Genomic DNA, 56,270 nt, shown 5'->3' on the forward strand with positions numbered 1-56,270 from the left:
CAGTTCGAGGCCGCGCTCCAGCCGTCGTCGAACATGATCATCAGCGGCGCCTTGCTGGCGGCCGCGCCTGTTTGCGGATTCCAGATCGGACCGGCGGCGGCGAAAATGACCAGTGCCGCAGCCAGCAGCCGCAATGCGGTCAACCACCACGGCGTTCGCGACGGGGTCTCTTCGCGCGGTGCGATGTCGAACAGCAGGCGCGTCGGCGGAAACTCGATCCGGCGCGGCCGCGGCGGCATCACGCGCAACAGCCACCACAGCACCGGCAGGCTGACGAGGCCGATCAGGAGCAGCGGTTCGGTGAAGGCGAGCGGCAGTCCCATCATGCTGCCGGCCCCGCCTTGATCGTTGTGGTGCGCGCGCCCGATTTGCTCACCTGCATGCCGGCATGCAGGAACAGCAAGAGCTCGGCGGCCGAGCGGTCGGTCGCATGCGTCGTGAACAGCCAGTCGAGCTTGTTGGTCTCGGCGCGGATCTGGTCGCGGTGCAGCGCGAGCCGCGCGGTGTAATCCTGCGCCCAGCTCTCGGCGCGGCCGGCGGTGATCACGCCGAACCCCTCGGGCTCGACGAACTCGACGCGGCCGGAATAGGGAAATGATTCCTCGGCGGGATCGACGACCTGCACCAGCGTGCCATGCGCGCCGGAGCCGGACAGGCCGGCGAGCGTGGTCCTGATCTCGGAGAGCGGCGACCAGAAGTCCGACAGCACGATCGTCTCGGCCAGCGCCGCGGGCACGAAGGAGGGCGGCAGGCTCAAGCGGTCGGCATCGTCATGCAGCATCGCCTGCGCCATCTTGTCGATGACGCTGCGGCTCGCGGTCGGTGCCATCAGCCCGGGAATGCCGACGCGTTCACCGCCGGAGACCAGCAGCTCGGCCAGCGCGAAGGCGACGATCAGCGTCCGCTCGAGCTTGGATTCACGCGCCTGCTTTGACGCGAACGCCATCGAGGGCGAACGATCGGGCCAGATCCAGACCGTATGCGAGGCTTCCCATTCGAGCTCGCGGACATAGAGGAGATCGTCGCGCGCCGAGCGCCGCCAGTCGACATTCTGCGACGGTTCGCCGGAGACGAAGCGGCGGTATTGCCAGAAATTTTCGCCAGACCCGGCGCGGCGGCGGCCGTGCAGGCCGTGGATGACGTTGGCGGCGATACGGCGGGCCTCGAGCACCAGGCGCGGCAGCGAAGCGGCGAGCGTACGGCTTTCGCCATCGGCACGTCGGATCGCGATGACCTCCTTTGCTGTGTGCCCGTTCTCCGTCGCCATCAACCGATCCGTGTCTTCAATTGCCGGATCACGTCCGGAATCGTGCGGCCTTCGGCGCGCGCCTGGAACGTCAGCGCCATGCGGTGCTTCAGCACGGGCTCGGCGAGGTCGAGCACGTCGTCGATTGAGGGCGCGAGGCGGCCGTCGATCAGCGCGCGAGCGCGCACCGCGAGCATCAGCGATTGGCTGGCGCGCGGGCCCGGTCCCCAGGCGATGAACTTGCTGGTGTCGCCGCCGTCCGGACCCGGACGGGCCGAGCGCACCAGCGACAGGATCGCCTCGACCACGGAATCGCCGACCGGCAGGCGCCGGATCAGTCGCTGCGCGGTGATGAGTGCATCAGGTGTCATCGAGCCCTTCGCCAGCGTCTCGTCGGCGCCGGTGGTCTCGAACAGGATGCGGCGCTCGGCGTCGCGGTCGGGATAGTCGACGTCGATCTCCATCAGGAAACGGTCGAGCTGGGCTTCAGGCAGCGGATAGGTGCCTTCCTGCTCCAGCGGGTTTTGCGTGGCGAGCACGTGGAACGGCTTCGGCAGATCGTGACGCGCGCCGGCAACGGTGATGTGCTGCTCCTGCATCGCCTGCAGCAGCGCCGACTGCGTGCGCGGGCTGGCGCGGTTGATCTCGTCGGCCATCAGCAGTTGCGCGAACACGGGGCCGGAGATGAAGCGGAAGGCACGCTTGCCGGAGGTGCTCTCGTCCAGCACTTCGGCGCCGAGAATGTCCGACGGCATCAGATCGGGCGTGAACTGGATGCGCTTGGCATCGAGGCCGAGCGTGATGCCGAGCGTCTCGACCAGCTTGGTCTTGGCCAGACCGGGGACACCGATCAACAGCGCATGGCCGCCGGAGAGGATGGTGACCAGCGTGTTCTCGATCACGCGATCCTGGCCGAAGATGACGGACGCGATCGCATCCTTTGCCGCGCGAATCTGGCTCGACACCTGCTCGGCCGAACGGACGATTCCGTCTTCGAGCTTCTCGACACTCTCCGCCATCCGTTAGCTCCTTCAGCCTGCCATGCAGCTCGCTTGCGTCGTCATGTCATCACGTCCTCAACTCAAGACGTGGGCCCTATGCTAGACTTGCAGGAAGGCCATGTATTCGTTGAATTAACCTATCCCCACCTTATCGGCTTAGGGATATGTAGGGCATCACGAAGTGGCGACCTCCACACCGGACGAATGCGGGGTGGAACCGAGTACCCGGATACAACGTAAACCTGCACCAATCGTGCCAAATGACCGATCGTGCCAAATGACAAAGTCAGGGCAAACCATGGCGAACCAAGGGCAGAGCGCCGATCGCGGTCTTGAGGGGCTGACTGCCGCTGCCAAAACTGCTGCCGATGCCGAAGGCGCCAAAAAGGGCCTGCCTCCGGTGCATTTGTGGAATCCGCCGTTTTGCGGCGATCTCGACATTCGAATCGCGTCAGATGGTACTTGGTTCTATTTGGGGACGCCAATCGGCCGTCATGCCTTGGTTCGCCTGTTCTCGACCATCCTCAAGCGCGAAGGCGACAAGCATTTCCTCGTCACGCCGGTGGAGAAGGTCGGCATTCGCGTCGACGACGCGCCGTTCATGGCGGTCGAGATGCAGAAGGACGGCGATGCCAACCATCGCGTGCTCCGCTTCCGCACCAATGTCGACGACTGGGTCACCTGCGATGCGGCGCACCGGCTGCGCTTCGAGCAGGCCAAGGACGGCGGGCTGACGCCCTATCTGCATATCCGCGCCGAGCTCTGGGCCAAGGTCACCCGCGCGCTCTATTACGATCTGGTTGACATGGGTGAGGAGCGGATGGTCGATGGCCAGCCGATGTTCGGTGTCGAGTCGGCCGGCGAGTTCTTCGCCATGGCCGATGCGGAGCAGGTGAGGGCCGCGCTTTGAACAAGCCTATCTCCAGGAACGATCCCGCCGTGATCGGTGCGGCGGATTTCTTCGCCCGCTCCGCCGCGCGGCTCGGCTTCGACGTTCCGCCCGGCCTCTACGATCCCAACATCATTCCGGCCTCGGGCGATCCCGGCACCGACAAGATGCTCGAGATCATCGCGCGCGAGCAGCCGGTGCGGCCGGCGGCGGTCTTGATCGCGGTGGTCGATCATCCCGAGCCGACAATTCTGCTGACGCAGCGTTCGGCGCATCTGAACGACCATGCCGGCCAGATCGCATTCCCCGGCGGCAAGATCGACGCAACCGACCGCTCGCCGCTCGATGCGGCGCTGCGCGAGGCCGAGGAGGAGGTCGGGCTGTCGCGCGACTTCGTCGAGCCGATCGGCTATCTCGATCTCTACGGCACCGGCTTCGGCTTCCGCATCCTGCCGACGGTGGCCAGGGTGCGCCCGGGCTTTGAGCTGACGATCAACCATTCCGAGGTTGATGATGCGTTCGAAGTGCCGCTATCCTTCCTGATGAACCCGGCCAACCACCAGGTGCACAGCAAGGAATTCCGCGGCATGGAGCGGTCCTACTACGCGATGCCGTTTGCCGAACGCTACATCTGGGGCGCGACGGCCGGCATGCTCCGTGTGCTCTATGAGCGGATCTATTCGTCATGATTCGGCCGATCCTGACCGAGATCGGAATCTTCCTCGTTCCCTTTGCCGTCTATGCGCTGTTCCTGGCCGCCACGCGTTCCGGCCTGTTCGTGCAATCGTCCTGGCCGATCACCATCGTCGCGCGTCTCATGCTGGCGGCGCTCGTGCTGGTGATCGCCGGGCTGATCGGCTTTGCGCATTTCTCCGGCGCCGCACCGGATTCGACCTATGTCCCCGCCCATGTCGAGAACGGCAAGCTCGTGCCGGGCGTGGAAAGATAGGGCCGGCCGATGAGCGCGGTGCCCATGCTCGCCGATGCGCCCTGGCTGATTTCGGGTGGCACCGCGCGCGTCCTGCAATTGCTCAATGCGGATGGCGAGGAGGCGCGGGTTGTCGGCGGCGCCGTGCGCAACGCGCTGCTCGGCCTCGTCCCCGGCGACATCGACATCGCGACCACGGCGCTCCCGCACGAGGTGATGCGGCGCGCCAAAGCTGCCGGCATCAAGGCTGTGCCGACCGGCATCGACCACGGCACCGTCACCCTCGTCATCGACGGGCAACCTTACGAAGTCACGACGTTGCGCGAGGATACCGAGACCTTCGGCCGCAAGGCCAAGGTCGCGTTCGGCCGCGACTGGGTGAAGGACGCCGAGCGCCGCGACTTCACGATGAACGGGCTCTCGGTCGATGCCGACGGCGTCGTCCACGATTACGTCGGAGGCATCGCGGATGCGGCCGCGCGGCGCGTGCGCTTCATCGGTGATCCCGACCAGCGCATCGCCGAGGATTTCCTGCGCATCCTGCGCTTCTTCCGCATCCACGCCGCCTTCGGCGCCGGCGATCCCGACCGCGACGGCTATCTCGCCTGCATCCGGGGACGCGCCGGCCTCGCGAGCCTCTCGGCCGAGCGGCTGCGCATGGAGACGCTGAAGCTTCTGGTCGCTCCCGGCGCGTCCGCCGCCGCGCTTGCGATGGCCGATGGCGGATTGCTGCAGGCGCTGACCGGCGGCGTGGTCTACACCGGACCGCTCGCGGCGATGATCGTGATCGAGCGCGAGCTCGGCCTCACCGCAAGCAGCACGCGGCGCCTCGCCGCGCTGGCGATCGCGGTGACTGAAGACGCCAAGCGCGTCGCCACGCGCCTGAGGCTCTCCAATGCGGAAACCAAGGCGCTGGATTCGATGGGGCACCGCTGGTGGCGCTTGGCCACCAAGGACGAAGCCGATGCGCGGCGGCTGCTCTACCGGCTCGGTGCGGATCGCTATCACGATCGCGTGTTGCTGGGCTGGGCGAGAGCCGGCGGTGACGTCGGCTCGTCGCGATGGCGTGCGCTCGCCGAGCTGCCGCAGCGCTGGACTGCGCCGAAATTTCCGCTTCGCGCCGCCGACTTCATCGCGCGCGGCATGGCGGAAGGACCCTCGCTCGGACATGTGTTGACGCTCGCGGAGGACGCTTGGCTTGCGGCGGATTTTCCCCTAGAGGAAGCCGCACTCGCTTCCATCGCCGATCAAGCTGCGGCACGCGTCAGCCGCGATGAGAGAACGTGACCATCGTCTCAGGCTTCGCCGACATCTCGATCTTTCAGCTCCTGCTGGTCGCGTTGATGGCGTTGTTTGCTTCGATTATCGGTGGTCTCGCCGGCTACGGCACCGGCGCCTTGATGCCGCTGGTGCTGGTGCCTCTCGTCGGCGCCGAACCGGTGGTGCCGATCATCGCGATCTCCGCGATCTTCACCAATTCCAGCCGCGCGCTCGCCTATCTCCGCTATGCCGATCGCCGCCGCGCGCTGATCGTGCTGGCCTGTGCGGCACTGACGACAGCGCTTGGTGCCTACGGCTACACACGGCTGACCAATGCGGGCGCGGCGCTGGTGATCGGCTCCATGCTGATCCTGAGCGTGCCGCTGCGCCGTGTGCTCCGCCGCCGCCAGGTCAAGATCGGCGACACTGGGCTTGCGGCCGGCTCGGTCGGCTATGGCGTGCTGGTCGGCGGCACCTCCGGCTCCGGCGTGATCCTGCTGTCGCTGCTGATGGCCGCGGGCCTGGAAGGCGCGGCCGTGATCGCGACCGATGCCATGATCTCGCTCGGCACCGGCCTCATCAAGATCTCGGTGTTCGGCCTCGCCGGCGCCGTGACCGCACAGGTGCTCGCCTTTGCGCTGCTGATCGGAGCAATCGCAATCCCCGGCGCGTTCCTGGCAAAAGCCTTCGTCGAGCGGATGCCGGTGCACATCCACACCGCGATCCTCGACGTCGCGGTGATCACCGGCGGCGTAGTGATGATCTCGGCTGCGGCGAGGCAGCTCATCTAATCAATCGGATGTGGCGCTGTCCCGCTGCCAGTTTGGTTCACGCCGCGGGTCTAGTGTGAGGGACTGCAGTCCAGTTCCTTGATCCTGCCGGCGGCGTCAAATGCCAAAAGTGCACTCATGACGCCAGCACTGGTGAGGTACGAGATAATGGTGCCGTCGTTGCGCCAGGGATTGAGATCATCCAACGTGCCTGCCGGATATTTCCGGAGGTGATCGACCCAATAGGCACGAAGTGCTTCGCGGCCGGTGATGGTTTGGCTGCCGGCGCAGCCGCAGTGGACCACGGCGTCCTCGGCATGAAGTTCCAAAATCGCTTCGATATCGCCCGCGCGATAGGCATCAAGCCAGTCGACCGCAACGGCCATCGGGTCAAAGGACATATTTTTCACTCGCATCGCGTCCAAATCTGGGTCAGGCTCTGGAACCGCCAGGCCTTTTTTGATTTTAATATCCCACCCGGGCACGGCCATATGGCGAACGACATAGGGGACCGGGCCGAGGGCCAAAGTCGATGTTGGACACGTCCGCCAGGCAGGGGATACTCAAGCCCATCCGGCTCGTGATCGTCGATCCACAGCCGATCGTTCTGCAGGGACTGAGGTCGGTCCTCGGGACGCAGCCGGACTTCGACGTTGTCGCATCGTCCAGCGATCGGACAAGCTGCCTCGAAGCAATTCGGAAGCTGACACCTGACGTCGCGCTTCTTGCCGACAAGGTGCCGGATCTGACGGTCTGCGAGATCCTCGCGATTGTGAAGGCGGAGAAGCTCTCCACGCGCCTGGTGTTCTTCACCGAGTCCGATACCGACCACGATCTGACTTCAGCCATCGCAGCCGGCGCCTGCAGCGCAATTTCGAAGTATGCCTCTCCCGCCACGATGCTGCGATCGCTGCGGCTGATGACGAAGAGCGGCGTGGCACTGGAGAAGTCCGATCTCTCCGCACCCGGCAAGGAGGCGGACGGCGATAGCAAAGTCGAAGGGATGCTGGAGCTGTTGACGCAACGGGAACGTCAAATCGCACGACTCGTGGCGGAAGGAATGTCGAACAAGGAGATCGCGCGTCAGCTCAACGTTTCCGACGGGACGGTCAAGGTCCACCTGTACAATATTTTCCAGAAGCTTGAGATCACCAACAGAACTGTGCTCGCGACCATCGCATTGCTGCAACGGCCCTCCGGCCTGGCCGCGCTCTCCCTGGCATTTCTGGCGCTCGCAATTGCGGACGAACTCAAGGCGTCGGAAGCGAACGACATCTTCCCGGATGAGAACGGCGTCGGCCACGTGGACGAGCACGCGGGGTACGAGCCCTGGAAAAAAGGGATTCTCCGGCACCTCGTTGTCTGGGAATCCGGCGAGCCGCCCACGCAGGCCCAGAGAGACTTGTTCGCCAAGGCCGCCCAAATCACCAACCCGGCGGCGGCAATGGAAGCGCTACGCGCGGCCGAGCAATCCGGGGGCGCGAAAGCGTGGACGCACCACGCTCCTGCTGGATCGGGCGCGCCCGATCTTCCCGTGCCCTTACTGCGAGGAGCAAACGACATACAGGTCGGAGTTGACCCGGCCCCGGAACATCAATTCCCGCGGCTTCTTTCCAATGCGATGTCGATGCATGGAGGGTATGGCAACTTTGCTATTCTCACCGGTGCGTTGATCTACGCACTGGAGGATCCCCATCTCGCCGCCCACGCGCATGACCTTCGTCAAGCGTCGATCGACAGCATCCTGGCCGTCACTGAAGAGAGTGCGACCACAAAACTGGCCGCGATCACCCATGCTGCCGCCAATCATGCCGACAATTCAGCCCCGGGTTTCCTTTCGCACGATGTCCGCCTGTCTTTCGCCGCTGTGACCACTGGAAACGGCAACCTCGCTGAAGGCGCTCTGGGCGAAAAGGGCCCGGGCGATGCGGGTGACAATCTCCATAAATTTGTTGGCGCGGACCCTGGTCACGATGCCGGTGTCGGCGGGGGCGGCGACGTTGAAAAAATTGTTTATCGCTCCCCGATTGACTCCGAGTCTAACCAGTTCAAGTCGACCTCTTCCGACGCCGTGTTCGATTTCGCATCTGGGCCGGGCAGGATCAATCTTGCGGCTTTCGGAGCGCTTGCCTGGCTGCACATGACGGCGGCAACCAAGTCTATACCGCCACATACACTGGCCTGGGTCTACGACTCCGCAAGCAACGAGACGATCGTCTATGTGAATGCGACCGATCATATCCTTGATATCGGCGATCGCGGCCTGCTGGAAATCCATCTCGAGGGGATCGTGGCCGTTGCGGAGGCGGATGTCGGCTCCGAGCCAGATGGCGCGGCTGTTGCGACCACCTTGGAGCAGCTCGAAGCCGCGCTGATACCGGCGATCGCAACCGATGAGGCCGCTCTGACGAAGGATCATGTCCAAACCAGTATCGAGGGGAGCGAGAGCTCGCTCGGGACGGCCGGAGCCTGGGCCCTTCTGGCCAACAACGGCTCGGGTTTCCATTTCGGGCAGACCCGGACCGGCTTGGGAGCGCCGACGAGGCTCAGAAGCTCCAGCGACGCGTCGGCGGATGCAACGGAAGAGAGCGATGCTGCATCTGCCGCGTCGGCTCACGCATCATCCATCGAGCTTGCTCATAGCGCGACGGCGCCGACAGTCGCAAATGTCGCATCGAACAGTGGTCCGATCAATGCGGGCAACGGCGTTTCGCCGACGGGGCCCAACGAGATCGGCCAACCCAGCGTCGTAACCGCCGACAGCGCGGGGCACGGCAACTCGCAGCACGCTTCGGACCCATCGACTGAAGCTGGCTCCAAACCGGACAACGGCGTCGGCCATGACGCCGAGCATCACGATAAGGCCTCGGACGCTCCAGGAGGGTCAGCGAAGAACGCAGAACCAGACGGCGCGGAACACGGCAAAGCCGGGCACTCAAATGCTGCAAAAGCACCGGACGCAGCCGAGACCGATCCGGACGTCGCAACGGCCGCCGACGCAGGTCACGGCAACTCGAAGCACGCTTCGGAGCCGGGGTCTGCAAAGGCGGCAGCCGACGAATCGACTGAAGCTGGCTCCAAAGCGGGCCACGGCGTCGGCAATGGCGCCGAGCATCACGCTTCGGCTTCGGAAGCTCCGGGAGGGCCAGCGAAGAAGGCCGACCCAGTCGGCGCCGAACACGGCAAATCCGGGCACTCCGCCGCCCCAAACGCACCAGACGCAGGCGAGATCGATCCGGGCGCCGCGATAGCCGCCGGTGCAGGCCACGGCAACCCGCAGCACGCATCGGAGCCAGGGTCCGCAAAGGCCGCAGCCACCGAATCGACTGAAGCTGGCTCCAAACCAGGCCACGGCGTCGGCAATGACGCCGAGCATCACGCTTCGGCTTCTGACGCTGCGCACGGACCAGCGAAGACGGCAGAACCAGGCGGCGCGGAACACGGCAAATCCGGACACTCAGCCGCCCCAAACGCACCGGCCGCAGCCGAGATCGATCAGGGCGCCGCAACGGTCGCCGGCGCGGGCCACGACAACCCGCAGCACGCATCGGAGCCAGGATCCGCAAAGGCGGCAAGCACGGGATCGACGGAAGATGGGGGCAAACCGGGCAACGGCGCCGGCGATGGCGCCGAGCATCACGCTTCGGCTTCGGAAGCTCCGGGAGGGTCAGCGCAGAAGGCAGAACCAGACGGCGCGGAACACGGAAAATCCGGGCACTCAGCCGCTGCAAGCCCGCCGGACGGAGCAGCGATCGATCCGGCCGCCGCAACGCCCGCCAGCGCGGGCCACGGCAACTCGCAACGCGCTTCGGAGCCAGGATCTGCAAAGGCGGCAAGCACGGAATCGACGGAACATGGAGGCAAACCGGGCAACGGCGCCGGCGATGGCGCCGAGCATCCCTCTTCGGCTTCGCAGGCTGCGGGGACCGTGAAGACAGCAGAACCAGCCACCGTGGACCACGGTAACTCGCAGCACGCTGCGCAATCTGCAGCAATCGCAGACGACGCACACACGGCCAAGGCTGCGTTCGAAACCGGCGGCGCAGACCAGGGACCGGTATTCCGGTTCGATAGCGGCGTAGCTCCTTCTGCTTTCGTCGAGATAGTCGGACTGAAAGAGTTCAATCATCCGCTGGATGCGCACGTTCCGCCCGGTCAGGAAGAAGGCCTCGGGTTCAACGTCAAGCTCGTCCCTCATGCACTGAACGGACACGCGGACGATCACGGCACCAACAGCCCGCACCAAGCGATTCTACCTGCGCATCATGATTTGCTGATCTGAACCGCTGCATCGTCATTGACCGAAAATGGCAACTGTCACCGTAGCCACGGCTCAGGAACGCGACGCCTTTGGCGGATCAGCCTGATGGGGAGCAGTTGTTCAGGGTTGCAGCCGTGAGAGCAGACGTTGCCGATCCTGATCGCGACCTCGCTGCTCCATGCGCATCCGTTCAAGTTCGCCTTCAGCTTTGGTTGTGTCCTCGTTCTGGCGCTTCATTTCGATGATCAGCGCCTCCTGCTCGGCGAGCCGGCGTTCTCCTTCGACGACGTCGCGCTCGATCTGCCTCAGCTCATCGTATATCGCCGTCGTGTACATCGCGATCCTCGCGCGGCCGTGCTGCGAAGCACGCCGCAGAGTAGGTTTCGCTTCGTGCAGGGCCTTTATCGGGCGCGCGGTGCGGCTATGACCACAGCGCGACGCGTATGGCTTTTAACTCAGCCAGCTTCGCGAACGTTCCGGCTGATGCCATTTTTTCCCGGGCTTTGATCGATCGCACGAGAGGCCATGTTGTTAACCGATCCCCTTGGCGGAAGCGGATCGCCAACTGCCCGGAACGGATCTCGTCAAGCGAGCGCACCCGTTGTCGGCGGCGATGCACTCGGTCTCAGGGCTGCGCCTCAGCCAAGTTGCAAACAAGCGGTCGGCACAATATCGTCGATCGTCCGCGCCGATGTCTGACGTTCAATCTCCCTCAGGAACCAACCCTATGAATGTGGTCTCAGTGCCCAGCGGGATCCATCGCCCTTCAGGGAAGGTCGATATCCCGTCCGCCTGGGAGGGGGCTGAGATGAAAGCCAATCCCGATCGATGGTTGATATCGCTTGCTGCCGGCGAAATCGCCGAACTCGAGGGCGCGGCTGAAACATATCTTGGTGGAAACAAAAAAATCGCCGAGATCACGAAGGAAAGCTTTCCGCTTCCCCATCTCGGCGCGCACCTGGAAGATCTCAAGAAGAAGCTCCTGGTAGGCATTGGCTTCGAAGTGATCCGCGGCCTCCCGGTGGCAAAATACAGTCAGGAGTTTGCCGCTACGATCTTTTGCGGAGTGGGCGCCCATCTTGGATCGGCGCGGTCTCAGAATGCAGCGGGCCACATTCTCGGTCACGTCCGTGACACCGGCGCCGATGCTAAGGATCCGAACACCCGAATTTATCAAACCTCGGAACGGCAAACATTCCACACGGATTCGTCCGACGTGGTTGGATTGTTATGCATTCGCGAGGCGAGGGAGGGAGGGGATTCTCTCCTTGTCAGTACGACGACAATCTACAACGAGATGTTTGACAGACGTCCCGACCTTGCCGCTCTCTTGTTTGATCCGATCGCGACGGACCGACGAGGCGAGGTGCCGGAGAACGAAAAGCCATATCTTGAAATCCCGGTGCTGAATTGGCATGCGGGGTTCCTGACCGGGTTTTATCAGCGCCAATATATCGATAGTGCGCAGCGCTTTCCCGATGCGCCGAGACTGACGCCGGCTCACGTCGAGGCGCTCGATCTTTTTGACGCGCTCGCAAATGATCCCGCGCTGCATTTCGGCATGCGGCTTCAGCCGGGCGACATGCAGTTCGTTTACAATCATGCCTTGCTGCATGACCGGACCGGATTCCGCGATTGGCCCGATGCAGGCCAGAAGCGTCATTTATTGCGCCTTTGGCTCAGCATGGAAGGCGACCGGCCGTTGCCCGATTGCTTCAAGCAGCGCTATGGCTCGATCGAGATCGGTAACCGTGGCGGCATCATCACCAAAGGGACCAGTTTGAACGTTCCGTTGGATTGACGTTCGAGCATCCAGCGATGTCCGCTCTCGTGCCGATATGGACAGAGGAGCGGACACCAAGTTGGGCGGAGCCGAGCACCCCGACCTAATGAGGACGCGGCCTCAGCCGCGCTTACTCCTCGTCTTCGTCGTCTTCATCCTCGTCTTCGTCGTCGAGCTCTTCCAGGTGCTCGAGCACCGCAAGCGGGAGCGTCTCGCGAAACAGATCGCCCTCCGCGCCCATCCAGAGACAGATCACGTCGTCGCCCTTCACGTCCGCGACGGTGAGCGGCTGCCCGCCGGATTTCAGCATGACGATATCGCCGGCTTTTAGTTCCATGGATGGTCCTTTCGGGTTGATTGACGGCGAAGCTAGCAAACCGGCATGACATGCCGATCACGGGCTACTCGGTCAGTGGATGTGTTGCGGTAGCGCGCATCCGCCGGCCAGACTGCTGAAACGTCGATCAGAGAGCTTTAGGCCGGAGCGATCCCATCACGAGAGGCAATGGTGCCTGTTCGATGGATGGCACAAGGGCTCTTCCGTCCCGTGCGTCGCGACCATGACACCATGCGCCTGTTTTGCCCGACGGCGCAAATGATTTCGTCAGATCCGCAGTTTGCGCTTGCCGCAAGTCCTTGATTTTGCTGCGGCCGTCTACTGTGCATGGGGTTGTTTTCGACGTTTTTGTTTGCGCACCCCGATTGCAGTCAGTCCGGCACCAGTTCTGTCAGCGAGCGGATGATGCGGTCGGGCTTGACGATCGTGCCTTCGGGCAGGCCGTCGCCATGCACGTCGATCCAGATCGCATAGATGCCGAGACGCTGCGGCGTCACGACTTCCCATTCCAGATTGTCGCCGATCATCCATGTGTCCTTGGCGGTGACGCCGAGCGCCTCCATCGCGTGCAGATAGGCACGCTCCTCGGGCTTGCCGAAACCGTGCTCGCCCTCGATCTGGATGTGGTGGAAGCGGTGCGCCAGCTCGAAGCGTTCGACCTTGGCGCGCTGGGTGTCCGCGGCGCCGTTGGTCACCAATGCGAGCTTGATGCCGAGCGCCTTGAGCCTGTCGATAGCGTCATGCGCGCCGGGGAAGACGAACATCTCCTCCTCGCGATAGGCGGTGAAGCGGTCGGCCAGGCGAATGGCGAGGTCGTCGGGCAGGGCGCGATGACCGGCGGCCGCGAGCGCGGTGAAACCGCCCTTGACGGTGAGATGCCGGGCCTCGGCGAGCTTCATCCGCCAGGAAGCGTCCGCATTGGCCCAGAAATTCTTCGCGAAGGCCAGGACGGTGCTCGCGACCAGTTGCGGCGGCAGCGGCGCGAGTTCCTCGGCGAACTCCGCTGTGATCGTGTTCCAGGCGATCTCGGGCCGCGCATAGGCCGACAGGATGGTGTCGTCCATGTCGATCAGCATGGCGCGCGGCAGCGGTCTCATCGCGGGCTTCATCGTCGTCATGGCCATTTCACCACCGGTGGCAGCGACGACAGGATCGAATCCACATTGCCGCCGGTCTTGAGACCGAAGATGGTGCCGCGGTCGTAGAGCAGGTTGAACTCGACATAGCGGCCGCGCCGGATCAATTGCTCCTCGCGATCCTCCGCGGTCCAGCTTGTCGCGAAATTGCGCCGCACGATGTCGGGATAGACCTTCAGGAAGGCGCGGCCGACATCCCGGGTGAAGGCGAGGTCGGCGTCCGAGTCGCCGCTGTCGTGCCAGTCGTAGAAGATGCCGCCGATGCCGCGCGCCTCTTTGCGGTGCGGCAGGTGGAAATACTCGTCGCACCACTTCTTGTACTTGTCGTAATCGGCGATGCCGTTCGGCTGCGTGCAGGCCTGTTTCATTGCGGCGTGGAAGGCGATGCTATCGGCATCGTCCTGCGTGCGCCGGCGGTCGAGCACCGGCGTAAGATCGGCGCCGCCGCCGAACCAGGCTTTGGTGGTGACGACGAAGCGCGTGTTCATGTGCACCGCCGGCACGTGCGGATTGCGCAGATGCGCAATCAGCGAGATGCCGGAGGCCCAGAACTTCGGGTCGTCCGCCGCGCCCGGAATTTGCGCGCGAAACTCTGGCGCGAATTCGCCGTGCACGGTGGAGCAATGCACGCCGACCTTCTCGAACAGGCGGCCTGACATCATCGACATCACGCCGCCGCCGCCGGCCGCGCCGGTATGATCGGTGCGCTGCCAGGGTGTGCGTTTGAAGCGGCCGGCCTCACCGGGATAAAGGCTCTCGGGGGCATCGTCCTCCAGCCGCTCGAAGCTCGCGCAGATCTCGTCGCGCAAGGCTTCGAACCAGGCGCGTGCGCGCGTCTTGCGGTCTTCGATCGAGCTCGGGTCCAATGTGGATGTCATTCCGTCAGCCCTGCGGACCGTAATAGGTGCAGCTCTCGTTGCAACTGTCGCGATGGATGCTGACGCGGGTGAGCTTGCCGATAGGTGCCAGCCGCTCCCAGACGAAGCGCGAGAGGTTTTCCAGCGTCGGTGTGCCCAGCGCCTCGATCTTGTTGAGGTACTTGTGATCAAGCGTCATCCGCACGTCATCGATGGCTCGCTGGACCAGGCCGAGATCGACCACCATGCCGGTTTTGGGATCGGGCGTGCCGCGCAGCGTCACCTCGGCGCGGAAGGAGTGGCCGTGGATCTCTTCGCTGGCCGCGCCGAACGTCGTTCCCGACAATGAGTGCGCCGCCTCGAAGCGAAACGATTTCGTCAATTCCCACATCTGTTCGAAAACCAATCCTATCTGATACCGAGCGACTTATGCGTCTGCACGCTGAGCCGCCATTGCGGATGATTGAGGCAATAGTCGATGGCGCCCGCGGTGTTTTGGGCGACCTCGGGCCCGTCCATCGGCTGCAACGAGAAGCGCTCGAAGGCGAGATCCGCGAAGGCCTCCGGCATGGCGAGCGGTTGTGGATAGACCAGCTTCAGCTCGTGGCCGCGCCGGATCACCAGATCGCTGCCGCCCTTTGGGCTGACGCAGATCCAGTCGAGCCCCTCGGGCGGGGCGATGGTGCCGTTGGTCTCGACGCCGATCTCGAAGCCGCGGGCATGGAGCGCGTCGACCAGCGCGGTATCGACCTGGAGCAGCGGCTCGCCGCCGGTGAGCACCACATAGCGGTTGTCGGTGGAGGCTGTCCATTGCGCGGCGATGGTGTCTGCGAGTTCCGCGGCCGAGCCATAGCGACCGCCGAGGGTGCCGTTGGTGCCGACGAAATCGGTGTCGCAGAATTTGCAAGTGGCCTCCTGACGGTCGGCCTCGCGCCCGCTCCAGAGGTTGCAGCCGGCAAAACGGCAAAACACGGACGCGCGCCCGGCATGGGCGCCTTCGCCTTGCAAGGTCAGGAAGATTTCCTTGACCGCGTAACTCAACCGTCTCTCCTCAACATCTCAAACTTGCGGGTTCCGGAGCTGCCTTAGCGCTTCGCCTGCGGCCATCGCCGCGGTCATGGCGACATTGAGCGACCTCAGCCCCGGAGCGATCGGGATCACCAGCCGCGCGTCCGCCGCCTCGACCACCGCCTCGGTGACGCCGGCGCTCTCGCGCCCGAATAGCAGGATGTCCGCCGTCTGGTAACGGAAATCGCGGTAGTCGGTCGCCCCCTTGGTGGTGAACAGCAGCAGGCGAGCGCCTTGCGCCGCCCGCCATTGCTCGAACTTTGACCAGGAGTCATGCCTGACGATGCTGACCTGATCGAGGTAGTCCATTCCCGCCCTGCGGAAATGCCGGTCGGAGACCGGGAAGCCCGCCGGTTCGATGATATGGGCGGCCATGCCCAGACAGGCGCAGAGCCTGAGAATCGTGCCGGTGTTCTGGGGGATGTCGGGTTGGAAAAGCGCTATCTGCATGGGCTGTGCATGGGTTGTATCGGTTCGGTGCGGGCCGGAAATGTCTCAATAAAACATCGCTGGCCGCGGAATTCGTGCATTGCACGCTCCCGCGCCGATAGCGGGCTTGCGCTCGCCCGGCAAGGGTGCCAATAGAACGATTCTGGACTGCTGTTTTCGCCTTGTTTTGGTGGGGGCACGTGAAGTTCTGCCGCCGCGGGGGGCCGCGGGCGCCGGCAGGCTGTTCCGGGGACCTTGGGGGCTCCCGGAGCGGTTCCGCCGGCTGCATAAGAAGAAAGGGTTGGAATCGTGACGACAGCGTCTTCGGCGGACCATCCGACACGCCGTGATTTCTTATTCGTTGCAACGGGGGCAGCTGCAGCAGTAGGGGGCGCAGCCGCGCTCTGGCCCTTTATCTCCCAAATGAATCCCGATGCGTCGACCATCGCCGCTGGTGCGCCGATCGAGGTCGATCTCAGCCCGGTTGCCGAGGGGCAGGACATCAAGGTGTTCTGGCGCGGCAAGCCGATCTATATCAGCCACCGCACCAAGAAGCAGATCGACGAGGCGCGCGCCGTCAACGTGGCGAGCCTGCCCGATCCGCAGTCCGACGAGGCCCGGGTCAAGTCCGGCCATGAGCAGTGGCTGGTCGTGATCGGCATCTGCACCCATCTCGGCTGCATCCCGATCGCCCATGAAGGCAATTACGACGGGTTCTTCTGCCCCTGCCATGGTTCGCAGTACGATTCGTCCGGCCGCATCCGCCAGGGGCCCGCGCCCGCGAACCTGCCGGTGCCGCCGTACCAGTTCGTTTCCGACACCAAAATCCAGATCGGCTGAGCTTCGGGCCCTCGTCCGAAGCTTCGCGCCGTCTCGTCGTATTATTTCCTCAGGATCGCATCATGAGCGGACCATCCGACTACCAGCCGAGCAATCCGGCCCTGCAATGGATCGAGCGACGTCTGCCGATCCTCGGCCTCATGCACTCCTCCTTCGTGGTCTATCCCACCCCGCGCAACCTGAACTATTGGTGGACCTTCGGCGCCATCCTCTCCTTCATGCTGGGGATCCAGATCCTGACCGGCGTGATCCTGGCGATGCACTACACGCCGCATGCCGACCTCGCCTTCAAGTCGGTCGAGCTGCTCGTCCGTGACGTCAATTACGGCTGGCTGCTGCGCAACATGCATGCCGTCGGCGCCTCGATGTTCTTCGTCGCTGTCTACGTCCACATGCTGCGCGGCCTCTATTACGGCTCCTACAAGGAGCCGCGCGAGGTGCTGTGGATCCTTGGCGTCATCATCTACCTCCTGATGATGGCGACGGGCTTCATGGGCTACGTGCTGCCGTGGGGCCAGATGAGCTTCTGGGGCGCCACCGTCATCACCAATCTGTTCTCCGCCATCCCCTATGTCGGCGAGAGCATCGTGACGCTCTTGTGGGGCGGCTATTCGGTCGGCAACCCGACGCTGAACCGCTTCTTCTCGCTGCACTATCTACTGCCGTTCCTGATCGCGGGCGTCGTCGTGCTCCACGTCTGGGCGCTGCATGTCTCCGGCCAGAACAACCCTGATGGCGTCGAGCCCAAGACGGAAAAGGACACTGTTCCGTTCACGCCGCATGCAACCATCAAGGATATGTTCGGCGTCTCCTGCTTCATGCTGCTCTACGCCTGGTTCATCTTCTACATGCCGAATTATCTCGGCGACGCCGACAATTACATTCCGGCGAACCCGGGCGTGACGCCGCCGCACATCGTGCCGGAATGGTATTACCTGCCTTTCTACGCGATCCTGCGCTCGATCCCGAACAAGCTCGCGGGCGTGATCGGGATGTTCTCGGCGATCATCATCCTGTGCTTCCTGCCCTGGCTCGACGCCGCCAGGACGAAGTCGTCGAAGTACCGTCCGCTGGCCAAGCAGTTCTTCTGGATCTTCGTCGCGGTCTGCATCCTGCTCGGCTATCTCGGCGCGCAGCCGCCGGAAGGCATCTATGTGATCGCCGGCCGGGTCCTGACGTTCTGCTATTTCGCCTACTTCCTGATCGTGCTGCCGCTGCTCTCGCGGATCGAGAAGCCGCGTCCGGTGCCGAACTCGATCTCGGATGCCGTCCTGGCCAAAACCGGGAGCAGGTCGACGCCGATGGTGTCGAGCGCGATCGTGCTTGCGCTGGCGGGCGCGTTGTTTACGGGCTCAGCCGACAGCGCGCGCGCCTCCGAAGGCAGCGACAAGCCGCCGGGCAACAAATGGTCGTTCGCCGGTCCGTTCGGCAAGTACGATCGCGGCGCATTGCAACGCGGCCTGAAGGTCTACAAGGAAGTCTGCGCCAACTGTCACGGCCTGTCCTACGTCGCCTTCCGCAATCTCGCGGAAGCCGGCGGTCCCGGCTATTCGGTCGCGCAGGCTGCAGCCTTCGCCTCCGACTACAAGGTCAAGGATGGTCCGAACGACGCCGGCGACATGTTCGAACGCGCGGGCCGGCCGGCGGATTATTTCCCCTCGCCATTCCCGAACGAGCAGGCGGCGCGTGCGGCGAACGGCGGCGCGGCGCCGCCGGATCTGTCGCTGATCACCAAGGCGCGTTCCTACGGCCGCGGCTTCCCGATGTTCATCGTCGACTTCTTCACCCAGTATCAGGAGCAGGGTCCGGACTACGTCTCGGCGCTGCTCCAGGGCTTTGAGGACAAGGCGCCCGAAGGTGTGACCATCCCGGAGGGCTCCTACTACAACAAGTACTTCCCGGGCCACGCCATCAAGATGCCGAAGCCGCTCAGCGACGGCCAGGTCACCTATGACGACGGCTCGCCGACCACGGTCGCGCAGTATTCCAAGGACGTCACCACGTTCCTGATGTGGACCGCCGAACCGCATATGGAAGCGCGCAAGCGCCTCGGTTTCCAGGTGTTCATCTTCCTGATCATCTTCGCCGGCCTGATGTACTTCACCAAGAAGAAGGTCTGGGCAGACTCGCACTGAGGGGCCCGAGGCGAGAATGAAGAGGCCCCCGCAAGGGGGCTTTTTTGTTGGGCACGAGAGTGTGTTGTCAGGCGCGATTGCCTATCGCCCGCTCAAACGCCAAAATGCCGCCAACCGCTCCCCAAAAACTCGTCGGAGGACACCATGGGAACCGCCATCACCTTCAAGCGCCCGGACGGCAAGGACGCATCGGGCTATCTCGCCAATGCCGCGCGCGGCAACGCGCCGGGCGTGGTGGTGATCCAAGAATGGTGGGGCCTTTCGGACCAGATCAAGGGCCTCTGCGACCGCTTCGCGCTGGCCGGGTTCGATGCGCTGGCGCCAGATCTCTACAAGGGCAAGGTGGTGCCGTATCACGACACCGACGCCGCCGGCAAAGAGATGAACTCGCTCGACTTCATGGACGCCACCACGCAGACGGTGCGCGGCGCCACGCAATATCTGTCGCGCAACGGCGCCAAGGTGGGCCTGACCGGCTTCTGCCTCGGCGGCGCCGTCACCATCATCGGCGCGGTGCATGTGCCGGAGCTCGCCGCCGGCGTGGTGTTCTACGGCATCCCGCCAGAGCAGGCGGCCAAGCCCGCCGACGTCAAGATCCCGCTTCAGGCCCATTTCGCCAACAAGGACGATTGGTGCACGCCGGAGCTGGTCAACGGTTTCGAAAAGGCCATGAAGGCCGCCGGCAAGTCGCTGGAGCTGTTCCGCTATGACGCCGAGCACGCTTTCGTCAACGAGCAGCGCCAGGCCGTGCACGACCGGGAAGCCGCCGAGCTCGCCTGGGGCAGGGCGACGGAGTTTTTCAGGAAGCATCTGGGGTAGGTGTGCTGCGCCAGTCGCGCTACCATTTCAGTGTCGCCCCGGCCTGGTGCGCAATTGCCCGGCCTTCGCCGGGACGACTGTGGTGATCGGCGTTGAGCAGCCAGCCCAGCCAGCCTTGACGTCGTCCCCGCGCCATGGTGAGTATCCGCCCATGAGCACCGCCGTCCGCCCATCCCGTCTTTGGTGGCGCACCTCCTGAGAGGTGGCCGGTGCGATTTATTCTCCCAAAATCGTCTGAGGTCGCCCACGCAGTGCGGCGGCCTGATCGTTTGTCCTGTGTGGCGTTCCCTCGACAAGTTTCGTAAGAGGACCCCATGAACAGGACCGTCTTTGCCCTTCCGGCTCGAAGCGACTACGTGACCCGCGCAGGGCTTGCGATCACGCGCGTGGCGGAACAGTTTTCCGGCGGCGCCAACCGGCTCGACGATCTCGTCAGCCTGCTCGACCGTCGCCGCGGCGTGGTGCTGTCGTCGGGGACGACCGTGCCCGGCCGCTACGAGAGTTTTGACCTCGGCTTCTCCGATCCGCCGCTCAAGCTCGAGACCACCGGCGTCAATTTCAAGCTGGAAGCGCTGAACGCGCGCGGGGAGGTCCTGATCGCCTTCCTTGCGGATGTCTTGCGCGAGCCCTGCGTCGTGATCTCCGAGACGACGCCCACGCGCCTTGCGGGTCATATCGTCCGCGGCGAAGCCCCGATCGACGAAGACCAGCGCACGCGGCGCGCCAGCGTGATGTCGCTGGTGCGCGATCTCGTCGCCGCTTTCTCCGCCAATGACGACGGCGTGCTCGGCCTGTTCGGCGCCTTCGCCTACGACCTCGTGTTCCAGATCGAGGACCTCGTGCAGAAGCGCGCGCGCGAGAGCGACCAGCGCGACATCGTGCTCTACGTCCCCGATCGCCTGCTCGCCTATGACCGCGCCACCGGCCGCGGCGTCGTGCTCACATACGATTTCGCGTGGAAGGGCAAGTCCACCGCGGGCCTGCCGCACGAGACCGCCGAGAGCCCCTACCTCAAGACACCGCGCCAGGGTTTTGCCGATCACGCCCCCGGCGAATATCAGGCCACTGTCGAGACCGCGCGCGCTGCCTTTGCGCGTGGCGATCTGTTCGAGGCGGTGCCGGGGCAGCTCTTCGCCGAGCCCTGCGACCGCTCGCCGGCGGAAGTGTTCCAGCGGCTCTGTGTCATCAATCCGTCGCCCTACGGCGCGCTGATGAATCTCGGCGAGGGCGAATTTCTCGTCTCGGCCTCTCCGGAAATGTTCGTGCGCTCGGACGGACGCCGGGTCGAGACCTGCCCGATCTCGGGGACGATCGCGCGCGGTACCGATGCGATCGGCGATGCCGAGCAGATCCGCCAGCTCCTGAACTCCGAGAAGGACGAGTTCGAGCTCAACATGTGCACCGACGTCGACCGCAACGACAAGGCGCGCGTCTGCGTTCCCGGCACCATCAAGGTGCTGGCGCGCCGGCAGATCGAGACCTATTCAAAACTGTTCCACACCGTCGACCATGTCGAAGGCATGCTGCGTCCCGGCTTCGATGCGCTCGACGCCTTTCTCACCCACGCCTGGGCCGTCACCGTCACTGGCGCACCAAAACTCTGGGCGATGCAGTTCGTCGAGGATCACGAGCGCTCGCCCCGCCGCTGGTATGCCGGCGCGATCGGGGCGGTGAATTTCGACGGCAGCATCAACACCGGCCTCACCATCCGGACCATCCGGATGAAGGAGGGCCTCGCGGAAGTGCGTGTCGGCGCCACCTGTCTGTTCGACTCCGATCCCGCCGCCGAGGACCGCGAATGCCAGGTCAAGGCCGCGGCCCTGTTCCAGGCGCTGCGCGGCGATCCGCCGAAGCCGCTGTCGGCCTTTGCGCCCGACGCCACCGGAAGCGGCAAGCGGGTACTGCTGATCGACCATGACGACAGCTTCGTCCATATGCTGGCCGATTACTTCCGCCAGGTCGGCGCCGACGTCACCGTGGTCCGCCATGTGCATGCGCTCGACATGCTCAAGCAGAAGCGGTGGGATTTGCTGGTGCTGTCGCCAGGGCCGGGCAGGCCCGAGGATTTTGGGATCAAGAAGACCATCGACGCGGCGCTGGAGGACAAGCTGCCGGTGTTCGGCGTCTGCCTCGGCGTCCAGGCGATCGGCGAGTATTTCGGCGGCGAGCTCGGGCAGCTCACGCATCCCGCCCATGGCCGGCCCTCGCGGGTTCAGGTACGTGGCGGGCGGCTGATGCGCAATCTGCCGAACGAGATCGTCATCGGCCGCTATCACTCGCTGTATGTCGAGCGCGACAGCATGCCGGAGGTGCTATCCGTCACCGCCAGCACCGAGGACGGCGTCGCCATGGCGCTCGAGCACAAGACCCTGCCGGTCGCCGGCGTGCAATTCCATCCGGAATCGCTGATGTCGCTGAGCGGCGAGGTGGGCTTACGAATTGTCGAGAACGCGTTCCGCCTGGATGCGTCGCGCTGATTGAGAGGCACCATGACTTTTGACCATGATCTGAAGGCGAGCGTCCGCACCATCTCGGACTATCCGAAACCCGGGATCTTGTTCCGCGACATCACCACGTTGCTCGCAGATGCGCGTGCGTTCCGCCGTGCGGTCGACGAACTCGTCAATCCCTGGGCCGGCAACAAGATCGACAAGGTCGCTGGCATGGAAGCGCGCGGCTTCATCATCGGTGGCGCGGTGGCGCACCAGGTTTCGGCCGGCTTCGTGCCGATCCGGAAAAAAGGCAAGCTGCCGCACACCACCGTGCGGATCGCTTACTCTCTCGAATACGGCATCGACGAGATGGAGATGCATGTCGACGCCATCCAGCCGGGTGAGCGTGTGATCCTGGTCGACGACCTCATCGCCACCGGCGGCACCGCGGAAGGTGCGGTGAAGCTGCTGCGCCAGATCGGCGCCAATGTGGTCGCCGCCTGCTTCATCATCGATCTGCCCGATCTCGGCGGCGCCGCCAAGCTGCGCGCGATGGACGTGCCGGTGCGCACGCTGATGACGTTCGAGGGGCACTGAGGGCACGGCACGGCTGGCGACGTTCAGATCGGCTCGGCCTTTAGCTCCGACAGCCAATGCAGCATGCGCTCTTTGAGGAGCGCATTCCTGACATAGTCGCTCGCCTCATCTTTCAGCCGCTCGCATTCGCCGAGTGTCAGGCCTGCCTCACCGTGCATGTTCCACGCAGTCTGGAGTCTACGGCAGGTGTGGCTACCCTGGCGCAGCGAGAACCAGATGCGATTCTGGATTGTCTCGAGGTTCGAGGCTTGGCCGACCCAGGCCTCGCCCGAGGCCGCGCAGCGGACGACGTAGATGCCGGCAACGGTCTTCCGCTCCTTATAGGCGGCGATTGCTGCTTTACGGTCGATGCTCACGGTGAAGAGGCCTTGCTGAGGAACGATGGTGCGTACACTCAGTAACCGCAACGTCGCTGGGCGTCAATATTATCCGGGTAAAATGTTCAGGACCGTTGCAGGATCAGGCTGAGCTCGAGTTCGCGGAAGGCGAGGTAATTGCGCCGGGTCCATTGGTGCAGCTCGGTCGAGGCATCCTTCTCCTGGCGAAGATAGCCGGTGAAGGAGAAATTCAGGCGGCTGATATAGGTCTTCAGGAATCCGGGCAGCGCCGGCAGGCGCAGCAGCCGGCCGCCGGCCATCGCTTCCGGCAGCTCGCCGCGCACGATGTGCTCGTTGTCCACCGTGATCAGGTTGATCCGCGGGATCTGTTCGCGCAGCATCTCGTGGGCGCGGGCCGAGACGCGGTCGGTGTCGGCGACGAACAGGATCATCGGCGCGACGTGGCGGCGCGCAGCCTCTTTCAAGAGGCCGATCTCCTCCGTCATCTTGAAGAACTCGTCAAAGGCGTGGAAGCCGAGGTCGATCACCTTGGCAAGCCCGTCATCGACGATGACACGATCCATCAGCTGCATCTTGCCGTAGGTGTCGATCACGTCGGCGGTCTCGGTGATCGTTGGCAGATAGTCGAGCAGCGACGGCTCCTTCAGGTTGACGTCGAAGGCCACGACGTTGCCGTTCTTGAGCAGCAAAAATTCGCTCAAAAGCCGCGCCAGCAGGGTCTTGCCGACCTGCGGGCGGGGCGAGCAAATGATGTAGAGGGGCGTTGCGGACATCGATAGCTATATCAGTCGAACTTGGCGACCAATCCAGCCGTATCCGCCCGGCTTGCGCAACTATTTTTCGCTGTTGCGGGCCCCGGATTTCGTCGAGCCGACGATATCGGTCAGCCGGATCCGATCGAACTCACTCCAGACGTTCGCCAGCCAGTGTCGGACATAACCACGCAGCACGAAGGAGTAGTTGGCGGCCTCGTCGTTGACGCCCTTGTTGGCGACGAATTTCAGGAATGGGACGGAGGACACCTCGACCTGCTCATAGGCCATTTCGTTGAGCTTGGGGATGGTCAGCTCGGTCGCGTCCTTGATGCGGTTGAAATACGATTGGTAAGTCGACTGATCCCACTGGAAGAACTGAGTATCGTTGATGAAGTTCTTCACCAGGAAATATTTCGCGCCGCCCATGAAGCCCGCGGTCTCGGCGATCTCGTCCAGCGAGGCGATCGAGGGTCCGAGGATGTGGAACACGGCAAAGGTGATCTGGCCGGCCTTGGCGGCGTCGAGGAATCCGATGTCGCGCAAGGAGGCGAGCGCCGGCGAGAGCAGGCCGGCCCGGACGTCGATCACGGTGACCGACGGGCTCGTCGCGTTGAGCGTATCGAAGATCTTCATCTGATCCGACGTCGTCGTCATGTCGACGATCTCGGTGATGTCAGGATGGAAGCGCTTCAGGGTTCCGCGCGGCGATTCGGTGTCGAAAGCGCGCGTCGGCACGTTGTTGGCGGAAAAATAATCGAGCAGGGTGCGCGACACCGTGGTCTTGCCGACCCCACCCTTGTCCGCGCCCACCACAACCACTGCCGGCTTTGCCATTGCTGTCCCCTAACGCGCGCCCCCGATCGCGAGGTTGCAATCGGACGGGCCCCAAATCGATGTCGCAGACATGTCCCAAGTCTGCTGTTGGGCGCGAACATGGCAGAAACAAGGGAGAATTCAATTCCGCAGGGCCCAGTTATGGCAATTCCCGAGGTTTTTCCCAAGCACGACGAATCCTGCCGGGCATGGCGTCAAATCACGCTCAATGGCGGCCCCAAGGACCCAAGGAATTGCCCAAGGGATTGCTTACTCGATTGCCTATCGGGTTGCTGCTGGCGGTTCCGGCGGAGCTGGGTGCGGGCAGGGGCGGCGGACTGGCCGCGCCGCCTACGTCGTTCCAGGGCCCCTGGCGCGGTGGCGGTCGGACGCCCTGCTGGTCGGCTTGCGTGTCTGGCTCCTCGGCCTCGTCGGCGGAAAGCGGCAGCGGGCCGGGATCATGGCCGCCGGCGAACTTGACCAACGCGTCGACTCGCGACTGCACCGAGGGGTGGGTCGCGAACAAATCGGCAAAACCCTCGCGCGGATTGTCGACGCAGAGCTCCATCACTGCCGAGGTTGCGCCCGGCAGCTCGCCGCGGTTCTCGATCTTGCGCAGTGCCGAGATCATGGCGTCCGGATTTTTCGTCAGCTCGACGGAGCCTGCGTCCGCGAGATATTCGCGCGAGCGCGACAGCGCGAGCTTCACCACCTGAGACAACAGCCAGGCCACCACGATCAGCACGACCGCGATGATGATGACGATCACCGCGCCGCCGCCCGAACTCTTGCTGTCGTTCGACGACGAGGACGATCGTGACGAGGAGGAGCCCGACGACCACGAGCCGCCGGAGCCGGAGCTCCAGCTGAAATTCGTGAACAGGCGGAAGAACAGTTCGCCGAAGAATCCGACCACGCCCGCGATGATGACGGCGACCACCATGAGCTGCACGTCGCCGTTCTTGATATGGGTCAGCTCGTGACCCAGCACCGCCTCGATTTCCTGGTCGTCCAGCGCATTGAGGAGACCGGTGGTGACGGTGACCGAATATTGCCGCGGGTTGAGGCCGGTCGCGAACGCGTTCAGCGCCGGGCTTTCCATGATCTTCAGCTTCGGCATCGTGATGCCGCGCGAGATGCAGAGATTTTCAAGCAGATTATAGAGCCGCGGCTGCTCCTGCCGGGTGACGTCGTGGCCGCCGGTCACCGCATCGATCATCGACTGGTGGAAGAAATAGGCGATCACGATCCAGGTCGCTGCCACGACGGTCGCAACCGGTGCGGCGACTTTCAGATCATAGAAGGCGCGTCTCAGATAATGGAGGACGGTCTCGTCGCCATTGATGACGGCTTCGGCGATCAGCGCGCCGGCATAGACCAGCACGTAGACCAGCGCGAACAGACCGGCGAGCAGGAGCATCGAACGAAACTTGTTCGAGGCGATGTGCGTGTAGAGACCATACGCGGCCATGACGCGATGCCCTGCCGGCCTATCGGCTCAACTCAGAATTTCACCTGCGGCGTGGCCTCGACCTCGGTGCGGCTGGCGCCGAGATCGAAGAAGTCCTTTTTGGTGAAGCCGAACATGCCGGCGAACAAGGCTGCCGGCATCTGCTGGATGCCGGTGTTGTATTCCTGGACCGCGCTGTTGAAGAAGCGTCGGCTGGCCGCGATCTTGTTCTCGAGATCGGACAGCTCGCTGGCGAGCTGCTGGAAATTGGCGTTGGCCTTGAGGTCGGGATAGGCCTCCGACAGCGCGATCAGTCGGCCGAGCGCGCCGGAGAGCTGGGTCTCGGCCGCGGACACCTGCGCCGGTCCCTGCGCCGACATCGCCGAATTGCGCGCCTTGATGACGTCGTCGAGCGTGCCGCGCTCATGCGAGGCATAGCCCTTCACCGTCTCGACCAGGTTCGGGATCAGATCGTGGCGCTGCTTGAGCTGCACGTCGACGTCGGCAAAGGCCTGGCCGACGCGCTGGCCCAGCGCCACCAGCCGATTGTAGGCGGCGAAGGCAAAGAACACGAGGACGACGATAACGCCGAGAACGATCCAGCCGGTCGACATGGAGAACTCCTGAAGGGGGAAGAAGGCGGGCGCTAGGGTAGACCAAATTGACGCCGAGCGAGAGCCCGGTACAGACGAGAGGTAAGACTTGGTCGGATGAGGGACTATCCGAGTTCAAGGCGAAAGCGCCGGAGCAGGTTAACTTTCGGACAGGATGGCATCACCCCAGCGCCAGCGGCGGGCGCTTGCATAGGCGACCTTGTCCCGCCGTGGGACTTTGGCGAGTTCGACGCCTTGCTCGGTGCAGAGCTTTGCCGTGATCTCGGCCTTGCCGAGATCCGGCGGCGCCAACACGCGCGCGGCGCGGGTGGCGGGAGGCCTACGGGTTAGCGCCACGTAGATGAATCGCTCGTCCTCGAACGGCACCTCGGCGCCCTTGATTTGGCGGTGAGCCTGCGAGCGCGGCAAGCGCTGGGAGAAATGGCACCAGTCGGGCGCCGTCAGCGGACACGGCTTTTCGTGCGGGCAGGGTGCGGCGACATAGGCGCCCGCCGCGATCAGTTGCTGGCGCAAGGTGAGGATGCGGGCGTAGCCGGCGGGCGTGCCGGGCTCGATCACGACCAGCACGTGGCGCGCTTTCGCCCACATCGCTTCCGCGAGCTTGCGTTGATCGCCCTCGCTGAGCTCGCCGATGACATAGCTCGCGACGACGAGATCGGCTTGCGAAACCTCAGCGAGGTTCGCGCCGGCATCGCCCGGCAGATAGCGGCAATTCGCCAGACGCGTGCTGTCGCGCGCCAGTTCGAGCGCGAGACGGCTCAGCGTGGCGTTGGCATCGAGCAGGGTGAAGGATTGCAGCGACGGAAAAGCTTCCGCAGCGGCCCAGCTCGCGGTGCCCGGACCTGCGCCGACGTCGAGCAGCGTTTCCGGACCGAGGTCCGGTGCGACCTCGGTCAGCGCATTCAGACTTGCCGCCACCGCAGCGTAGGTCGCCGGCATCCTCGCGAGCGCATAGGCGAGCGCATCGGCCTCGGACTTGATCGTGCCGGAGCCGCCCCCTGCACGATAGGTGGTCGAGATTTTCTGCGATCGCTGCGCAGCGTCGGTGCGCGAGAACCCCTGGAGCTTGCCGTCGAGGGCCGCTTTCAGTTCGGCGGGGAGGGTGGGTGAGATCATCATTCGTGGTCATCATCCGCTTGCGCGGATGACGACGTCAATGGGTGCGTGACGGGAGCGGACTCACGCCACGTTCTGGTCGAGAATGTCCACCGCCTCTTGCAGGTTCACCGACACCAGTTGCGAGACCCCGCGTTCGGCCATGGTGACGCCGAACAGGCGGTTCATCCTCGCCATCGTGATCGGGTTGTGGGTGATGATGATGAAGCGCGTGTCGGTCGAGGCGGTCATCTCGTGCAACAGGTTGCAATAGCGCTCGACGTTGTGGTCGTCGAGCGGCGCGTCGACTTCGTCCAGCACGCAGATCGGCGAGGGATTGGTGAGGAACACCGCGAAGATCAGCGCCATCGCGGTCAGCGCCTGCTCACCGCCGGAGAGCAGCGATAGCGTCTGCGGCTTCTTGCCCGGCGGCTTGGCGATGATTTCGAGGCCGGCTTCAAGAGGGTCATCGCTCTCGATCAAATGCAACGCGGCTTCGCCGCCACCGAACAGCTCGACGAACAGGCGCTTGAAGTGGTTGTTGACGACCTCGAACGAGGTCAGGAGCCGCTCGCGAGCTTCCTTGTTGAGGCTCTGGATACCCTGGCGCAACCGCTTGATGGCCTCGACGAGGTCGTCGCGCTCGGTGACCAGACCATTATGCTGGGTCTCGACCTCGCGCAGCTCTTCCTCGGCGCGCAAATTGACCGCGCCCAGGCGCTCGCGATCGCGGCGCATCTTTTCGAGGTCTTCCTCGATGTCGTGCAGCGGCGGCAGCTCGGCGCCGGGCTCGATCTCGGCGAGCCCGGCAACGGCCTGCGGCTCGACTTCGAGCATGTCGCGGATCTCGCGCTCGATGTCATCGAGCCTGCGCCGCGCGCTTTCCATGCGCTCCTCGGCGCGGGCGGTGGCCTCGCGCGAGCTCGACAGCGCCTCGAGCGTCAGCTTGGCGACGCGATCGGTTTCGGCCATCGCGGTTTCCGCGCTGGCGAGCGCGTCGGCGGCCATGCGGCGGTCGTTTTCGGCATATTCGATCTCGGTGATCAGCGCGCTGCGCTTCTCCGCGAACACGGCCGGCGCGTTCTCGAGATCGCTGCGCTCGATTGAGACTTCGGCGATGCGCGCCTGGATGGTGTCGATGTGGGAGGCCGCGCTCTCCTTGCGGTTCTGCCACTCGGTGCGTTCGGCGAGGATCGCCTGCACGCGGCGGTCGGCCAGCTCGGCTTCGCGCGCCAGCGCCTGTGCCTCGGCCCGGACCTGGGCGGCCATGCGACGATGACCTTCGATGTCGCTGCGGACAGCGGCGAGACGGGTTTCGGTGTCCTCGCTCGACGGCAGCTCGGAGATCCCGGCTTCGGCGTATTCGTAGGCGGCTTCGGCCTCGGCGCGGTCGGCGGCCAGACGGCTGTGCGCTTCCGACAGCGTCGCCTTGCGTGCAGCGTGGCGGCTGATCTCGCGCTCGACCGTGGCATGGCGCTCGCGCGCGACGTTGAGTTCGCGCTGCGCAGCGCGCCAGGCTTCGCGGCTCGCACCTTCGGTGCTGGCGGCCATCTGCAGCTCGGCCTCGGCGTTCTCCAGCGCCTGACGCTTGATCTGCGCGTCGATGCGGGCCTGCTCCAGCTCGTTCTCGATGTCGATGAGGCGGGCGCGCTCGGCAAGCCGCCTTGCTGCGCCGGTCGGCGCGTGGGCGGCTGCGACAAAACCGTCCCAGCGCCAGACGTCGCCTTCGGGCGAGACCAGCCGCTGGCCGGTCTTGAGCTGCGAGACCAGCTCGGCGCCGCGCTCGCGCGGCACCACGCCGATCTGCGCCAGGCGGCGGGTCAGCTCGGCCGGGGCCTGCACGTGGCTGGCGAGAGGCACGACGCCTTCGGGCAGTTCCGGATCGCCGTCGGTGACGCCGGCATTGGTCCAGCGCATCGGCGCGGACGGATCGACCGGGGCGTCCAGATCGTCCCCAAGGGCTGCGCCGATCGCCTTTTCAAATCCCTTGTCGACGGTGATGCCGTCGATGATCGGCGGCCACAAATTCTTGGTCTCGCCGTTGAGGATCTTGGAGATCGTGCGCGCCTCGGTATCGAGCCGCTGCACGCGCTTGTCGGCTTCGACCAGCGGCGAGCGCGAGGATTCCAGCGTCTGCCGCGCGGCGACGTGCGCGGCTTCGCTGGCCTGAGCGGCGGCTTCCGAGGCCGCCAGCGTCTGCTCGGCGCTCTCGACCGTCGCGGTCAGCTCGTCGAGATCGCCGAAGCCGCCGGTCTCCTCGGTGAGCTTCTGCTCTTCCGCCGCGACGTTCGAAATCTCCTGGTCGAGCCGGGCGAGCTTGTCGCGGTGGGTGCGAACGTTGGCTTCGAGTTGGTTGCGCTTGGCGGTGAGGTCTGCGAGCGCGGTGGTGAGTTCGGCGAACTGCTGCTCGGTTTCGGTCAGCACCGCCTCGGCTTCGGCGACACGTTCATCGACGCCGGAGCGTTTCTCGACGCGCGACTTGATCTCTTCCTTCAGCTCGGCATCTTCGGCGTCGAGGCGCTGCAGCGCGACATCGGCATCCATGGTCTGCTGCTGGGCACGCGAGATATCGCCTTCGAACTGGGCGAGGCGCCGCTCGAGCTCCGCGACGCGCTCCTTGGCGCGCTCTTCCTCGCGGTCGAGCAGCTCGCGGGCGTTGGTCAGGCGCTGAAGCCCCGCCGCGGCGCGCGCTTGGGCATCGCGCAGCGCCGGCATTTCGGCGGCACGGATCGCCTGGATGCGGGCGGCCTCGGCCTGGTGCTGCGTACGCTCCGCCATCTCCCGGACGGCGAGATCGTGGGTGTGGCCAGATTCGTTGACGTCGGCATGGGCGCCGATCCAGCGCAGATGGAACAGGGTTGCTTCGGCCTTGCGGACCTTGGCCGCAACTTCGCGGTAGCGCACGGCCTGGCGGGCCTGCTTCTTCAGGCCTTCCATTTGCCCTGCGAGCTGGCCGATCACGTCCTCAACGCGGGTGAGGTTGGTTTCGGCCGCCTTGAGCCGCAGCTCGGCTTCGTGACGGCGGGCGTGCAGGCCGGCGACGCCGGCGGCGTCTTCCAGGACGCGGCGGCGCTGCTCGGGCTTGGCCTGAATGATCTCGCCGATCTTGCCCTGGTGGACGAGGGCCGGCGAGCGCGCGCCGGTGGCGGCGTCGGCGAACAGAATCTGCACGTCGCGCGCGCGCACGTCGCGGCCGTTGATGCGGTAGACCGAACCGGCCTCGCGCTCGATGCGGCGGGAAATTTCCAGAAGCTGGCTGTCGTTCATCGCCGCCGGCGCGGTGCGATCGGAATTGTCGATCGTCATCGTTACTTCGGCGTGGTTGCGCGCGGGGCGATTGCCGGAGCCGGCGAAGATCACCGCGTCCATGTCGGCGGCGCGCAACGACTTGTAGGAGGTCTCGCCCATCGCCCAGCGCAGCGCCTCGACGAGATTCGACTTGCCGCAGCCGTTGGGCCCGACCACGCCGGTCAGGCCGGGCTCGATGACGAAGTCGGTGGCCTCAACGAAGGACTTGAAGCCGTGAAGGCGCAGGCGGGTGATTTTCATAAGCACGCATCTCTGTTGGCAGGCGCGAATCCCCCTGCCGGGACAATACCATGGAAGGCAATGTCGGTATCCGGGCGAGTCGCGCGAGGCGCCTCATGCGGCTGGACAATGGCCGCGGTGCGCTGCGAGGGCAACCGGCGAAAGCCGCTTTTCCCAAGGGATTTATGCCGGGAAAGATACGGCTATCGAGATGCGAATCAGGATTGCGCCGTGCGAATCAGCTCTTGAGCAGCGGATTGATCTTCTTGGCGAATTCCTCGAACGAGGTCTCGCCCTTGATCTTCTCGCCGTTGACGAAGAACGTCGGCGTCGAATCGACCTTCAGAACGTCGCTGGCATATTTCTGGTCGGCGGCGATCTTGTCGAGCAGCGCCTGGTCCTTCAGGCAGGCCTCGACCTGCTGCTGGGTGAGACCGGCCTGCTTGCCGATCCGCGTCAGGGTCTCCGTGGTGTTCTTCACGACCCAATCGTTCTGCTGGCGGAACAGCATGTCGGTGACGGCAAAGTATTTCGGCGCGTCGCCATTGGCGATGCAGCGCGACAGCATCGAGCCGGCGGCGGCTTTGATGTCGAGCGGGAACTCGCGGAAGACGTAACGCACCTTGCCGGTGTCGATGTATTCCGACTTGATCTTGGGAAACACTTGCTCATTGAAGGCCGCGCAATGCGGGCAGGTCATCGAGGCGTATTCGGTGATGGTGACGGCGGCGTCCGTCGGGCCCAGCGCCATGTCGGGCAGCGACACCGGTTTGGCCACGTCACCAGCCGCTGCCTGCGCCATGGCTTCAGGGATCATGGCATCGGAGATGAATCGCAGCGGAGAGAACCCGGCGAGCGCGGCAAGCCCGGTCAGCGACAGCATCGAGGTGAAGGCGCGGCGGGTGATGATCAAGGTCGGCTCCCGGATTGGCGTGGTCTCGCCCGAATTCCCATTCAGACGGCCTGTCGCTAGCTTGAAACGTCGTTTGAGGCAATGGCGAGCGGCAAGGACAGGTCCAGTTTGGCCGCAGAATAAGGCTCAATTTCGCTTGATGGCGGCCCCGAGGCGCGCCAGCGCCGACTTCAATTGTTCATCTTCGATATCGCCCAGGCGCTCAGCCACCTCGGCCACCGATTTGGCGTCCGGCGGGCCGGGCCGGGTCGGCCGGCGGGCGCGCGATAGCGGAGCCTGGCGGAAGGCCAGCTTGCCGACCGCGCTCCAGCCGAAGAAGCGATTGACCCGCTGCAGGATCACATCGGCGGAGTGCTGGATCTCGAGCGCCATCGGCCCCTCGACCCGCAGCACCAGCGTCGCCGGCTCCTGCGGCTGGCCCTCGACCGGCCGCGGCCATTGCATCTTCAGTGGCTCGGCGTGGGCCGCGATCTCCGGTCCGGCAATCTGCGCCCACCGCGTCACCAGCTCGCGCGCGGCAAAGCCCTGCTTGGCATAGGCCTCGGCGAAGACGTCGTTGAGCAGGAGCGACAGCGGCTTGGCGCTGAGGGGACCGGGTTTGATGGGGCGAAGCTTGGACATGGGACCTTATAGCACTCCGGGGCGTCGGCCGCAGGCTCTTCACCGCGAAGAAAAACGTGGATGCCCCCGACAAGCGTGGGCACGACGTGGAGAGATCGACGCATTGCCGTTACAGTGCGGACATGAGCCCCAAATCCGCCCTCAAGGCGAAATCGGAACCAGTTCCGCCGGAGACCCCATCGCGTCCGCTCGCGCTGCTCCAATGGTATGACCGCCACCGCCGCCGATTACCCTGGCGGGCTCCGCCCGGCGAAGCATCCGACCCTTACCGCGTCTGGCTGTCCGAGATCATGCTGCAGCAGACCACAGTGAAGGCGGTCGGGCCCTATTTCGAAAAATTCGTCTCGCGCTGGCCTGATGTCACCGCGCTCGGACGGGCCTCGCAGGAGGACGTGCTGCGGATGTGGGCCGGGCTGGGCTATTATTCTCGCGCCCGTAATCTCCATGCCTGCGCGGTCGCGGTGACGCGCGAGCATGGCGGCACCTTTCCCGACACCGAAGTGCGTCTGCGCGCGCTGCCGGGCGTCGGGCCCTATACGGCGGCAGCGATCGCGGCGATAGCGTTCGATCGACGCACCATGCCGGTCGACGGCAATATCGAGCGCGTGGTCTCGCGGCTCTTTGCAGTTGAGGAAGAGCTCCCGCAGGCCAAGCCGCTGATTCAGGAGTTGGCTGCGACGCTGCTTGCCGATTCTCGCGCCGGTGATAGCGCGCAGGCGCTGATGGATCTGGGCGCCTCGATCTGCACGCCGAAAAAGCCGGCCTGCTCGCTATGCCCGCTGAACGAGGGCTGCACGGCGCGCGCGCTGGGAACGCAGGACACGTTTCCGCGCAAGGCCGCGAAGAAGAGCGGCGCGCTACGGCGCGGCGCCGCTTTCGTTGTCACGCGCGGCGACGAGCTTCTCGTCCGCACCCGTCCCGAAAAGGGGTTGCTCGGCGGCATGACCGAAGTACCGGGGTCGGACTGGCTGGCCGGGCAGGACGACGCCAAGGCAAAACGGCAGGCGCCCGAGTTGAAGGGGCTGTCGCGCTGGCAGCGCAAGGTCGGCGTGGTCACCCACGTCTTCACGCATTTTCCGCTGGAACTGGTGGTCTACACGGCGAGGGTGGAAGCGCGGACGCGGGCACCCGCCAGCATGCGCTGGGTGCCGATCGCCACGCTCGCCGATGAAGCATTGCCCAACGTCATGCGTAAGGTGATTGCGCATGGATTGGACCCTAGCAGCCCATCCTGCTGACAAAATGCTGGCAGCAGGCCTGCGTTAGCTGTGGTAGGCAACGGAGGCTCGCATGATCAAGACCGCGCTCGACAACTTTCCCAGGCCGCCCTGTGCCGAGCTATTGGGGTGGCGCCTGCTCGATGCCCGACCCAGGGAAGGCTGGATCAAGCTCGCCTTCGACGGCAAGCCGGAGTTCTGCAATCCGGCCGGCTTCATCCAGGGCGGCATGCTCTCGGCCATGCTCGACGACACGATGGGCCCCGCCGTGCTGGTGATGAGCGAGGGCAGGCTCTACACCACCACCATCAGCATGACCGTGAATTTCCTGGCGCCCGCAAAGCCCGGACCGATCATCGGCGAGGCCAAGGTGACGCAGCTCGGCAAGACGATTGCGTTCGTCGAGGCAAAGCTGATGGCAGAGGACGGAACGCTGCTGGCGACGGCGACGGCGAGCGAGCGGCTGCTGGAGGCGGCGAGGGTGGTGGGCAAATAGCTGCCGCGCAGTCTTTTTTCCTTCTCCCCTTGCGGGAGAAGGTGGCGCGAAGCGCCGGATGAGGGGTTTGTCTCGGCGAGTTCAAATGAGAGTTAGACTCGCGGAGACAGACCCCTCACCCGAGTGAGCTTGCGTCTAGCGGCGTCGCTGCCCTCTCCCGCAAGGGGCGAGGGCGCATCAACGTGCGTCTCGCTTCGTGCGAATACTCATTTCGTCGCGCGCGCGTCCTTGCTCACGATCGGCGGCTTCGCATTCAGCGCTTCCACCTGGAAGCCGGCGACGCGCTTGTAATTGGCGGCAACATCCTCGAGCTCCTGTTGCGACAGCACGTCAGTGACGACCTTGTAGCCGTCGGGCGCGCGCTCCTCGACCAGCTGCATCACCTGCTCGGGGCCGTTCTTGCGGTTGAGCAGGACGAGACTGGTGGTTGCAGGCCGCCGCTCGGCCTCATAGGCGAGCAGGGCCGCTTGCGTCGGGCCGTGCGCCAGGATCTCGCGCGTGATGGTGCGCGCATCGAGGATCGCCTGCGAGGCGCCGTTGGATCCGATCGGATACATTGGATGTGCGGCGTCGCCCATCAGCGTGACGCGGCCGAAAGTCCATTGCGATACCGGATCGCGGTCGACCAGCGGATATTCATAGGCGTGCGGGCAGTTCTTGATCAGGCCGGGCACGTCGAGCCAGTCGAACTGCCAGCTCTCGAACCAGGGTAAGAACTCCTCCAGCCGCGCGGTGCGGTTATAGTCCTCGCGCCGCCATTGATAGGTCGGCGGCATGTGGCGCTCGGCAACCCAGTTGATCAGATGGTTGCCCGCGGCGTCCGGTTCCTTCGAGATCGGATAGCAGACGAATTTCAGGATCTCGTGACCGGCCATGATCATGGTGCGGCCGCTGAGGAAGGCTTTTGCGGGCGTGACGCCGCGCCACAGGATGCGGCCGTTCCAGATCGGCGGGCCTTCGTCGGGATAGAGTTTTTCTCGCGCGGCGGAATGGATGCCGTCCGCGGCGATCAGGATCGTGCCGTCGTAAGTCCCCGCGGCCTTGCCGGTGGCCTTGTCGACGAAATCGGCGCGCACGCCGTCGGCGGTTTCGCTCCAGCCGGTCAGATGATGGCTGGTGAGGATGTTGTCGCGGCCGAGGCGCTCGATGGCGGTGTCGAGCAGCAATTGCTGGAGCGTGCCGCGATGGATCGAAAACTGCGGCCATTTATAGCCGGCCTCCAGCCCGCGCGGCTCGCTCCAGATCGGCTTGCCGTGCTTGGAGAAATAGGCAAGCTCGCGGGTGCGCACGCCCCTGGCATCGAGCTTGTCCATCAGCCCGAGCTCGATCAGCTCGCGCACCGCGTGCGGCAGCACGTTGATGCCGACACCGAGCGGCCGCAGTTCGGCGGCGCTCTCGAACACTTTCACGGGAACGCCGACTCCGTGCAGGCTGAGCGCAAGCGTCAGCCCGCCGATGCCGCCACCGGCGATGAGTACGGTCATGGGAAAGCCCCTCCAACTCGGGGCGTCTTGGCACAGCCGGGCGCCGGTGGGCAACTGCGAAGAGAGGTTCGTGCTATGGACCTCGGGGCCCGCAGCCGTTACCTTCCGGCTTTCCCATGAGGTCCGACATGCTCAAGCTCTACTACGCCACCGGCACCTGCGCGCTCGCCACCTACATCACCCTGGAAGAAGCCGGCGCCGACTACGCGGCGGAGCGGCTGAGCTTCAAGGACAACCAGCAGAACAGCGTGGAGTACCTCGCGATCAACCCGAAAGGCCGCGTCCCCGCGCTGGTGACCGATCGCGGCGTTTTGACCGAGACCCCGGCGATGCTCGCCTATCTCGCGCAGACCTTCCCCAAGGCGAAGCTCGCGCCGCTCGACGATCCCTTCGACTTCGCCCAAGTGCAGTCGTTCAACTCCTACCTCTGCTCGACCGTGCACATCAATCATGCCCACAAAATGCGCGGCGCACGCTGGGCGAGCGAAGAAAGCTCGTTCGCCGACATGAAGGCGATGATCCCGAAGACCATGGGGGCCTGCTTCGCCCTGATCGAGCAGAAGATGTACAAGGGGCCCTGGGTGATGGGCGAGCAGTTCACGATCTGCGATCCTTATCTCTACACCCTGTCGACCTGGCTCGAAGGCGACGGCGTCGACATCAACGCGACGCCGAAGATCGCCGATCATTTCAAGCGCATGTCCGACCGCCCCGCCGTGCGCAAGGTGATGGACGCGCAGAAGGCGTAGGAGCGCGGCAATATATTCCCCTGTCGTGCCGGGCAAGCGTCAGCGCAGACCCGGGACCCATAACCACAGGGAGAAGTTGTGACGCAAGCTGACAATCACGAGTCTTCGCCAAACCACGTCCTGTGGTTATGGGTCCCGGATCGGCGCTCCGCTTCGCTGCGCTTGTCCGGGACGACACCATTTGCTTTGAAGTTGCGTCCTATCCAGCGCGCCCTTTCTTCTCCAAATACCGTCCCGTCTCCAGCATCAGCCGCCTGAGCCAGATCGAGCCTGGATCCATCTGCGCGCGGGTCGGGTAGAACATGAACTGCTCATCGATGCCGGGGTCGAGCGGCGGCGTCACCGTGACGAGGCCGAGCTGCTTCGACAGCGCCGCGATCAACCGGCGCGGCACGAAGGCGACGAGGTCGGTACGGGCGGCGACGTGCAGCGCTTCGAGATAACCCGGGACGACGAGAGCGATATGCCGGTCTATGCCCTTGGTGCCCAGCCAAGTGTCGATGAGGTCCTCCGGCTGGCCGCGGATGATTACGCCGACATGGCGTGCAGCCAGGAACGTCTCGCGCCGCTTCAGCTTCGCAGCCACGGGGTGGCCGCGCCGCACCCCCAGCGCGTCGCTGTCGGTGTAAAGCAACTGGCGGTGAAATCCCTTGAAGGCGTTGCCGATCGAGATCACGAGATCGATGGTGCGGGCGAACTCGGCGTGGAAAATCGCCGGTCCTCGCCACGGCACCACGTCGATGCGGACGTTGGGGGCGGCCTGCGTCACCTTTTCCATCAAGGGCGGCATCAACAGCTCGACCGCGAGGTCCGGCATCATCAGTCGGAATTGCCGCTCGCTGCGCGCCGCATCGAATTCATCCGATACGAACAGCCCGCGCACCTGGTCGAGCGCCTGCGCCAGCGGCGCGCGCAAGGCTTGCGCCCGCGGCGTCAACTCCATCCGCGCGCCTGTGCGTACCAAGAGCGGATCGCCAAGGATGTCGCGCAGACGCTGGAGCGCATGACTCGCCGCCGGCTGCGACAGCCCGATCCGCAATGCGGCGCGGCTGACGCTGGCCTCGCGCAGCAGCGCGTCGAGCGCGGTCAGGAGATTGAGGTCGAGCGAATTCAAATTCATGAGGCGAATAGATATCATATCCACTATCGATTTGAAGAATTTAGCACCGGCGGCGATGATTTCCGTGTTCTCACCAAAGGAGATGCCGCCATGAGCGCGAGCGCCAACAAGAAACTGATGCAGGATATCTTTGCAGCCGCCGCCAGCCCCGATCCGGCTGCGCGCGACCGTGGCTTGTTCACCGAAAGTCTTGCCGACGACGCCAAATGGATCGTGACCGGCCAGTATTCCTGGTCGAGCACCTTTTCGGGCAAACAGGCGATCCTCAACGATCTGCACGGCTATGTGCGGACCCGCCTTGTCGACCGGACGCGGACGGTCGCTCATCGCTTCATCGCCGACGGCGATATCGTCGTCGTCGAAGCAAAGGGCGACAATGTCACGCCAGAAGGCGTGCGCTACGACAACGACTATTGTCTCGTGTTTCGTCTCGAGGACGGCAAGATCAAGGAGATCCGGGAATATTGCGACTCGGTGCTGACCGAGAAGGCCCTTGGTCCGTTTCCACAAACGGCCGTGAGGGCCGCGAGCTGAGCGGATCGAGCAGCGTCGCCTCCGTCGACCGGTGCCGTCCGCCGCGGTCCGCGAGGGGCGTGTTGGTCTGGCGCAGGCCGGACCAGCTGCAGCGGCCTGCATGCCGCTGCGGGCTTCTCGCTAAAACCTTGCTCACCTGCCGATAAAATCAGCAGATGTTGTACCATCCGACGGATGCGCGCGCGAAAAATTTGAAGGTTCAATTAACGAGTGTCCCCCATTGTGTCGCGGTGCAGCGTGGGTCGCGAACAACGCGACGCGCGGCTGCCAGAGTGGCCGGTGACGATCGCCGGATTAGGCCGGCCGCTCGAATTGACATGCATCTGGGTGGACAGTGGGAATGCCGAGTTTTCGTTTGCGGATCAGGGGACGCCTGTACGCAGGTTTCATGGCCTTGGTGGCGGTTGGTCTTGTGATGGCGGTGGTCGCCATCTGGAATTTGCGATCCGTCCAGGATCAGGTCGCAAAACTCTCCGCGTTGTCGGACAGCACGGCGCGCGTCCTGGAGATATCGACCCATCTTCAGGCCATCCAGCGAGCCAATCTGCGCTACATTTACGACGCCAACGAGCCTGCGATGCGGGAGGCTGCCGAGCGAGAGGCCGCGGCGACCGGGCTGTTGCAGCTGGGAGCAAAGGGCACCCTCTCGGAGGAGCGGCGGAAGCTCTACGACGATCTGATCGCCGACATCGCCAAAATGAAAAGCCTGCGCGACAGTCTCGGCGACGCCGTCAACGAGGCGCGGACCGGCAAGGCGACGCTGTTGCCGAGTGGCGAAGAGCTGACCGTCAAGATGGCCAAGCTGGTCGATGTGGCGCGTGCCGCCGCCGACGACGACACGGTGTCGCTCGTCGCGGACCTCGAGTCCCGGGTCCTGCTGGTTCGAATCGCGAACTGGCGCTTCCTCGCTCTGCGCGACGCCAACGGGCCCACCGCCTTCAGAACCAATGTCGACAGGGCGGTGCAGCGGCTGGCGGCCGTCGAAAGGAGCCCGCAGGCGGCGGACCTTCGCTCGTCTCTGACGCCTGTGAAGACCGCCCTTGGTATGTATAAATCCGCGTTTGAGACGACCTCTGCCGCGATGCTGCGGTCCGACGAGATCTACCACAAGGATCTCGCACCGCTCATCTCCGCGAGCATCGCCAAGCTCAAGGTCACGGAAACCGCCTTGAAGACCGATTACAAGGATTCGCGCACCGCGGCCGATGCTGTGATCGACGGCACGACCTCGCTGCAGGGGATCGCGGGCGGCCTCGCCGTCCTGTTCGGACTGATCGTCGCCTTCCTGACCGCCCGCAGCATCGTGGGGCCGCTGACCTCGATGACGCGTGCAATGGGGCTGCTTGCCGGCGGCAATCTCGCCGTCGAGATCCCCTCGCGCGGCAAGGTCGACGAGATCGGCGACATGGCCAAGGCGATCGACGTCTTCAAGACAAACATGATCGAGACCGAACGGCTGCGCCATGAGCAGACCGCAACCGAGGCCCGGCAGGCCGAGAGCCGCAAGGCCGACATGGCCCGGCTCGCCAGCCAGTTCGAGCAGGCGGTGGGCGAGATCGTCGATACCGTATCCTCGGCATCGCACGAGCTCGAGGGCTCGGCCGGCACCCTGACCGCGACCGCGAGGCGCGCTCAGGATCTCTCCACCGAAGTGCAATCCGCCTCCCAGGAAGCCTCGGCCAATGTGCAGGCGCTCGCCTCCGCGACCGAGGAGTTGTCCTCCTCGGTGACGGAGATCGCGCGCCAGGTGCAGGAATCGGCGCGCATAGCGGGCGAAGCCGTCGGTCAGGTGAGCAAGACCAACGCGCGCGTCAGCGAGCTCTCCAAGGCTGCAGCCCGCATCGGCGACGTGGTCGAGCTGATCAGCACCATCGCCGGCCAGACCAACCTCCTGGCGCTGAACGCCACCATCGAGGCGGCGCGCGCGGGTGAAGCCGGCCGCGGCTTCGCCGTAGTCGCCTCGGAGGTCAAGGCGCTCGCCGAGCAGACCGCGAGGGCCACCGGTGAGATCGCTCAGCAGGTCTCGGGCATCCAGACTGCGACGGAGGAGTCGGTCGGCTCGATCAGGGAAATCAGCGGCACCATCGAGCGGCTGTCGGAGATCTCGTCGACGGTCGCCGCCGCCGTGGAGGAGCAGGGTGCGGCGACGCAGGAGATCTCCCGCAACGTCCAGCAGGCGGCCCAAGGCACGCAACTCGTGTCGTCCAACATCGGCGACGTGCAGCGCGGGGCGTCCGAGACCGGCTCGGCGTCTTCGCAGGTGCTCTCGGCGGCACGCTCGCTGTCGGCCGACAGCAATCGCTTGAAGCAGGAAGTCGCCAACTTCCTGAGCTCGGTCCACGCCGCCTGAGCCTCAAGAAGCAAAAGGCCACGCGCATGCGCGTGGCCTCGCATTGTGACCTGAGACGATCAGGCGACTTTCGTCGTCATGTGCTTGAACATGTTGCTGCGCGCCTCGTCGTCCATTTCCGCCTTGAAGGTGAACTTGTCCTTCAGCGCGATCGCGCGCGTCGCCGCAGGCCGCGCCGAGATCTCGTCCACCAGCCGCTTCACGTTCGGGTATCGCGCGAAGGCATCGTCGCCGAGCTTGAACGGCACCATCCGCGCCCACCCCCACAGCGCCATGTCGACGATCGAATAGCTGTCGCCGACCATATAGCGGCGGCCTTTGAGGTGGCCGTCGAGAATCTTGTAATGGCGATCGGTCTCGAACTGATAGCGGTTATGCGCGTAGTCGTGGTTCTGGTCTTTCGGCGCAAAATGCTTGAAGTGCACGGCCTGGCCCGAATACGGCCCGACGCCGGTGGCGACGAACATCAGCCATGACAGCATCTCGCCGCGAACATTGGCGGCCGGCAGGAATTTGCCGGTCTTCTCGGCGAGATACAGCAGGATGGCGTTGGAATCGAACACGATGGTGCCGTTGTCGTCGATCGCCGGCACCTTGCCGTTCGGATTGATCTTCAGGTAGTCCGGCGTGAACTGCTCGCCCGTGCGGGTGTCGATCTTCACCGGCTCGAAGGGCAGGCCGGCCTCTTCGAGATAAAGCGCGACCTTGGTCGGGTTCGGCGAACCGTTGAAATAGAATTTGAGCATCGGGCATCTCCCCTGTGTTTGTTTGCTGAGAGTGGAGTCAGCAACATGTCCGCAAGCTGCCTTGTCTTGCCTGAACCTTATCGGGGAGGGCAACCGGCGAGTTTGCCGGGCGGCGTCTGCGCGTCACGCAGATCAGCCGGCGTAACAAAGGCCGATCGCCGCCGTAATGACCATGGCCGCGCCCACGACCTCCAGGCGCAACCCGAGCCGGGTAGCGATATGCATGTCGGAGGCCCGCGCCGCGCGCTCCGATCCGCGCGCGTAGCCGTGAACGATGACGTCGTGATTGAAGCTGTCGTGGGCCTCGTTGCTGCTGGCGAGCCCGACACAGACCACGAGCACGCCGAACAAGGCGAGGCCGAAAAATCCCAGCAGCGCGATCAGGAACATCGGAAACATGCCGACCAGAAAGATCGGCAGCAGCGGCACCAGCAGCAATGTCTCGGACTGTCGTCGCATGGCTCGACCGGTCAAGACGGGGCGTAGGCGGTCAATCTAGTCCCGCCGGCCGCTGTATTCAACCAGTCTCGTCATTCCGGGGCCGCGCCAGGAGGCGCGCTCCGGGACGACGAAAGGAAGGCTACCCCGCCGCCATGCCGGCGCGGATCTCGGCGCGCAGCTCGTCGATCAGCTTAAGACCCTTCTTGGTCTCGATGTGCCAGAAGGTCCAGCCGTTGCAGGCTTGCGCGCCCTGCGCCACTGCGCCCATGCGGTGGATGGAGCCGACCTTGTCGCCGAACATGATGGCGCCGTCGGCACGCACCAGCGCGCCGAGTTTCTTCTTCGCGTCGAACAGCTTGGTGCCGGGCATGATCATGCCACGCTCGATCAGCTCGGAGAACGCCACACGCGGCGCTTCGCGCGCCGTCATGAACGGGGCGAGGCTTGCCTCCGGAAGCGGCTCGATCGCGGCGATGCGCGCTTCGGCCGCTTTCGCATAGGTCTTGTCGCGCTCGAAGCCGATATAGGAGCGGCCGAGGCGCTTTGCGACCGCGCCGGTGGTGCCGGTGCCATTGAAGGGATCGATCACGAGATCGCCGGGTTTGGAGGACGACAGCAGCACGCGCGCCAGCAGGCCTTCCGGTTTCTGCGTCGGGTGCACTTTCTTGCCGTCGGCGCCCTTGAGGCGCTCCTCGCCGGTGCAAAGCGGGATCAGCCAGTCGGACCGTGCCTGCACGTCCTCGTTGGCGGCCTTCAGCGCCTCGTAGTTGAACGTGTAGCCCTTGGCCTTCTCGTCCCGCGCGGCCCAGATCATGGTCTCGTGCGCATTGGTGAAGCGGCGGCCGCGGAAATTCGGCATCGGGTTGGTCTTGCGCCAGACGATGTCGTTCAGCAGCCAGAAGCCGAGGTCCTGCATGATCGCGCCGACGCGGAAGATGTTGTGATAGGAGCCGATCACCCAGATCGTCGCCGACGGCTTCATCGCGCGGCGGGCGGCGAGCAGCCAGGCGCGGGTGAAATCGTCATAGGCGGAGAACGAATCGAACTTGTCCCAGTCGTCGTCGACCGCATCGACATGAGATTCGTCGGGGCGCTTGAGATCGCCCTTAAGCTGGAGATTGTAGGGTGGATCGGCGAACACCAGGTCGACCGAACCAGCCTGAAGCTTCGACATCTCGGCGACGCAATCGCCGAGGACGATGCTGTGCGAAGGAGACTCAAAATTTGTGCGGGGCGCCCTTGCAGACGCCCCGCGACGCGACTCTACCATGACTCAAGAACTCTGACTCAGGCGACGCTGTCGGCGACGCGGGACCAAACAACCGACTGACCGTTACATTGAAGCGGCAAAGTAAAAATCGACTTAACCCGTGGCTTTCGTGAACAGCCCTCACATCGCGCCTTGCACGCGGCTCGCTCCGCGCATTCTCCATGTTTTGCAGTGTATTTCGCGTTTCTTCGCGTTGCGGCTGTGATCGGAGCGCAAAAAGACTCAAAATTCCTCTCGGAAAAAATTGCTCGATGCCCGGAAAAAATTGCTGGCATTGCCATGCTGTCGCACTAGGCAATAATTGCCGAGCGGGATATTGATTAACGCAACGGAAACGTATGTGGCGCGTTGAGCTTTCGCGCTTTCGCGCCGAATTGAGCTAGGACCGAGGGAAGCCGCCATGCGCTACGATGATTTCCGCCGCAGCGACGACATCGAGGATCGTCGCGACGATGGTGGCGGCGGCGGTGGAGGAGGCGGGTTCGGCCTCCCCATGGGCGGCGGCGGGCTTGGGATCGGTACCATCATCGTGCTCGGCCTGGTCGGCTACGCCTTCGGCATCGATCCGCGCATCCTGATCGGCGGCGCCGAGATACTCACCGGCGGCGGCCAGGCGCCGTCCTACCAGACCGATCGCCAATCGTCGTCCAACGCCAAGCGCGGCGCGCCGACCGACGAGATGGGCAGCATGATCTCCGGCATCCTCGGCGAGATCGACGATCGCTGGAGCGAGATCTTCCAGGCCTCCGGCCAGTCCTTTACCGGTCCAAAGGTCGTGCTGTTCCGCAACGTCACCAATGGCGGGCGCTGCGGCCGGGCGGAGTCGGCGATGGGACCGTTCTATTGTCCGCCCGACAGGACCATCTTCCTCGACACCGGTTTCTTCCGAGAGGTCGAGACGCGTTTTCGCGGCTGCTCCGGCAAGTCGGCCTGTAACTTCACCACCGCCTACATCATCGCCCATGAGGCCGGCCATCACATCCAGAACCTGCTCGGCATCATTCCGCGCGTGACGCGGCTGCAGCAGCAGGCCGGCAGCAAGGCGGAGGCCAATGCGCTGCAGGTGAAGGTCGAATTGCAGGCCGACTGCCTGTCCGGTGTCTGGGTCAATCGCGAGGCGAAGAAGCGGCCGAACTTCCTGGAGCCGGGCGACATCGACGCCGCACTCACCACGGCGAGCGCGATCGGCGACGACACGCTGCAGCGCCAGTCCACAGGCCGCGTCGTGCCCGATTCCTTCACCCACGGCTCGGCGGCGCAACGCAAACAATGGTTCATGACCGGCTACCAGCAGGGCACCGTCCAGGCCTGCAACACGTTTGGGGGCGGACAGTAGGGGTTATCCGTCATCCTGAGGTGCTCGCCAATTGGCGAGCCTCGAAGGATGGCGAGCCCGTGGCCCATCCTTCGAGGGCGCAAGAGCGCGCACCTCAGGATGACGTCTGTGGTCTGTGAAGAAGGTGCGTTGCAATGACCTCCATCGACGAAACAAAACAGTTCGTCCCGCTCAACATCGCGGTGCTCACCGTGTCGGACACGCGCGCGCTGGCGGATGATAAATCCGGCCAGACCCTGGCCGACCGTCTCACCGCTGCCGGCCATCATCTCGCCGCGCGCGAGATCGTCACCGATGACGTCGAGGCGATCCGCACCGTCATCCGCCGCTGGATTGCGGACGCAGGTGTCGACGTCGTCATCACCACCGGCGGCACCGGTTTCACCGGGCGCGACGTCACGCCGGAGGCGATCGAGCCCTTGTTCGAGAAGCGCATGGACGGTTTCTCGATCTCATTCCACATGCTGAGCCACGCCAAGATCGGAACGTCGACGATCCAGAGCCGCGCCACGGCCGGCGTCGCGGGCGCAACCTACATCTTCTGCCTCCCAGGTTCGCCCGGTGCCTGCCGCGACGGCTGGGACGGCATCCTCAAAGCCCAGCTCGACTACCGCACGCGCCCCTGCAATTTCGTCGAGATCATGCCGCGGCTGGACGAGCACCTGCGCCGGCCGAAGGCCCAGGGCGCGACGGTGTAGTTGGACATTTCTTCTCCGCTCATGTCGGCCGAAGCTTTAGCGAAGGCGGATGCGGGAAAGGTGGCATAGGCCGCCTTCGGCCGCCCGTCCTTAAAGAATGCCGAAGCGAAGCTTGGGTATCTATCGGCACGGAGTGCTCGGAGACATACCCCTCGCCCTAGTGAGTGTGCGTCTGGCAGCATCGCTGCCCTCTCCCACAAGGGGCGAGGGCGCATACATGCGCCTCTCGCTCGTTGCGAGAGTTCTACAGATCCCGCTCCCACGTTTCCCCAATCAGATCCTGCCCGAAGCTGTGATGCGGCTCGCTCTTCACGAGCTTGAAGCCTGCGCTTTGATAGATGCCACGCGCGGCGACCAGGATGCTTTGCGTCCACAGCGTCATCTTGCTGTAGCCCCTCTCGCGCGCACCCTGGATGCATTGGTCGACCAGCGCGCGGCCGACACCGAGTCCCCGCGCTTTCTTTTCCACCTGCAACAGGCGCAGCTTGGCGATCTGGTCCGTGGCCTTGACCAGAAAGATAGAGCCGACCGGCTCTCCGCCCACTTCCGCAATCCAGCAGTGCTCGCGGGCGGCGTCATAGTTCTTGATGAACTGTGCGCAGATCTCGGCGACCAGGGCCTCGTAGCTGATATCCCAGTTGTAGTCGGCCGCATAGGCGGCGGCCTGCCGGGAGATGACCCAGCCCATGTCGCCGACGCGATGGCTGCGCAGCATGAAAGCCGCGGGGTGGCTTCGATGCTCCAGCACGGCCTCGATGGTCGCCATAGCCTGCGTGAGCCGCGTTGCATCGCTGGTCGAAAGCTGAGCCAGCATTGCGGCGACCTCATTTTGCGAGCCCAGGTTCAGCTTGGCAAAGGCCTGGCGCCCCTTGGCGGTGAGGCTGAGCTGGTATTGCCTGCGATCCGCGGGCAGGGCCCTGCGGGTGATCAGGCCCTTTTCGTCGAAGCTTTGCACGATCCGGCTGAGATAGCCGGGGTCGAGGCCAAGCTCGTTGCCGATCTCCTTGGCGGCAAGGTCGTCCCGTTGCGCGAGCTCGTAGAGCACGCGGGCCTCGCTGAGCGAGAACGGGCTCTTGCCAAGGTGCTGGTCGAGCACGCCAAGCTTGCGGGTGTAGAAGCGGTTGAAGGCGCGGACCGCTGCGATGTGGTCGTCGGTAGGATTGAACGACATGGGTCACCTCCGATATTTGCCATTGTCAAATAATTATTTGACCTTGGCAAGTATCGACGTGCCTCAGCCGACCATGACGATCCGGCTGCGCAGCAAGATCCGCGACGAGCGGCCGAGCCGCCGGAGCAGCCGTGCCTCGGAGTGGCGGGCTTGGGGCGGGTAGCCGCCAATGCGGTCGTAGTGATCACGCGCGATCAAAAGTCCCTGATCGCCGAAGGGACCGACGAGCTTGCGCATCAGGGCCCGGAGGATGTGGCGGAAGCCGGCATCGGCGTAGGGCGAGCGCGCATAGCGGAAGACGGCCGCACGATCCCGGCCGCTGGTCGAGACGGACTGGATGAACTGGGTGGTTTCCTCGATCCAGCCGGTTTCCAGCACGGCGCCCGCGGGCAGGAACATCAGCCAGGACGAACGGGCCTGGAGTGCGCCGGCGGCGAGCGCGGCGCCTTGAGTGGATCCTTCGAAGCCGATGAAACGGCAGCCCGCGACGTCGGCAACGCGCTCGATGACGCCATTGCGGGTGCCGTCGACCAGGAGCACTTCCCGGATGACGCCTGCGGCGGCACCGGGTACCAGCGCGGCCAGAGTTGCGACGGCCGTCTGCTCGACGCCTTCGGTCGGAATGATGACGCTCAGCATGATGGAAGCTTCACTGTCCACACTTCGGGAGAAGCGTAGCTCATTATGAGGGCGTCATAAAACATGGCGCTGCCGAGTGCAACTTTCCGGCCGCGCCTCGGCAGACGATGGTAAACCGCTGCAGCCCTCGCATCCAAATATGTCCCGTACGGGGCGGCGATATTGCCGAATGTGTCGCCCCAGCCTGTCCTGTCCGTATTAATCCGGAGGTGAGCCGCAATATTGCGCGGCGCGCCGGCCGTTCGCAATCATGCAAGAGGAGGATGCGATAGCGGACGAGCGCGAGGACGGGAAAACGTGCAACCACGCTGCTGACGAGGGCTTCGAATGAACGCCGGTCAACTCGCTGTTCGCAGCACCGCCGCACAATGTCGTGCAATCATCAGTTCCTCATTCGTTGGAATGACGAAGACATCGACTGCGCTATCGCCATCGTTGATGCGCTCGCGCGCCGCATCATTCGCAGCGGCATCGATGCGCACGCCGAGCCAGTCGAGACGCTCACCGATCGCGCTGCGGATTTCGCTGGCATGCTCGCCGATGCCGCCGGTGAAGACCAGGCAGTCTAGCCCTGCAAGCGTTGTCGCCATCGCCGCCACCTCCTGCGCGGCGCGGAAGGTGAAGAGCTCGACCGCCTCCCGCGCCGCAGCTTCGCGGCTCGCAAGCAGCATGCGCATATCCGACGCGATGCCGGAGACGCCGAGCAGGCCCGATTCGTGGTAGAGCAGGTGCTGGACATCTTCGACCGACATCTTCTCGTACTGTTGCAGATAGAGCAGCACGCCCGGGTCGAGCCTGCCGCAGCGCGTGCCCATCACCAGCCCGTCGAGCGGCGTCAGTCCCATCGTGGTGTCGATGCTGCGGCCGTCGCGCAAGCCGCACAGGCTCGCGCCGTTGCCGAGATGCGCGATCACAGTGCGCTTCGCCACGAGCTGCGGCGCGATTCGGGCGAGCCGTCCCGCGACATATTCGAACGAGAGGCCATGAAATCCGTAGCGCCGGATGCCGCGCTCTTCATAACGTCGCGGAATGGCGAAGCGGCTGGCGGGCGGCGCAATGCCGTGGTGGAAAGCGGTATCGAAGCAGGCGATCTGCGTCAGGTCGGGCCTGATCGCCGTGATAGTGCGGACCGGAGCCAGGCAGCGCGGCTGGTGCAGGGGCGCCAGCGGCGTCAGCGCTTGCAGCTTTGCGGTGACATCCTCCGTCAGCTCGACCGGAGCGGAATAGTCCGGACCGCCATGGACGACGCGATGGCCGACGGCGCGCAAGCGATGGTCGCCGAAACGACCCTCGATGAAGCCGAGCACGTCGGCGAACAGATGATCGCTGGCCGCATCCGATGCTTCCCTCCGTTTCTCGAACAGGTCTTCGCCCGCGGGACTCTTCACGACGAGCCGCGGCTTCGTCTCGTGCTCGTCAAGCAGGCCCTTGCAGAGCAGGGCGGGCTCGGCCGCCGAGATATCGAACAGGCCGAATTTGATGCTCGACGATCCCGAGTTGAGAACGAGAACCGTGTTCGACATGGCTCCCCTCAGTCGCCTGCCTCTGCCGGCGTGTTGCCGCCGGCGCTGTTCTGCCAGACCCATTCCTGGATTTCCGGCATGTCCTCGCCGTATTCGCGCACATAGCGCGAATGCTCGATCAGCTTGTCGCGGAATTGCTGCTTCACCTGCGCCGCCCTGGTCGCGAGCCCCGGCACGCGCTCGATCGCCTCGATCGCGAGGTGATAGCGGTCGAGCTCGTTGAGCACGACCATGTCGAACGGCGTCGTCGTGGTGCCTTCCTCGGCAAAGCCGCGGACGTGCATGCCGGCGTGGTTGGTGCGGTTATAGGTCAACCGGTGGATCAGATAAGGATAGCCGTGATAGGCGAAGATCACCGGCTTGTCGCGCGTGAACAGGCCGTCGAAGTCGCGGTCGGACAAGCCGTGCGGGTGCTGCTCCCTGGGTTGCAGCGTCATGAGGTCGACGACGTTGACGACGCGGATCTTCAGCTCGGGCAGCGCCTTGCGCAGCAGGTCGACGGCAGCGAGCGTTTCCAGTGTCGGCACGTCGCCGGCGCAGGCCATCACGACACCGGGCTCGCCATTCGCATCTTCCGTGCCGGCCCAGCTCCAGATGCCGATGCCGGCGGCGCAATGCGTGGCTGCCTCCTGCATCGACAGCCATTGCGGCGCCGGCTGCTTGCCGGCGACGATGACGTTGATGCGGTCATAGGTGCGCAGGCAGTGATCGGCGATCCACAGCAGCGTGTTGGCATCCGGCGGGAAGTAGATGCGGACGATGTCGGCCTTCTTGTTGGCGACGAGATCGACGAAACCGGGATCCTGATGGCTGAAGCCGTTGTGGTCCTGACGCCAGACATGCGAGGTGAGCAGATAGTTGAGCGAGGCGATCGGTCGCCGCCACGGCAGATGCCGGGTCACCTTCAGCCATTTGGCGTGCTGGTTGAACATGGAATCCACGATGTGGATGAACGCCTCGTAGCAGGAGAAGAAGCCGTGCCGGCCCGTGAGCAGGTAACCCTCTAACCAGCCCTGGCAGAGATGCTCGCTCAGGACTTCCATCACGCGTCCGTCCTGGGCGAGATGCACGTCGTAAGGTTTTGTCGGCTCCATCCAGACGCGTTCGGTGGCCTCGAACACCGCATCGAGCCGGTTCGACGCAGTCTCGTCCGGGCCCATGATGCGGAAGTTGCGGGCCTCGGTGTTGAGGCGGATGACGTCGCGCAGGAATTTCCCGAGCTCGCGGGTTGCCTCCGCCACGACGCCGCCCGGCTGCGCTACTTCGACGGCGAAACTGCGGAAGTCCGGCAGCTTCAGCTCCTTCTTCAGAAGGCCGCCATTGGCGTGCGGATTGGCGCCCATGCGGCGATTGCCTTCGGGCGCGAGCGCCTGGAGCTCGGCAATGAGCGCGCCGTTCGCGTCGAACAGCTTTTCCGGCTCGTAGCTGCGCATCCAGTCTTCGAGAATCTTCAGATGCGCTGGGTTCTCGCGACAGTTCGCGACGGGCACCTGATGCGCCCGCCAAAAGCCCTCCACCTTCTTGCCGTCGACTTCCTTGGGGCCGGTCCAGCCCTTCGGGCTGCGCAGCACGATCATCGGCCAGCGCGGACGTTCGACGCTCTTGCGGCCGTCGCGGGCGTGCTGCTGGATCGACCGGATGCTGACGAGCGCGACGTCGAGCGCGTCTGCCATGGCCCGGTGCATCAATTTGGGATCGTCGCCCTCGACGAACAGCGGCTCGTGGCCGAGCCCGCGGAAGAGATCGCGGATCTCGTCGTCGCGCATCCGGCCGAGCACGGTCGGATTGGCAATCTTGTAACCGTTGAGATGCAGGATCGGCAGCACCGCGCCGTCATGCGCAGGATTGAGGAATTTGTTGGAGTGCCAGGACGCGGCGAGCGGGCCGGTCTCGGCCTCGCCGTCACCGACGACACAGGCGACGATCAGGTCGGGATTGTCGAAGGCCGCGCCATAGGCATGCACCAGCGCGTAACCGAGCTCACCGCCTTCGTGGATCGAGCCCGGCGTTTCCGGCGCCGCGTGACTCGGGATGCCGCCGGGGAAGGAGAATTGCCTGAACAGCTTGCGCAACCCCTCGGTATCGCGCGCGATATCGGGATAGAGCTCGCTGTAGCTGCCTTCGAGATAGGTGTTGGCGACCATGCCGGGGCCGCCGTGCCCGGGACCGCAGACATAGATCACGTTCAGGTCCAGCGCGCGGATGACGCGGTTGAGATGGGCATAAATGAAGTTCAAACCGGGCGTCGTGCCCCAATGGCCGAGCAAACGCGGCTTGATGTGCTCGGGCCGTAAGGGCTCGCGCAGCAGCGGATTGTCGAGGAGATAGATTTGCCCAACGGAGAGATAGTTCGCGGCGCGCCAATAGCGGTCGAGCAGATCGAGGTTGCTGCTCGCTGCGGCCAATTGTTGTTGATTTGTCATGTTCTTGCCGACCTTCACCCAACGATCGTCATCAACCATGTTCCGCGACGATCGATCCCTCCCGTGATCAAACGGAATCGTGGTCACGCTGGTGTTGCGTGAAGTCAAAAACCCCCGCCCGAAATTTGGGCAGCTCGACTGTGCATGGGGTTGTTTTCACGTTTTTTGTTTGTGTTCTTGATTTGTTCCTTTGACATGCTATCTTGGCTTCATGAGTCCAGCATCCTCTCATGCTCTCAAGCACCCGCCGGTCACGGCGCCCTCCGAGCCGGCGGGTGCGCCTTCTGACTTCCCTGAGCTGGCGGTCGCCATCGACCGCCAGCGCAGGCGAGGCCGGGGCGCGCAGTCCAACGCCAGCGGCCGGTTTGAGGCCGAGGCGCGCGTCGCATTCGACGATGGCTGGCAGAGCCTTGAAGAACTGCCCCCGTTCAAGACCACGGTCGGGATCGACACCTCGCGCAAGGTGATCACCCGCAACGAATCTCCCGACATCGGCTTCGATCGTTCGATCAATCCCTACCGCGGTTGCGAGCACGGCTGCGTCTATTGCTTCGCGCGGCCGACGCATGCCTATCTTGGCCTGTCGCCGGGGCTCGACTTTGAGTCGAAGCTGTTCGTGAAGCCCGAGGCGCCGGCGTTGCTCGAGAAGGAGCTTGCGGCGCCGGGCTACGAGCCGCGGATGATCGCGATCGGCACCAACACCGATCCCTATCAGCCGATCGAGCGCGAGCGCAAAATCATGCGCGGCATTCTGGAGGTGCTGGAGCGCGCCGGCCATCCCGTCGGGATCGTCACCAAGTCGGCGCTGGTCGTGCGCGACATCGACATTCTCGCGCGAATGGCCAAACGCAACCTCGCCAAGGTCGGGATCTCCGTGACCTCGCTCGATCCGAAACTAGCGCGCACCATGGAGCCGCGGGCGTCCACGCCGCCGAAGCGGCTGGAGGCACTGAAGCAGCTTTCCGAGGCTGGCATTCCGACCACCGTCATGGTCGCGCCCGTGATCCCCGCGCTGAACGATTCCGAGATCGAGCGCATCCTGGATGCCGCCGCCCATGCCGGCGTCAAGGAGGCCTCCTACGTGTTGCTGCGGTTGCCGCTCGAGGTGCGCGATCTCTTTCGGGAATGGCTGATGGCGAACTATCCGGACCGGTATCGCCACGTCTTCACGCTGATCCGCGACATGCGCGGCGGCCGTGACTACGATGCGAAATGGGGCGAGCGCATGAAGGGCACCGGCCCGATGGCCTGGACCATCGGCCGCCGCTTCGAGATCGCTTGCGACAGGCTCGGGCTGAACAAACGGCGCGCCAAGCTGACGACGGATCATTTTGCCAAGCCGAAGCGGAACGGCGATCAGCTCAGCCTGTTCTGAGGGACGAAGTGAGAGAGGCGTCTATGAGTAAGGAACCGCCAGCTCCTATCCCGCGGCTGACCGTCATCACGCTGGGCGTGAACGACATCCGCGCCAGCATTGCCTTTTACGACGCGCTCGGTTTCTCGCGCCGGCTCAAGGTAACCGGCGAGACCGTTGCGTTCTATGACACCGGCGGTCCGGTGCTCGCGTTGTTTCCCTGGGATCAACTCGCGGTCGACGCCAAATTGCCTGATCATCCGAGGCCATCGACGTTCCGCGGCATGACGCTCGCCTGGAATTGCCGCGCGCGTGAGGAGGTGGATGCGGTGCTGGTCTTCGCCGTCAGCAAGGGAGCCGCGTTGCTGAAGGCAGCACATGAGACCGACTACGGCGGCTATTCCGGCTATTTCGCCGATCCTGACGGCCATCCCTGGGAGGTCGTGGTCGCGCCCGGCATCGACGTCGGCGAGGACCGGCGGGTGCATCTGGCGGAATAGGGCGGCTGGCTTGAATAACGGGAATTGTTCGAGGTTCCCGATTGCGCAGGCCATGCCGCTTGCGCACGATCCCGGCCATGATTCGGGATCAATCCGCCAAGAAGCCGGCCAAAGGCGCGCCCAAAAAGGCTGCGCCTAAGAACGAGAAGGCTGCGCCTGAGAACAAGAAAGCTGCGCCCAAAAAAATCGCCAAGGCGCTGGCCGGCACAAAGAGCGCCATCATCGTTGCCCCAAGCTTCCGCCGTGAGCGCGCGCTGATCAAGTGCGGCGTTTGGCCGGTAGCGGGCTGCGATGAGGCGGGCCGGGGGCCACTGGCCGGTCCAGTGGTGGCGGCGGCGGTGATTCTCGATCCCGACCGCATCCCGCGCGGCATCGACGATTCCAAGCGCCTGACAGCCGAGGAGCGCGAAAGGCTGTTCGACAAGATCTGCGCGACCGCCCAGGTCTCGGTGGCCGTCGCCTCGCGCTCCCGCATCGACCGCGACAACATCCTGCGCGCCTCGCTGTGGGCGCTGAAGCGCGCCGTGGTGGCGCTGCCCCAGCAGCCGCGGCACGTCTTCGTCGACGGCCGCGACCGGCTCGACACGGAATGCGATTGCGAAGCCGTGATCGGCGGCGACGGCATCGTCCTGTCGATCGCAGCGGCCTCGATCATCGCCAAGGTAACGCGGGACCGCCTGATGTGCGCGTTGGCGCAGGACTGTCCCGGCTACGGTTTCGAGCAGCATAAGGGCTACGCCGTGCCCGAGCACCTCGACGCGCTCAACCGCCTCGGTCCCACCGTCCACCACCGCAGCTTCTTCGCCCCCGTCGCCGCCGCACGCGCCAAGCACATGCCCTGGACGGTCGAGCCGGCGCAGGATCTGTTTGCGGTGACCGAGATCGAGTTGCAGGTGGACACGAGCCTGGAAGTCGACGCGTCGGCAAATCTCTAGACGAGACTCAGTTGCCACGACGCGTCACGCCCTTTATCAAAACAGTCGTGAGCGAATAGGGCCGGCTTCACGGGTTGGCTGCATCTTTCGGACGTTGCATGCGGTTTACCTCCCTGGTCATCGAGCTCATTCGCGCGCGGCCGCGGCTGATCGTCTGGATCGCCGTGCTGCTCCAGGCCGCGATGTGGCTGTTCGTGGCGCTCGTGTTTTATCGCAGCCCGCCCGGCAGTCTCGCGACCCTGCTGGCCTTCGGCCGCGAATACCAGGTCGGCACCGATCTCGGGCCGCCCTTGCCGGTCTGGCTCGCCGACATCGCCTATCGCGCTGCCGGCGGCCACCTGTTCGGTGTCTACGTGCTGGCCGAGCTCTGCGGGATCGCGACGTTGATCACGCTCGATCATCTGTCCCGCGCGGTGGTCGGTCCCCAGCAGGCAGTGCTGGCCGTGCTGCTGACCATGACGCTGCTGGCCTTCTCCTCGCCCACACTCGACTTCGGCCCTCTGGTGCTGGCGCGACCGCTCTGGGCGCTGCTGCTGCTGCATTCCTGGCAGATCATCGGACAGCGCCGCGGCAACGCCTGGTTTGCCTGGTCGATCGAGGCCGGCCTCTTGCTGCTGACGACGCCGGCTGCGATCTTCCTGCTGCTGCTGATCGTCGTCTTCGCGCTCGCAACCGCGGACGGCCGCCGCACGTTGCGTGCCTTCGACCCGCTGTTTGCGCTGGTGGTCGTCGCCGTGCTGGCATTGCCCTATGCCGTCTGGCTGATGCGCGCCGAGGCGCTCGTCCTGCCGGCCTTGCCTGCGGTCGCCCAGCTCAATGCCCGCGCGCTGCACGCGGCCTGGCTGCTCGGGGGGCTCCTGCTCGGTGCGGCGGCGATCCCGGCGCTGACCGTCCTCAACACCGGCCTGTTCGTGCCCAAGAGCGAGGAGGCGCCGATCATCTACCGCCCGCCGGTCGAGCCGCTCGCACGTAATTTCGTCTATTTCTTCGCGCTGGCGCCGGCGCTCGGCGCGGTGCTGATCTCCGGCCTGCTGGGCCTCGACGCCGTCGTCGGCGGCGCCGGCGTCGTGCTGGTGTCGTCGGGGCTTGCCGTGGTCGTGGGGGCCGGCGATCTCATCGCGTTGCGCCGCGCGAGGATGCTGCGGATGGTCTGGGCGGCTGCCGTCGTGGCGCCCGCAATCGGCGTCGTGCTCGCCGTCCTGCTGCTGCCGTGGACCGGTGCCAACGAGATCGCGACCTCGATGCCGGCCCGCGCGATTTCGGACTTCTTCGACGAGAGCTTTGCCCGCCGCACCAATCATCGCCTGCGCGCGGTCGCCGGCGAGACCCAGCTTGCGAGCTTGATCACGCTGCATTCCGGCCGGCCGCATCTCTTCATCGATGCCGAGCCCGCGCGTACACCCTGGATCAATCAGGCCAAATTCAGCGAGACCGGCGGCGTCGTGGTCTGGCGCGCTTCCGATACCGCGGGCACCCCGCCGCCGGACATTCTCGCGCGCTTTCCCGGCATCGTCCCGGAAGTCCCGCGCGCCTTCGAGTGGCTGGTGACCGGACGCCAGCAACTCCTGCGCATCGGCTGGGCCATCGTGCGGCCGAAGGGGACTTAGTCGCTCGCTCTTCGTCGTCATTGCGAGGAGCCCTTGCGACGAAGCAATCCAGTATCCCTCCGCGGAAAGATTCTGGATTTGCTTCGCTGCGCTCGCAATGACGGCGAGAGGTCGTACGCCTCCTCACGCGCCCGCCAGCACCTTCGCGATCGCGCGGAGATCCTGCCAAGCCAGCCGCTTGTACGAAGGCGAGCGCAACAGATAGGCGGGATGGAAGGTCGGCAGCGCGCGGATGGTGCGCGCGCCCGTTTCGTAGTCGAACCAGCGGCCGCGGGTGCGCATGATGCCTTCGCGGGTCGATAGCAGCGTCTGCGTCGAGGGATTGCCGAGCGTCACCAGCACGTCCGGATTCACCAGCTCGATGTGCCGCTGGATGAATGGCAGGCAGATTTGCGTCTCCTGCGGCGTCGGCGTGCGGTTGCCGGGCGGCCGCCAAGGAATCACGTTGGCGATGTAGGCGGTGGTGCGGTTGAGGCCTATGGCTCCGATCATCAAGTCGAGCAGCTTGCCGCTGCGCCCGACGAAGGGCAGCCCCTCGATGTCCTCGTCGCGGCCCGGTGCCTCGCCGACGAACATGATGCGCGCCTGCGGATTACCGTCGGCGAAAACCAGCCGTGTCGCCGTGTGCTTCAGCGCGCAGCCGTCGAAGCTCTGCATCAACTCGCGCAGCGCCTCCAAGGTCGGCGCGGTGCGTGCGGCCTCGCGCGCCGAGGCGATCGCGATGTCGGGCGCAGGTGCCGCCTCGCCGCGCATCACCGCGGG

Annotated in this window: 53 protein-coding genes (2 of these 53 running past the window's edge); 23 read left to right on the forward strand and 30 right to left on the reverse strand. The window is 64.7% G+C overall.

Annotation, left to right across the window (positions count from 1 at the left end; translation table 11 throughout):
• The 3 genes in view from AC0L23_RS17235 to AC0L23_RS17245 are tightly spaced (each overlapping or abutting the next) and all read right to left on the reverse strand, a layout consistent with a single transcriptional unit that may run on beyond the window.
• On the reverse strand, positions 1–326 hold the 5' end (the start) of the coding sequence (locus tag AC0L23_RS17235) for a DUF4159 domain-containing protein (protein ID WP_085361319.1). The gene continues 2,488 nt to the left of window position 1, outside the view; 326 of the gene's 2,814 nt are visible here — the first part of the coding sequence; its start codon is at positions 324–326; the stop codon falls past the left edge of the window.
• Complete coding sequence (locus AC0L23_RS17240; protein WP_085361320.1) at positions 323–1,267, reverse strand: DUF58 domain-containing protein; 945 nt, start codon at positions 1,265–1,267, stop codon at positions 323–325. The genes AC0L23_RS17235 and AC0L23_RS17240 overlap by 4 nt, the downstream gene beginning before the upstream one ends.
• On the reverse strand, positions 1,267–2,265 hold the full coding sequence (locus AC0L23_RS17245) for an AAA family ATPase (RefSeq protein WP_018454954.1): 999 nt from the start codon (positions 2,263–2,265) through the stop codon (positions 1,267–1,269). The genes AC0L23_RS17240 and AC0L23_RS17245 overlap by 1 nt, the downstream gene beginning before the upstream one ends.
• 280 nt (positions 2,266–2,545) lie before the next feature.
• Between AC0L23_RS17245 and AC0L23_RS17250 the strand changes: the two genes are divergently transcribed.
• The 5 genes from AC0L23_RS17250 to AC0L23_RS17270 are packed head-to-tail and all read left to right on the forward strand — an operon-like array spanning position 2,546 to position 6,115.
• On the forward strand, positions 2,546–3,157 hold the full coding sequence (locus tag AC0L23_RS17250; RefSeq protein WP_018454953.1) for a DUF1285 domain-containing protein: 612 nt from the start codon (positions 2,546–2,548) through the stop codon (positions 3,155–3,157).
• On the forward strand, positions 3,154–3,825 hold the full coding sequence (locus tag AC0L23_RS17255; protein WP_027568565.1) for a CoA pyrophosphatase: 672 nt from the start codon (positions 3,154–3,156) through the stop codon (positions 3,823–3,825). Before AC0L23_RS17250 ends, AC0L23_RS17255 begins: the two co-directional genes overlap by 4 nt.
• Positions 3,822–4,085 (forward strand): DUF6111 family protein, encoded by a 264-nt coding sequence (locus AC0L23_RS17260; RefSeq protein WP_018454951.1) that lies wholly within the window; start codon positions 3,822–3,824, stop codon positions 4,083–4,085. Before AC0L23_RS17255 ends, AC0L23_RS17260 begins: the two co-directional genes overlap by 4 nt.
• A gap of 9 nt (positions 4,086–4,094) precedes the next feature.
• Complete coding sequence (locus tag AC0L23_RS17265) at positions 4,095–5,351, forward strand: CCA tRNA nucleotidyltransferase (protein WP_085352647.1); 1,257 nt, start codon at positions 4,095–4,097, stop codon at positions 5,349–5,351.
• Positions 5,348–6,115, forward strand: a complete 768-nt coding sequence (locus AC0L23_RS17270; RefSeq protein ID WP_085352646.1) for a sulfite exporter TauE/SafE family protein — start codon at positions 5,348–5,350, stop codon at positions 6,113–6,115. The genes AC0L23_RS17265 and AC0L23_RS17270 overlap by 4 nt, the downstream gene beginning before the upstream one ends.
• A 50-nt stretch (positions 6,116–6,165) precedes the next feature.
• Here AC0L23_RS17270 and AC0L23_RS17275 read toward each other — a convergent pair whose 3' ends face one another.
• Positions 6,166–6,585 (reverse strand): nuclear transport factor 2 family protein, encoded by a 420-nt coding sequence (locus AC0L23_RS17275; protein ID WP_240543334.1) that lies wholly within the window; start codon positions 6,583–6,585, stop codon positions 6,166–6,168.
• Positions 6,586–6,626: 41 nt separating this feature from the next.
• On the opposite strand from AC0L23_RS17275, the gene AC0L23_RS17280 reads away from it, so the two are divergent.
• Positions 6,627–10,376: a LuxR C-terminal-related transcriptional regulator gene (locus AC0L23_RS17280; protein ID WP_085361323.1), complete on the forward strand. Its 3,750-nt coding sequence runs from the start codon at positions 6,627–6,629 to the stop codon at positions 10,374–10,376.
• Between the two features lie 99 nt (positions 10,377–10,475).
• On the opposite strand, the gene AC0L23_RS17285 is transcribed toward AC0L23_RS17280, so the two are convergent.
• The gene (locus AC0L23_RS17285; RefSeq protein ID WP_018454947.1) at positions 10,476–10,691 is read right to left on the reverse strand and encodes a hypothetical protein; all 216 of its coding nucleotides are present in this window, start codon (positions 10,689–10,691) and stop codon (positions 10,476–10,478) included.
• Positions 10,692–11,082: 391 nt separating this feature from the next.
• On the opposite strand from AC0L23_RS17285, the gene AC0L23_RS17290 reads away from it, so the two are divergent.
• Positions 11,083–12,156: a TauD/TfdA family dioxygenase gene (locus AC0L23_RS17290; protein ID WP_085352643.1), complete on the forward strand. Its 1,074-nt coding sequence runs from the start codon at positions 11,083–11,085 to the stop codon at positions 12,154–12,156.
• A 112-nt stretch (positions 12,157–12,268) separates the two neighbouring features.
• Here the strand turns inward: AC0L23_RS17290 and AC0L23_RS17295 are convergent, their stop codons facing one another.
• From AC0L23_RS17295 to AC0L23_RS17320, 6 genes are all read right to left on the reverse strand, one after another.
• Positions 12,269–12,475: a YodC family protein gene (locus AC0L23_RS17295; RefSeq protein ID WP_018454945.1), complete on the reverse strand. Its 207-nt coding sequence runs from the start codon at positions 12,473–12,475 to the stop codon at positions 12,269–12,271.
• A 371-nt stretch (positions 12,476–12,846) separates the two neighbouring features.
• A complete protein-coding gene (locus AC0L23_RS17300; RefSeq protein WP_085352642.1) occupies positions 12,847–13,599 on the reverse strand; it encodes an HAD family hydrolase in 753 nt (250 codons plus the stop codon).
• Positions 13,590–14,489 carry an oxygen-dependent coproporphyrinogen oxidase gene (hemF, locus tag AC0L23_RS17305; protein ID WP_085361324.1) on the reverse strand — a complete coding sequence of 300 codons (900 nt, stop codon included), beginning with the start codon at positions 14,487–14,489 and terminating at the stop codon, positions 13,590–13,592. Before hemF ends, AC0L23_RS17300 begins: the two co-directional genes overlap by 10 nt.
• A 4-nt stretch (positions 14,490–14,493) precedes the next feature.
• A complete protein-coding gene (locus tag AC0L23_RS17310) occupies positions 14,494–14,859 on the reverse strand; it encodes a 6-pyruvoyl trahydropterin synthase family protein (protein ID WP_085352700.1) in 366 nt (121 codons plus the stop codon).
• A 17-nt stretch (positions 14,860–14,876) separates the two neighbouring features.
• Positions 14,877–15,509: a 7-carboxy-7-deazaguanine synthase gene (gene queE, locus AC0L23_RS17315; protein ID WP_085352640.1), complete on the reverse strand. Its 633-nt coding sequence runs from the start codon at positions 15,507–15,509 to the stop codon at positions 14,877–14,879.
• 18 nt (positions 15,510–15,527) lie between these two features.
• Positions 15,528–15,986 (reverse strand): tRNA (cytidine(34)-2'-O)-methyltransferase, encoded by a 459-nt coding sequence (locus AC0L23_RS17320; RefSeq protein ID WP_018454940.1) that lies wholly within the window; start codon positions 15,984–15,986, stop codon positions 15,528–15,530.
• A gap of 288 nt (positions 15,987–16,274) precedes the next feature.
• Here AC0L23_RS17320 and petA point away from each other — a divergent pair, with 288 nt between their 5' ends.
• The 5 genes from petA (at position 16,275) to AC0L23_RS17345 (ending at position 22,788) form a co-directional block, all read left to right on the forward strand.
• Complete coding sequence (petA, locus tag AC0L23_RS17325; protein ID WP_026232845.1) at positions 16,275–16,805, forward strand: ubiquinol-cytochrome c reductase iron-sulfur subunit; 531 nt, start codon at positions 16,275–16,277, stop codon at positions 16,803–16,805.
• 62 nt (positions 16,806–16,867) lie between these two features.
• The gene (gene fbcH / locus AC0L23_RS17330) at positions 16,868–18,940 is read left to right on the forward strand and encodes a cytochrome b/c1 (protein ID WP_085352639.1); all 2,073 of its coding nucleotides are present in this window, start codon (positions 16,868–16,870) and stop codon (positions 18,938–18,940) included.
• A gap of 144 nt (positions 18,941–19,084) precedes the next feature.
• Positions 19,085–19,759 carry a dienelactone hydrolase family protein gene (locus tag AC0L23_RS17335; protein WP_008134159.1) on the forward strand — a complete coding sequence of 225 codons (675 nt, stop codon included), beginning with the start codon at positions 19,085–19,087 and terminating at the stop codon, positions 19,757–19,759.
• Positions 19,760–20,073: 314 nt separating this feature from the next.
• The gene (locus AC0L23_RS17340; protein WP_085361326.1) at positions 20,074–22,236 is read left to right on the forward strand and encodes an anthranilate synthase component I; all 2,163 of its coding nucleotides are present in this window, start codon (positions 20,074–20,076) and stop codon (positions 22,234–22,236) included.
• A gap of 12 nt (positions 22,237–22,248) precedes the next feature.
• A complete protein-coding gene (locus AC0L23_RS17345) occupies positions 22,249–22,788 on the forward strand; it encodes an adenine phosphoribosyltransferase (RefSeq protein ID WP_473357170.1) in 540 nt (179 codons plus the stop codon).
• Positions 22,789–22,811: 23 nt separating this feature from the next.
• Here the strand turns inward: AC0L23_RS17345 and AC0L23_RS17350 are convergent, their stop codons facing one another.
• The 9 genes from AC0L23_RS17350 to AC0L23_RS17390 form a co-directional block, all read right to left on the reverse strand.
• Positions 22,812–23,144 (reverse strand): GIY-YIG nuclease family protein, encoded by a 333-nt coding sequence (locus tag AC0L23_RS17350; protein ID WP_018454936.1) that lies wholly within the window; start codon positions 23,142–23,144, stop codon positions 22,812–22,814.
• 86 nt (positions 23,145–23,230) lie between these two features.
• Positions 23,231–23,899, reverse strand: a complete 669-nt coding sequence (locus tag AC0L23_RS17355; protein ID WP_018454935.1) for a hypothetical protein — start codon at positions 23,897–23,899, stop codon at positions 23,231–23,233.
• A gap of 60 nt (positions 23,900–23,959) precedes the next feature.
• The gene (locus AC0L23_RS17360; protein ID WP_018454934.1) at positions 23,960–24,715 is read right to left on the reverse strand and encodes a P-loop NTPase family protein; all 756 of its coding nucleotides are present in this window, start codon (positions 24,713–24,715) and stop codon (positions 23,960–23,962) included.
• 205 nt (positions 24,716–24,920) lie between these two features.
• Positions 24,921–26,165: a M48 family metallopeptidase gene (locus tag AC0L23_RS17365; RefSeq protein ID WP_085361328.1), complete on the reverse strand. Its 1,245-nt coding sequence runs from the start codon at positions 26,163–26,165 to the stop codon at positions 24,921–24,923.
• Positions 26,166–26,197: 32 nt separating this feature from the next.
• Positions 26,198–26,758: a LemA family protein gene (locus AC0L23_RS17370; RefSeq protein ID WP_085352637.1), complete on the reverse strand. Its 561-nt coding sequence runs from the start codon at positions 26,756–26,758 to the stop codon at positions 26,198–26,200.
• Positions 26,759–26,896: 138 nt separating this feature from the next.
• Positions 26,897–27,877, reverse strand: coding sequence for a small ribosomal subunit Rsm22 family protein (locus AC0L23_RS17375; protein ID WP_018454932.1), 981 nt, complete (start codon positions 27,875–27,877; stop codon positions 26,897–26,899).
• Between the two features lie 60 nt (positions 27,878–27,937).
• Positions 27,938–31,402: a chromosome segregation protein SMC gene (gene smc, locus AC0L23_RS17380; RefSeq protein WP_085364679.1), complete on the reverse strand. Its 3,465-nt coding sequence runs from the start codon at positions 31,400–31,402 to the stop codon at positions 27,938–27,940.
• Positions 31,403–31,619: 217 nt separating this feature from the next.
• Entirely contained in the window at positions 31,620–32,294 is a 675-nt protein-coding gene (locus AC0L23_RS17385) for a DsbA family protein (RefSeq protein ID WP_085352634.1), read from the reverse strand.
• Between the two features lie 126 nt (positions 32,295–32,420).
• Positions 32,421–32,915, reverse strand: a complete 495-nt coding sequence (locus AC0L23_RS17390; RefSeq protein WP_085352633.1) for a DUF721 domain-containing protein — start codon at positions 32,913–32,915, stop codon at positions 32,421–32,423.
• 122 nt (positions 32,916–33,037) lie between these two features.
• On the opposite strand from AC0L23_RS17390, the gene mutY reads away from it, so the two are divergent.
• A complete protein-coding gene (gene mutY, locus AC0L23_RS17395; protein WP_018454928.1) occupies positions 33,038–34,153 on the forward strand; it encodes an A/G-specific adenine glycosylase in 1,116 nt (371 codons plus the stop codon).
• A gap of 52 nt (positions 34,154–34,205) precedes the next feature.
• Positions 34,206–34,628 (forward strand): PaaI family thioesterase, encoded by a 423-nt coding sequence (locus AC0L23_RS17400; RefSeq protein WP_018454927.1) that lies wholly within the window; start codon positions 34,206–34,208, stop codon positions 34,626–34,628.
• 206 nt (positions 34,629–34,834) lie between these two features.
• Here AC0L23_RS17400 and AC0L23_RS17405 read toward each other — a convergent pair whose 3' ends face one another.
• Positions 34,835–36,112 carry a flavin-dependent oxidoreductase gene (locus AC0L23_RS17405; RefSeq protein WP_085361332.1) on the reverse strand — a complete coding sequence of 426 codons (1,278 nt, stop codon included), beginning with the start codon at positions 36,110–36,112 and terminating at the stop codon, positions 34,835–34,837.
• 128 nt (positions 36,113–36,240) lie between these two features.
• Between AC0L23_RS17405 and AC0L23_RS17410 the strand changes: the two genes are divergently transcribed.
• Positions 36,241–36,861 (forward strand): glutathione S-transferase family protein, encoded by a 621-nt coding sequence (locus AC0L23_RS17410; protein ID WP_085361333.1) that lies wholly within the window; start codon positions 36,241–36,243, stop codon positions 36,859–36,861.
• Positions 36,862–37,060: 199 nt separating this feature from the next.
• On the opposite strand, the gene AC0L23_RS17415 is transcribed toward AC0L23_RS17410, so the two are convergent.
• A complete protein-coding gene (locus AC0L23_RS17415; RefSeq protein ID WP_085361334.1) occupies positions 37,061–37,981 on the reverse strand; it encodes a LysR family transcriptional regulator in 921 nt (306 codons plus the stop codon).
• A gap of 90 nt (positions 37,982–38,071) precedes the next feature.
• On the opposite strand from AC0L23_RS17415, the gene AC0L23_RS17420 reads away from it, so the two are divergent.
• A complete protein-coding gene (locus tag AC0L23_RS17420) occupies positions 38,072–38,515 on the forward strand; it encodes a nuclear transport factor 2 family protein (protein WP_085361335.1) in 444 nt (147 codons plus the stop codon).
• 340 nt (positions 38,516–38,855) lie between these two features.
• Positions 38,856–40,865, forward strand: a complete 2,010-nt coding sequence (locus tag AC0L23_RS17425) for a methyl-accepting chemotaxis protein (protein WP_085352626.1) — start codon at positions 38,856–38,858, stop codon at positions 40,863–40,865.
• A 59-nt stretch (positions 40,866–40,924) separates the two neighbouring features.
• Here the strand turns inward: AC0L23_RS17425 and AC0L23_RS17430 are convergent, their stop codons facing one another.
• The 3 genes from AC0L23_RS17430 to AC0L23_RS17440 form a co-directional block, all read right to left on the reverse strand.
• Positions 40,925–41,611, reverse strand: a complete 687-nt coding sequence (locus AC0L23_RS17430; protein WP_085352625.1) for a glutathione S-transferase family protein — start codon at positions 41,609–41,611, stop codon at positions 40,925–40,927.
• Between the two features lie 132 nt (positions 41,612–41,743).
• Positions 41,744–42,070 (reverse strand): hypothetical protein, encoded by a 327-nt coding sequence (locus AC0L23_RS17435; RefSeq protein WP_018454920.1) that lies wholly within the window; start codon positions 42,068–42,070, stop codon positions 41,744–41,746.
• Between the two features lie 121 nt (positions 42,071–42,191).
• On the reverse strand, positions 42,192–43,322 hold the full coding sequence (locus tag AC0L23_RS17440) for a site-specific DNA-methyltransferase (RefSeq protein WP_085352624.1): 1,131 nt from the start codon (positions 43,320–43,322) through the stop codon (positions 42,192–42,194).
• Positions 43,323–43,722: 400 nt separating this feature from the next.
• On the opposite strand from AC0L23_RS17440, the gene ypfJ reads away from it, so the two are divergent.
• Positions 43,723–44,658, forward strand: coding sequence for a KPN_02809 family neutral zinc metallopeptidase (ypfJ, locus tag AC0L23_RS17445; protein WP_085352623.1), 936 nt, complete (start codon positions 43,723–43,725; stop codon positions 44,656–44,658).
• A 134-nt stretch (positions 44,659–44,792) separates the two neighbouring features.
• Positions 44,793–45,356, forward strand: a complete 564-nt coding sequence (gene moaB / locus AC0L23_RS17450; protein WP_018454917.1) for a molybdenum cofactor biosynthesis protein B — start codon at positions 44,793–44,795, stop codon at positions 45,354–45,356.
• Between the two features lie 244 nt (positions 45,357–45,600).
• Here the strand turns inward: moaB and AC0L23_RS17455 are convergent, their stop codons facing one another.
• The 4 genes from AC0L23_RS17455 to AC0L23_RS17470 form a co-directional block, all read right to left on the reverse strand.
• Positions 45,601–46,527: a bifunctional helix-turn-helix transcriptional regulator/GNAT family N-acetyltransferase gene (locus AC0L23_RS17455; RefSeq protein WP_085352622.1), complete on the reverse strand. Its 927-nt coding sequence runs from the start codon at positions 46,525–46,527 to the stop codon at positions 45,601–45,603.
• Positions 46,528–46,590: 63 nt separating this feature from the next.
• The gene (locus tag AC0L23_RS17460) at positions 46,591–47,166 is read right to left on the reverse strand and encodes a glycosyltransferase family protein (protein ID WP_018454915.1); all 576 of its coding nucleotides are present in this window, start codon (positions 47,164–47,166) and stop codon (positions 46,591–46,593) included.
• A gap of 338 nt (positions 47,167–47,504) precedes the next feature.
• Positions 47,505–48,689 (reverse strand): acetate/propionate family kinase, encoded by a 1,185-nt coding sequence (locus AC0L23_RS17465; RefSeq protein WP_085361337.1) that lies wholly within the window; start codon positions 48,687–48,689, stop codon positions 47,505–47,507.
• Between the two features lie 8 nt (positions 48,690–48,697).
• The gene (locus tag AC0L23_RS17470) at positions 48,698–51,112 is read right to left on the reverse strand and encodes a phosphoketolase family protein (protein WP_085384929.1); all 2,415 of its coding nucleotides are present in this window, start codon (positions 51,110–51,112) and stop codon (positions 48,698–48,700) included.
• Between the two features lie 211 nt (positions 51,113–51,323).
• Here AC0L23_RS17470 and AC0L23_RS17475 point away from each other — a divergent pair, with 211 nt between their 5' ends.
• The 4 genes from AC0L23_RS17475 (at position 51,324) to AC0L23_RS17490 (ending at position 55,508) form a co-directional block, all read left to right on the forward strand.
• Positions 51,324–52,487: a PA0069 family radical SAM protein gene (locus AC0L23_RS17475; protein ID WP_018454912.1), complete on the forward strand. Its 1,164-nt coding sequence runs from the start codon at positions 51,324–51,326 to the stop codon at positions 52,485–52,487.
• A gap of 23 nt (positions 52,488–52,510) precedes the next feature.
• Complete coding sequence (locus tag AC0L23_RS17480; protein ID WP_018454911.1) at positions 52,511–52,966, forward strand: VOC family protein; 456 nt, start codon at positions 52,511–52,513, stop codon at positions 52,964–52,966.
• 77 nt (positions 52,967–53,043) lie between these two features.
• Positions 53,044–53,901, forward strand: coding sequence for a ribonuclease HII (locus AC0L23_RS17485; RefSeq protein WP_085361381.1), 858 nt, complete (start codon positions 53,044–53,046; stop codon positions 53,899–53,901).
• Positions 53,902–53,999: 98 nt separating this feature from the next.
• Complete coding sequence (locus AC0L23_RS17490; RefSeq protein ID WP_085361338.1) at positions 54,000–55,508, forward strand: glycosyltransferase family 39 protein; 1,509 nt, start codon at positions 54,000–54,002, stop codon at positions 55,506–55,508.
• 123 nt (positions 55,509–55,631) lie between these two features.
• On the opposite strand, the gene AC0L23_RS17495 is transcribed toward AC0L23_RS17490, so the two are convergent.
• Positions 55,632–56,270, reverse strand: the 3' portion of a protein-coding gene (locus AC0L23_RS17495; RefSeq protein WP_085361339.1) for a uracil-DNA glycosylase. The gene runs 171 nt beyond the window's last position; the window shows 639 of its 810 coding nt (coding positions 172–810); the start codon falls outside the window, past its right edge; the stop codon is at positions 55,632–55,634.

This window comes from Bradyrhizobium sp. MI1.4 (assembly GCF_055811315.1).

Bases quoted from the DNA above. Each gene is read 5' to 3' on its own strand.
- AC0L23_RS17480 (WP_018454911.1), top strand. From the start codon at position 52,511: ATGAGTAAGGAACCGCCAGCTCCTATCCCGCGGCTGACCGTCATCACG.
- AC0L23_RS17245 (WP_018454954.1), bottom strand. From the start codon at position 2,265: ATGGCGGAGAGTGTCGAGAAGCTCGAAGACGGAATCGTCCGTTCGGCC.
- AC0L23_RS17335 (WP_008134159.1), top strand. From the start codon at position 19,085: ATGGGAACCGCCATCACCTTCAAGCGCCCGGACGGCAAGGACGCATCG.
- AC0L23_RS17425 (WP_085352626.1), top strand. From the start codon at position 38,856: ATGCCGAGTTTTCGTTTGCGGATCAGGGGACGCCTGTACGCAGGTTTC.
- AC0L23_RS17390 (WP_085352633.1), bottom strand. From the start codon at position 32,915: ATGTCCAAGCTTCGCCCCATCAAACCCGGTCCCCTCAGCGCCAAGCCG.
- AC0L23_RS17295 (WP_018454945.1), bottom strand. From the start codon at position 12,475: ATGGAACTAAAAGCCGGCGATATCGTCATGCTGAAATCCGGCGGGCAG.
- AC0L23_RS17300 (WP_085352642.1), bottom strand. From the start codon at position 13,599: ATGGCCATGACGACGATGAAGCCCGCGATGAGACCGCTGCCGCGCGCC.
- AC0L23_RS17290 (WP_085352643.1), top strand. From the start codon at position 11,083: ATGAATGTGGTCTCAGTGCCCAGCGGGATCCATCGCCCTTCAGGGAAG.
- AC0L23_RS17360 (WP_018454934.1), bottom strand. From the start codon at position 24,715: ATGGCAAAGCCGGCAGTGGTTGTGGTGGGCGCGGACAAGGGTGGGGTC.
- AC0L23_RS17345 (WP_473357170.1), top strand. From the start codon at position 22,249: ATGACTTTTGACCATGATCTGAAGGCGAGCGTCCGCACCATCTCGGAC.
- AC0L23_RS17320 (WP_018454940.1), bottom strand. From the start codon at position 15,986: ATGCAGATAGCGCTTTTCCAACCCGACATCCCCCAGAACACCGGCACG.
- AC0L23_RS17370 (WP_085352637.1), bottom strand. From the start codon at position 26,758: ATGTCGACCGGCTGGATCGTTCTCGGCGTTATCGTCGTCCTCGTGTTC.
- AC0L23_RS17265 (WP_085352647.1), top strand. From the start codon at position 4,095: ATGAGCGCGGTGCCCATGCTCGCCGATGCGCCCTGGCTGATTTCGGGT.
- ypfJ (WP_085352623.1), top strand. From the start codon at position 43,723: ATGCGCTACGATGATTTCCGCCGCAGCGACGACATCGAGGATCGTCGC.
- AC0L23_RS17280 (WP_085361323.1), top strand. From the start codon at position 6,627: ATGTTGGACACGTCCGCCAGGCAGGGGATACTCAAGCCCATCCGGCTC.
- AC0L23_RS17470 (WP_085384929.1), bottom strand. From the start codon at position 51,112: ATGACAAATCAACAACAATTGGCCGCAGCGAGCAGCAACCTCGATCTG.
- AC0L23_RS17455 (WP_085352622.1), bottom strand. From the start codon at position 46,527: ATGTCGTTCAATCCTACCGACGACCACATCGCAGCGGTCCGCGCCTTC.
- AC0L23_RS17410 (WP_085361333.1), top strand. From the start codon at position 36,241: ATGCTCAAGCTCTACTACGCCACCGGCACCTGCGCGCTCGCCACCTAC.
- AC0L23_RS17285 (WP_018454947.1), bottom strand. From the start codon at position 10,691: ATGTACACGACGGCGATATACGATGAGCTGAGGCAGATCGAGCGCGAC.
- AC0L23_RS17475 (WP_018454912.1), top strand. From the start codon at position 51,324: ATGAGTCCAGCATCCTCTCATGCTCTCAAGCACCCGCCGGTCACGGCG.
- AC0L23_RS17460 (WP_018454915.1), bottom strand. From the start codon at position 47,166: ATGCTGAGCGTCATCATTCCGACCGAAGGCGTCGAGCAGACGGCCGTC.
- AC0L23_RS17420 (WP_085361335.1), top strand. From the start codon at position 38,072: ATGAGCGCGAGCGCCAACAAGAAACTGATGCAGGATATCTTTGCAGCC.
- AC0L23_RS17240 (WP_085361320.1), bottom strand. From the start codon at position 1,267: ATGGCGACGGAGAACGGGCACACAGCAAAGGAGGTCATCGCGATCCGA.
- AC0L23_RS17435 (WP_018454920.1), bottom strand. From the start codon at position 42,070: ATGCGACGACAGTCCGAGACATTGCTGCTGGTGCCGCTGCTGCCGATC.
- smc (WP_085364679.1), bottom strand. From the start codon at position 31,402: ATGAAAATCACCCGCCTGCGCCTTCACGGCTTCAAGTCCTTCGTTGAG.
- AC0L23_RS17310 (WP_085352700.1), bottom strand. From the start codon at position 14,859: ATGTGGGAATTGACGAAATCGTTTCGCTTCGAGGCGGCGCACTCATTG.
- AC0L23_RS17365 (WP_085361328.1), bottom strand. From the start codon at position 26,165: ATGGCCGCGTATGGTCTCTACACGCACATCGCCTCGAACAAGTTTCGT.
- AC0L23_RS17355 (WP_018454935.1), bottom strand. From the start codon at position 23,899: ATGTCCGCAACGCCCCTCTACATCATTTGCTCGCCCCGCCCGCAGGTC.
- AC0L23_RS17415 (WP_085361334.1), bottom strand. From the start codon at position 37,981: ATGAATTTGAATTCGCTCGACCTCAATCTCCTGACCGCGCTCGACGCG.
- AC0L23_RS17250 (WP_018454953.1), top strand. From the start codon at position 2,546: ATGGCGAACCAAGGGCAGAGCGCCGATCGCGGTCTTGAGGGGCTGACT.
- AC0L23_RS17430 (WP_085352625.1), bottom strand. From the start codon at position 41,611: ATGCTCAAATTCTATTTCAACGGTTCGCCGAACCCGACCAAGGTCGCG.
- fbcH (WP_085352639.1), top strand. From the start codon at position 16,868: ATGAGCGGACCATCCGACTACCAGCCGAGCAATCCGGCCCTGCAATGG.
- AC0L23_RS17375 (WP_018454932.1), bottom strand. From the start codon at position 27,877: ATGATGATCTCACCCACCCTCCCCGCCGAACTGAAAGCGGCCCTCGAC.
- AC0L23_RS17440 (WP_085352624.1), bottom strand. From the start codon at position 43,322: ATGGTAGAGTCGCGTCGCGGGGCGTCTGCAAGGGCGCCCCGCACAAAT.
- AC0L23_RS17275 (WP_240543334.1), bottom strand. From the start codon at position 6,585: ATGGCCGTGCCCGGGTGGGATATTAAAATCAAAAAAGGCCTGGCGGTT.
- AC0L23_RS17465 (WP_085361337.1), bottom strand. From the start codon at position 48,689: ATGTCGAACACGGTTCTCGTTCTCAACTCGGGATCGTCGAGCATCAAA.
- hemF (WP_085361324.1), bottom strand. From the start codon at position 14,489: ATGACATCCACATTGGACCCGAGCTCGATCGAAGACCGCAAGACGCGC.
- AC0L23_RS17490 (WP_085361338.1), top strand. From the start codon at position 54,000: ATGCGGTTTACCTCCCTGGTCATCGAGCTCATTCGCGCGCGGCCGCGG.
- AC0L23_RS17405 (WP_085361332.1), bottom strand. From the start codon at position 36,112: ATGACCGTACTCATCGCCGGTGGCGGCATCGGCGGGCTGACGCTTGCG.
- AC0L23_RS17340 (WP_085361326.1), top strand. From the start codon at position 20,074: ATGAACAGGACCGTCTTTGCCCTTCCGGCTCGAAGCGACTACGTGACC.
- AC0L23_RS17485 (WP_085361381.1), top strand. From the start codon at position 53,044: ATGATTCGGGATCAATCCGCCAAGAAGCCGGCCAAAGGCGCGCCCAAA.
- AC0L23_RS17260 (WP_018454951.1), top strand. From the start codon at position 3,822: ATGATTCGGCCGATCCTGACCGAGATCGGAATCTTCCTCGTTCCCTTT.
- AC0L23_RS17400 (WP_018454927.1), top strand. From the start codon at position 34,206: ATGATCAAGACCGCGCTCGACAACTTTCCCAGGCCGCCCTGTGCCGAG.
- moaB (WP_018454917.1), top strand. From the start codon at position 44,793: ATGACCTCCATCGACGAAACAAAACAGTTCGTCCCGCTCAACATCGCG.
- mutY (WP_018454928.1), top strand. From the start codon at position 33,038: ATGAGCCCCAAATCCGCCCTCAAGGCGAAATCGGAACCAGTTCCGCCG.